The 44,858-nt window shown below is 71.3% G+C and carries 39 protein-coding genes; 32 read left to right on the forward strand and 7 right to left on the reverse strand.

Annotation, left to right across the window (positions count from 1 at the left end):
• From M3B01_RS06130 to truB, 5 genes are all read left to right on the forward strand, one after another.
• A partial coding sequence (locus M3B01_RS06130; RefSeq protein ID WP_259790276.1) for a YlxR family protein occupies window positions 1–350 on the forward strand: 350 nt, incomplete at its 5' end.
• Window positions 351–446: 96 nt separating this feature from the next.
• The gene (gene infB / locus M3B01_RS06135; protein ID WP_259790277.1) at window positions 447–3,356 is read left to right on the forward strand and encodes a translation initiation factor IF-2; all 2,910 of its coding nucleotides are present in this window, start codon (window positions 447–449) and stop codon (window positions 3,354–3,356) included.
• A 61-nt stretch (window positions 3,357–3,417) separates the two neighbouring features.
• Complete coding sequence (locus M3B01_RS06140; protein WP_259790279.1) at window positions 3,418–4,521, forward strand: TRM11 family methyltransferase; 1,104 nt, start codon at window positions 3,418–3,420, stop codon at window positions 4,519–4,521.
• Between the two features lies 1 nt (window position 4,522).
• Entirely contained in the window at window positions 4,523–5,020 is a 498-nt protein-coding gene (rbfA, locus tag M3B01_RS06145) for a 30S ribosome-binding factor RbfA (protein WP_259790281.1), read from the forward strand.
• A 14-nt stretch (window positions 5,021–5,034) separates the two neighbouring features.
• Window positions 5,035–5,979: a tRNA pseudouridine(55) synthase TruB gene (truB, locus tag M3B01_RS06150; RefSeq protein ID WP_259790319.1), complete on the forward strand. Its 945-nt coding sequence runs from the start codon at window positions 5,035–5,037 to the stop codon at window positions 5,977–5,979.
• A 125-nt stretch (window positions 5,980–6,104) separates the two neighbouring features.
• Here truB and M3B01_RS06155 read toward each other — a convergent pair whose 3' ends face one another.
• Window positions 6,105–7,652, reverse strand: a complete 1,548-nt coding sequence (locus M3B01_RS06155; protein WP_259790282.1) for a L,D-transpeptidase family protein — start codon at window positions 7,650–7,652, stop codon at window positions 6,105–6,107.
• Between the two features lie 325 nt (window positions 7,653–7,977).
• On the opposite strand from M3B01_RS06155, the gene M3B01_RS06160 reads away from it, so the two are divergent.
• The 6 genes from M3B01_RS06160 to M3B01_RS06185 all read left to right on the forward strand — a co-directional run bounded on the left by M3B01_RS06160 (window position 7,978) and on the right by M3B01_RS06185 (window position 14,818).
• Entirely contained in the window at window positions 7,978–8,994 is a 1,017-nt protein-coding gene (locus M3B01_RS06160; RefSeq protein WP_259790283.1) for a bifunctional riboflavin kinase/FAD synthetase, read from the forward strand.
• A gap of 149 nt (window positions 8,995–9,143) precedes the next feature.
• Window positions 9,144–9,413 carry a 30S ribosomal protein S15 gene (gene rpsO, locus M3B01_RS06165; RefSeq protein WP_259790285.1) on the forward strand — a complete coding sequence of 90 codons (270 nt, stop codon included), beginning with the start codon at window positions 9,144–9,146 and terminating at the stop codon, window positions 9,411–9,413.
• A 210-nt stretch (window positions 9,414–9,623) separates the two neighbouring features.
• Window positions 9,624–11,924: a polyribonucleotide nucleotidyltransferase gene (locus M3B01_RS06170; protein WP_259790320.1), complete on the forward strand. Its 2,301-nt coding sequence runs from the start codon at window positions 9,624–9,626 to the stop codon at window positions 11,922–11,924.
• Window positions 11,925–12,178: 254 nt separating this feature from the next.
• Window positions 12,179–13,546, forward strand: a complete 1,368-nt coding sequence (locus M3B01_RS06175) for a pitrilysin family protein (RefSeq protein ID WP_259790286.1) — start codon at window positions 12,179–12,181, stop codon at window positions 13,544–13,546.
• A gap of 145 nt (window positions 13,547–13,691) precedes the next feature.
• On the forward strand, window positions 13,692–14,408 hold the full coding sequence (gene dapB / locus M3B01_RS06180; protein WP_396123340.1) for a 4-hydroxy-tetrahydrodipicolinate reductase: 717 nt from the start codon (window positions 13,692–13,694) through the stop codon (window positions 14,406–14,408).
• On the forward strand, window positions 14,408–14,818 hold the full coding sequence (locus M3B01_RS06185; protein WP_259790289.1) for a hypothetical protein: 411 nt from the start codon (window positions 14,408–14,410) through the stop codon (window positions 14,816–14,818). The genes dapB and M3B01_RS06185 overlap by 1 nt, the downstream gene beginning before the upstream one ends.
• A 44-nt stretch (window positions 14,819–14,862) precedes the next feature.
• Here M3B01_RS06185 and M3B01_RS06190 read toward each other — a convergent pair whose 3' ends face one another.
• Together M3B01_RS06190 and M3B01_RS06195 are read right to left on the reverse strand one after the other, a co-directional pair.
• Complete coding sequence (locus M3B01_RS06190) at window positions 14,863–15,177, reverse strand: AzlD domain-containing protein (RefSeq protein ID WP_259790291.1); 315 nt, start codon at window positions 15,175–15,177, stop codon at window positions 14,863–14,865.
• Window positions 15,174–15,893 carry an AzlC family ABC transporter permease gene (locus M3B01_RS06195; RefSeq protein WP_259790292.1) on the reverse strand — a complete coding sequence of 240 codons (720 nt, stop codon included), beginning with the start codon at window positions 15,891–15,893 and terminating at the stop codon, window positions 15,174–15,176. Before M3B01_RS06195 ends, M3B01_RS06190 begins: the two co-directional genes overlap by 4 nt.
• A 105-nt stretch (window positions 15,894–15,998) precedes the next feature.
• On the opposite strand from M3B01_RS06195, the gene M3B01_RS06200 reads away from it, so the two are divergent.
• The 13 genes from M3B01_RS06200 to miaB all read left to right on the forward strand — a co-directional run bounded on the left by M3B01_RS06200 (window position 15,999) and on the right by miaB (window position 31,753).
• Window positions 15,999–16,706, forward strand: coding sequence for an HAD-IA family hydrolase (locus tag M3B01_RS06200; RefSeq protein WP_259790295.1), 708 nt, complete (start codon window positions 15,999–16,001; stop codon window positions 16,704–16,706).
• A gap of 185 nt (window positions 16,707–16,891) precedes the next feature.
• Window positions 16,892–19,639: an asparagine synthase (glutamine-hydrolyzing) gene (gene asnB, locus M3B01_RS06205; protein WP_259790296.1), complete on the forward strand. Its 2,748-nt coding sequence runs from the start codon at window positions 16,892–16,894 to the stop codon at window positions 19,637–19,639.
• Window positions 19,640–19,671: 32 nt separating this feature from the next.
• Window positions 19,672–20,427: an FAD-dependent thymidylate synthase gene (gene thyX, locus M3B01_RS06210; RefSeq protein WP_193866088.1), complete on the forward strand. Its 756-nt coding sequence runs from the start codon at window positions 19,672–19,674 to the stop codon at window positions 20,425–20,427.
• 25 nt (window positions 20,428–20,452) lie between these two features.
• A complete protein-coding gene (gene dapA, locus M3B01_RS06215) occupies window positions 20,453–21,391 on the forward strand; it encodes a 4-hydroxy-tetrahydrodipicolinate synthase (RefSeq protein WP_193866089.1) in 939 nt (312 codons plus the stop codon).
• Window positions 21,388–23,082, forward strand: coding sequence for a ribonuclease J (locus M3B01_RS06220; RefSeq protein ID WP_259790298.1), 1,695 nt, complete (start codon window positions 21,388–21,390; stop codon window positions 23,080–23,082). The genes dapA and M3B01_RS06220 overlap by 4 nt, the downstream gene beginning before the upstream one ends.
• A 162-nt stretch (window positions 23,083–23,244) precedes the next feature.
• On the forward strand, window positions 23,245–26,226 hold the full coding sequence (locus tag M3B01_RS06225) for a DNA translocase FtsK (RefSeq protein ID WP_259790300.1): 2,982 nt from the start codon (window positions 23,245–23,247) through the stop codon (window positions 26,224–26,226).
• A gap of 70 nt (window positions 26,227–26,296) precedes the next feature.
• Complete coding sequence (gene pgsA, locus M3B01_RS06230; RefSeq protein WP_259790301.1) at window positions 26,297–26,905, forward strand: CDP-diacylglycerol--glycerol-3-phosphate 3-phosphatidyltransferase; 609 nt, start codon at window positions 26,297–26,299, stop codon at window positions 26,903–26,905.
• Between the two features lie 13 nt (window positions 26,906–26,918).
• Complete coding sequence (locus tag M3B01_RS06235; RefSeq protein ID WP_259790303.1) at window positions 26,919–27,413, forward strand: CinA family protein; 495 nt, start codon at window positions 26,919–26,921, stop codon at window positions 27,411–27,413.
• Between the two features lie 208 nt (window positions 27,414–27,621).
• Complete coding sequence (locus M3B01_RS06240) at window positions 27,622–27,927, forward strand: helix-turn-helix domain-containing protein (RefSeq protein WP_193866158.1); 306 nt, start codon at window positions 27,622–27,624, stop codon at window positions 27,925–27,927.
• Window position 27,928: 1 nt separating this feature from the next.
• Window positions 27,929–28,150: a DUF3046 domain-containing protein gene (locus M3B01_RS06245; protein WP_193866159.1), complete on the forward strand. Its 222-nt coding sequence runs from the start codon at window positions 27,929–27,931 to the stop codon at window positions 28,148–28,150.
• Window positions 28,151–28,418: 268 nt separating this feature from the next.
• Complete coding sequence (gene recA, locus M3B01_RS06250) at window positions 28,419–29,519, forward strand: recombinase RecA (protein WP_193866093.1); 1,101 nt, start codon at window positions 28,419–28,421, stop codon at window positions 29,517–29,519.
• A 3-nt stretch (window positions 29,520–29,522) separates the two neighbouring features.
• Window positions 29,523–30,125, forward strand: a complete 603-nt coding sequence (locus M3B01_RS06255; protein WP_193866094.1) for a regulatory protein RecX — start codon at window positions 29,523–29,525, stop codon at window positions 30,123–30,125.
• A gap of 59 nt (window positions 30,126–30,184) precedes the next feature.
• Window positions 30,185–31,753 (forward strand): tRNA (N6-isopentenyl adenosine(37)-C2)-methylthiotransferase MiaB, encoded by a 1,569-nt coding sequence (miaB, locus tag M3B01_RS06260; protein WP_259790305.1) that lies wholly within the window; start codon window positions 30,185–30,187, stop codon window positions 31,751–31,753.
• A 163-nt stretch (window positions 31,754–31,916) separates the two neighbouring features.
• Here miaB and M3B01_RS06265 read toward each other — a convergent pair whose 3' ends face one another.
• The gene (locus M3B01_RS06265) at window positions 31,917–32,402 is read right to left on the reverse strand and encodes a YbjN domain-containing protein (protein ID WP_259790307.1); all 486 of its coding nucleotides are present in this window, start codon (window positions 32,400–32,402) and stop codon (window positions 31,917–31,919) included.
• A gap of 145 nt (window positions 32,403–32,547) precedes the next feature.
• Between M3B01_RS06265 and miaA the strand changes: the two genes are divergently transcribed.
• Both miaA and dapF read left to right on the forward strand, forming a co-directional pair.
• Entirely contained in the window at window positions 32,548–33,474 is a 927-nt protein-coding gene (miaA, locus tag M3B01_RS06270; protein WP_259790309.1) for a tRNA (adenosine(37)-N6)-dimethylallyltransferase MiaA, read from the forward strand.
• Window positions 33,475–33,483: 9 nt separating this feature from the next.
• Complete coding sequence (dapF, locus tag M3B01_RS06275) at window positions 33,484–34,329, forward strand: diaminopimelate epimerase (RefSeq protein WP_259790310.1); 846 nt, start codon at window positions 33,484–33,486, stop codon at window positions 34,327–34,329.
• 37 nt (window positions 34,330–34,366) lie between these two features.
• Here the strand turns inward: dapF and M3B01_RS06280 are convergent, their stop codons facing one another.
• Entirely contained in the window at window positions 34,367–34,984 is a 618-nt protein-coding gene (locus M3B01_RS06280; RefSeq protein ID WP_193866098.1) for a class I SAM-dependent methyltransferase, read from the reverse strand.
• 194 nt (window positions 34,985–35,178) lie between these two features.
• On the opposite strand from M3B01_RS06280, the gene hflX reads away from it, so the two are divergent.
• Entirely contained in the window at window positions 35,179–36,714 is a 1,536-nt protein-coding gene (gene hflX, locus M3B01_RS06285; RefSeq protein ID WP_259790311.1) for a GTPase HflX, read from the forward strand.
• Window positions 36,715–36,835: 121 nt separating this feature from the next.
• Window positions 36,836–38,884: an ATP-dependent DNA helicase gene (locus tag M3B01_RS06290; protein ID WP_259790312.1), complete on the forward strand. Its 2,049-nt coding sequence runs from the start codon at window positions 36,836–36,838 to the stop codon at window positions 38,882–38,884.
• A gap of 36 nt (window positions 38,885–38,920) precedes the next feature.
• Here the strand turns inward: M3B01_RS06290 and lexA are convergent, their stop codons facing one another.
• On the reverse strand, window positions 38,921–39,607 hold the full coding sequence (gene lexA, locus M3B01_RS06295) for a transcriptional repressor LexA (protein ID WP_193866101.1): 687 nt from the start codon (window positions 39,605–39,607) through the stop codon (window positions 38,921–38,923).
• Window positions 39,608–39,779: 172 nt separating this feature from the next.
• Between lexA and M3B01_RS06300 the strand changes: the two genes are divergently transcribed.
• Both M3B01_RS06300 and nrdR read left to right on the forward strand, forming a co-directional pair.
• The gene (locus tag M3B01_RS06300) at window positions 39,780–40,175 is read left to right on the forward strand and encodes a LysM peptidoglycan-binding domain-containing protein (protein WP_193866102.1); all 396 of its coding nucleotides are present in this window, start codon (window positions 39,780–39,782) and stop codon (window positions 40,173–40,175) included.
• A gap of 40 nt (window positions 40,176–40,215) precedes the next feature.
• A complete protein-coding gene (gene nrdR, locus M3B01_RS06305; RefSeq protein ID WP_193866103.1) occupies window positions 40,216–40,719 on the forward strand; it encodes a transcriptional regulator NrdR in 504 nt (167 codons plus the stop codon).
• 197 nt (window positions 40,720–40,916) lie between these two features.
• On the opposite strand, the gene M3B01_RS06310 is transcribed toward nrdR, so the two are convergent.
• On the reverse strand, window positions 40,917–43,160 hold the full coding sequence (locus M3B01_RS06310; RefSeq protein WP_259790315.1) for an AAA family ATPase: 2,244 nt from the start codon (window positions 43,158–43,160) through the stop codon (window positions 40,917–40,919).
• A 141-nt stretch (window positions 43,161–43,301) separates the two neighbouring features.
• On the opposite strand from M3B01_RS06310, the gene M3B01_RS06315 reads away from it, so the two are divergent.
• Together M3B01_RS06315 and M3B01_RS06320 are read left to right on the forward strand one after the other, a co-directional pair.
• The gene (locus M3B01_RS06315) at window positions 43,302–44,333 is read left to right on the forward strand and encodes a proteasome assembly chaperone family protein (protein WP_259790317.1); all 1,032 of its coding nucleotides are present in this window, start codon (window positions 43,302–43,304) and stop codon (window positions 44,331–44,333) included.
• 290 nt (window positions 44,334–44,623) lie between these two features.
• Window positions 44,624–44,827 carry a cold-shock protein gene (locus tag M3B01_RS06320; RefSeq protein ID WP_193866106.1) on the forward strand — a complete coding sequence of 68 codons (204 nt, stop codon included), beginning with the start codon at window positions 44,624–44,626 and terminating at the stop codon, window positions 44,825–44,827.
• Window positions 44,828–44,858: the final 31 nt, after the last annotated feature.

Consider the following 44,858-nt stretch of genomic DNA (forward strand, 5'->3'; position numbering starts at 1 on the left):
GCCGTGATGGCATCGCCGGTCGTGCTCGGAACGGAGGTGGAGTCGAGGTGGCCCACCCCGCCCCCCACCCCCCCGAGCGCACCTGCGTGGGCTGCCGTCAGGCCGCCCCGCGCGATCAGCTGGTGCGTCTGGTCCGGGAGCCCGCTCCCGACGGCGCCACCCCCCGCGTCCGGGTCGACCCCCGTCGGTCGGCCCCCGGTCGCGGAGCGTGGCTCCACCCCGACGCGTCGTGCCTCGACCTCGCCCTGCGGCGAGGCGGCCTGCCCCGGTCCTTCCGGGGTGCGGTCGACACCGGGCTGCTGGCCCGGGACCTCGAGGATCCCGATCCCACCCTTCAGTGGAAAAGGTAGAAGAACCCATGGACATCCGATGAGTACTCGATCATGAGCACCCTCAGGAGTTAATGGTCCGCGCCCTCTTGTCGGCCGGACCGAGACAGGAGAAATGTGGCTAAGGTCCGCGTCCACGAGCTCGCCAAGGAGCTCGGACAGCCGAGCAAGGTCGTTCTGCAGAAGCTGCAGGACATGGGCGAGTTCGTCCGTTCCGCCTCGTCGACCATCGAGGCCCCCGTCGCCCGCCGACTGCGCAGTGAGTTCCCTGCCGCCTCCGGTGACGACGCCCCCGCCAAGAGCGCCGGCGCCCCCAAGCCGGGCGGCGCCCCCAAGCCGGGAGCCAAGGCGCCCGCCAAGCCCGGGCAGAAGCCCGGTCCGGTCGCGGGCAAGCCCACTGCGTCGGAGCCGACCGAGAAGAAGCCGGTCCCCGCGCCCGGCGACGCGGCCCCCGCGTCCGAGACCCCGGCCAAGCCGGGTCCCGCCGCTCCCGCGAAGAAGCCCTCGGCCCCCGCACCCGGGGCCGATGCCGATCAGCAGCGCCCGGCGAACTCCGACTCCACCTCCGCCGCGCCGAAGCCCGGTGGCCAGCGCCCTGCGGCTCCCAAGCCAGGCGGTGAGCGCCCCGCTCCGCGCCCCGGCGGCGCCCGCCCCGGCAACAACCCCTTCGCGTCCTCGCAGGGCATGCCCCGTCCCGGTGGCCGCGGCCAGCAGGGCGGGCGTCCGTCGCGCGACGGCGCACCCCGCCCCGGCGGACCGCGCCCCGGTGGCCCCCGCCCGGGCAACAACCCCTTCGCGTCCTCGCAGGGCATGCCGCGTCCCGGCGGCCCGCGCCCGCAGCAGCGCGGCGAGCAGGGCGGCCGTCCTCAGCGTGAGGGAGCTCCCCGTCCGGGCGGCCCCCGTCCCGCCGGCCGCCCCGGCATGCCCACCCCCGGCATCATGCGCCAGCACTCCCACGGCGGTCTGGCCGATGCGCGTCCCTCCGACGGTGGCGGTCGCGGTGGCCGCGGCGGTCGCCCCGGCGGCGGCCCCGGCGCACGTCCGGGAGGCGGCCCCGGTGGCGGTCCCCGCGGTGGCCGCGGTGGCCGCGGTGCCACGCAGGGCGCCTTCGGCCGTGGCGGCAAGCCGGCTCGCTCCCGCAAGTCCAAGCGCGCCAAGCGCCAGGAGTTCGAGCAGATGCAGGCCCCCGCACCGGGCGGCGTGCAGATCCCGCGCGGTGACGGCTCCACCCCGATCCGCCTGCGTCGCGGCGCGTCCCTGACGGACTTCGCCGATCGCATCGACGTCAACCCCGCCTCGCTCATCACCGTGCTGTTCGCGATGGGAGAGATGGCCACGGCCACCCAGTCCCTGGACGAGGACACCTTCCACCTGCTGGGGGAGGAGCTCGGCTACAAGATCGAGATCGTCTCCCCGGAGGACGAGGAGCGCGAACTGCTCGAGCAGTTCGACATCGACCTCGATGCCGAGCTGGAGGACGAGGACGACGAGGATCGTCTGCCCCGCCCGCCGGTGGTGACCGTGATGGGTCACGTCGACCACGGCAAGACCCGCCTGCTGGACACGATCCGCTCCTCCAAGGTGCACATGGGCGAGGCCGGTGGCATCACCCAGCACATCGGCGCCTACCAGGTGCAGGTGGAGCACGAGGACCAGGACCGGGCGATCACCTTCATCGACACCCCGGGCCACGAGGCGTTCACCGCCATGCGTGCCCGCGGTGCCGAGGTCACCGACATCGCGATCCTGGTGGTCGCGGCGGATGACGGCGTGATGCCGCAGACCATCGAGGCGCTCAACCACGCCCAGGCAGCGGACGTCCCGATCGTGGTGGCGGTCAACAAGATCGACAAGCCCGAGGCGAACCCCCAGAAGATCCGCCAGCAGCTGACCGAGTACAACCTGATCGCCGAGGAGTACGGCGGCGACACGATGTTCGTGGACGTCTCGGCCCGCGAGAACCAGAACATCGACGCGCTGCTGGAGGCCGTGCTGCTGACCGCGGACGCCGCCCTGGACCTTCGCGCCAACCCCGACAAGGACGCGCGTGGCGTGTCCATCGAGGCGAACCTGGACCGCGGTCGGGGCCCTGTGGCCACCGTGCTGGTGCAGCAGGGCACCCTGCGCGTGGGCGATGCGATCGTCTGCGGCACCGGCCACGGCCGCGTCCGCGCCATGCTCGACGAGAACGGCACCAACATCGAGGAGGCCGGACCCTCACGTCCCGTGCAGGTGCTGGGCCTGACCTCGGTGCCCGGCGCCGGTGACTCCTTCCTGGTCGCCCAGGACGAGCGCACCGCCCGCCAGATCGCCGAGAAGCGCGAGGCGGCCAAGCGCGCCGCGGCCCTGTCCAAGGCCCGCAAGCGCATCAGCCTCGAGGACATCACCAAGTCGATGGCCGAGGGCAAGGTCGAGACCCTCAACCTCATCCTCAAGGGCGACGCCGCCGGCTCTGTCGAGGCGCTGGAGGAGTCCCTGCTGGGCATCGACGTGGGCGATGAGGTGCAGCTGCGCATCATCGACCGCGGCGTCGGCGCCATCACGATGAACAACATCAACCTTGCCGTCGCCTCGGACGCCGTGATCATCGGCTTCAACGTGCGCGCCGAGGGCCAGAACGCCGAGTACGCCGACCGCGAGGGCGTGGAGATCAAGTACTACTCGGTCATCTACCGCGCCATCGAGGAGGTCGAGCAGGCCCTCACCGGCATGCTCAAGCCGGAGTACGAGGAGGTCGAGCTGGGCTCGGCGGAGATCCGCGAGATCTTCCGCTCCTCCAAGTTCGGCAACATCGCCGGCTCCATCGTGCGTGGCGGCCTCATCAAGCGCGGCGGCAAGGCCCGCATCACGCGCGACGGGGTGGTCATCACCGAGAACCTCGAGATCGCGGGACTGCGTCGCTTCAAGGACGACGTCACCGAGGTGCGCGAGGGCTACGAGTGCGGCATCAACCTGGGCTCGTTCAACGACCTCCAGGTCGGTGACGTGATCACCACCTACGAGATGCAGGAGAAGCCCCGCAGCTGATCCGAGGACGGCCGGGCACCCGCGCGGTGCCCGGCCGCTCCCCGTCGGGAGGTGAGTCGCGATGACCAGCACGGTGACGGTGCTGCGCGCCCCGTCGGCCAATCGCGTCTACGCGTCCCGCTCCGGCGCCCTGGCCGTCGCGGAGGCCCGCTGGGTGCTCGGTGCCCACCTGGGCCGGTCCATCGACGTGCACGAGCACACGGTGGGCGGCATGGACGCCCTGCGGATCGAGGGCGCGGATTTGGGTGAGGGTCCCGCCCTGCAGCTGCTTGGATCGCTGTCCTCCACCCTGGGGGTTCTCGAGTCCGTCCCCGAGGTCCCCGGACAGGCGGGGCCCCTGCTGCGTCCTGTGGAGCTGCCGGTGCCGCTGCGCCACCCCGACGATCTCGAGACCGTCCTGAGGTACCCGGGCAAGACGAACGAGCAGTTCACCGCGCTGCTGGTGAACCTGGCGTGCGCGCTGTCCACCCGCCGCAGCAGCCTGGCGGACGGCAGCCTCACCCTCCTGGACCCCCTGTGCGGCCGCGGCACCACCGTGAACCGCGCCCTGCGCCTGGGGCTCAGCCCCCTCGGCGCCGAGATCGACCGCAAGGACGTCGAGGCCTACCGCGCGTTCCTGAGCACGTGGCTGCGCACCCACCGCTACAAGCACACCGTCACCGAGGGTCGCCTCACCCTGCGCGGCAGGCAGTTGGGCACTCGGATCGACGCGGAACTGGCCCCCGACAAGCAGGCGCAGCGGGAGGGGCGCGGCCAGCGCCTGACCGTGTTCGGCTGCGACACCCGCGAGCTGCCCCACCTGCTGCCCGCCCGCAGCGTCGACGCCATCGTCGGGGACCTGCCCTACGGCATCCAGCACGGAGGGCGCTCCTCCGCCGGCTGGCAGCGCTCCCCGCTCGACTTCCTCACCGAGGCCGCCCCTGGCTGGAGGTCCCTGCTGCGCGACGGCGGCGGGATGGCCCTGGCCATCAACCGCCGCACTCTGTCCCACGCGGAGGCGCGCGCGGCCCTCGACGGGGCCGGGCTTCGCGTCATCAGCGCGGACGGCGCCTTCCGGCACCGCGTGGACCAGTCCATCGACCGCGACGTGCTGCTCGCGGTCCCCCACGACCACCCCCAGGCCGATCAGCTCGCCGCTGTCGGCACCGATGAGAGGACCTCCTGACATGAGCGACAACCCCCGCGCCCTGCGCCTGGCCGACCGCATCAAGGAGATCGTGGCCACCACGATCGACAAGCGGATCAAGGACCCCCGCCTGGGCTTCGTGACCATCACCGACGTGCGCGTGAGCGGAGACCTCCAGCACGCCACCGTGTTCTACACCGTCTTCGGTGACGACGAGGACCGTGCCGGCACGGCAGCGGGCCTCGCCAGCGCCACCGGCATCCTGCGCCGCGAGGTGGGCAAGCAGACCGGCGTGCGCCTGACCCCGACCCTCGAGTTCGTCCCCGACGCGATCCCCGACAGCGCCCGCGCCATCGAGGAGCTGCTGGCCGAGGCCCGCACCCGCGACGCCGCGCTGCTGAAGGCCAAGGAGGGCGCCACCTACGCCGGGGAGGCGGATCCGTACCGCACGCCCCGCGACCTCGAGGCGGAGGAGGATTCCGAGGTCGAGGAGCACGACGAGGACCGTGAGGACGGCGCGGGCTTTTCGCGTCCGTGACCGCCCGCACGCCGATGAGCCCCATCCGTGGGGGCGATCCCGCACCCACGGGCGCACCCCACGGCGTCCTGCTGGTCGACAAGGCCCCCGACCGCACCAGCCATGACGTCGTCGCACGCGTGCGCTGGCTGCTGGGCACGAAGAAGGTGGGACACGCCGGCACGCTCGACCCCATGGCCACCGGCCTGCTGGTGCTCGGCGTGGGCCAGGGCACCCGGCTGCTCACCCACCTGGTGGGCCTGGACAAGACCTACCTGGCCACCATCCGGCTGGGACGCGCCACCACCACCGATGATCGCGAGGGCGAACCGCTCGGGGAGCAGCACGACGCCTCCGGCATCGACCCCGACGCCCTGGAGCGGGCACTGCAGGCGCTGCGCGGGAACATCCAGCAGGTGCCCTCCACCGTCAGCGCGATCAAGGTGGACGGCAAGCGCGCCTATGCCCGTGCCCGCGCCGGCGAGGACGTCGAACTGGCCGCCCGGCCCGTGCGGATCGACCGCTTCGAGATCACCGCCCGCCGTACCGACGGCCCCCACCTGGACCTCGATGCCGTGGTCACGTGCTCCTCGGGCACCTACGTGCGCGCACTGGCCCGCGACCTCGGTGCCGCCCTCGGCACCGGTGGCCACCTCACCGCGCTGCGGCGCATCGCGGTGGGACCCTTCGACGTGGACCATGCGGTCCATGTCCCGGGCCGCGGAGAGGGGGACGATGTCGAGCTGCCGCTGCGCGGGCTGGGGGAGACGGCCTCCCAGGTGCTGCCCACCGTGACGGTGGACGAGTCGAAGGCGCGGCTGCTCGCCGACGGTCGCCGGATCGATCGGGACACCGGCCTCGGAGGGGAGCAGATGCGCACGGCGGCCCTGGACGGGGACGGGCGTCTGTGCGCCATCATCCGCGCCGACGGGAACGGTTGGAAGCCCGAGCTGGTCATCCCGCTCGAGGCGCGCACCTGAGCGAGCCGGCTGCCGTCCCACCGACGAGAAGAACGGGCCCGTACCGCAGGTTCCTGCGGGACGGGCCCGTCCCTCTGCTGGACTCGCCGGGCTGTGCCGGCGGCCGGCCCAGCCTCAGCTCCGGATCAGTAGTGGACCTCCACGCGGGTGCCGATCGAGGCCCAGTCGTACAGCCACTTCGCCTCGGACACCGGCATGTTGATGCAGCCGTGGGACCCGGAGTACCCGAACGAGGAGCGCCACGGGGCACCGTGGAAGCCGTACCCGTTGTGGAAGTACTGCACCCACGGGACGTCCGGGGTGTAGTAGTACTTCGGGTGGCCCTCGGGGTAGTAGTTCGCGTTGGTCATGTCCTGGCGGTCGTAGCGCAGGTAGATCTCGAAGGAACCGGTGACGGTCTCGTAGCCCTCCTTGCCGTCCACCATCGAGCGGGGGCCCCACACCGGGGTCTCACCCACGTAGGCGGTGACCGTCTTGGCGCTGAGGTCGACGTCGATCCACTTCTCACCGGTGGGAGCGGGTGCCTTCTCCTCCTGCGCCTTCCCGTCGTCCTCGGACTTCTCTTCCTCGGACTTCTCCTCCTCGGACTCCTTCTCGGGGGCCTTGACCTGCTCGACCTCGGCCTCGACCGTCTTGGTCTCGAAGGCGATCTCGAGGGGGCTGGAGCCCTTCAGGGAGGCGATCAGCTCATCGGCCACGGCGTCCACGTTGGTGAACTCCAGTCCGTCGCGCTTCTCGGCGACCACCTTGACGACCTTGCCGTCGGAGTCGACCTGCTCGATGCCGTCCTTGGGCTTGACGGAGTCCTTGTCGGCGCGGGCCGCGACCCACTCGCGCACGCCCTCCTCGTCCACGGAGAGCACCAGCTGCTGGCCGGTCTCGTCCGGGGCGACGGACAGCCAGGAGTTGCGGCGCTCGGCGGAGACCTCGTAGGTCTTGCCCTCGGGACCGGAGATCGACATCGGCTGCTCGAGAACGGCGGCGATGGTGCCGACCACGCCCTCGGCCTCCTCGGTGGTGATCGCCGGAGCGATCTCCTCGATGGGCTGATCCACGGAGAAGGACTCCAGCGCCGGGGCCTTCTGGGTGACGGTCTCCACCATCACCTGCGGGTCCACGCCCTGACCACTCTGGCCGGGGACAGCGTTCCAGGTCTGGGCGTCCTCGTCGAAGACCACCTGGGCGTCCACCGGCTCGGTGCGGTCGGCGGGCACCAGCCCCTTGGCGTAGGAGGCCACGGCGGCCTCGTCCACCGAGACGACGGGCTCGACGACGTGCTCGCCGCTCCAGGTGGCGCGCAGGATGTCCATGAAGGAGTCCTCGCGGGCCACGGCGGCCTGGCCGGTGGCCTGGGCGTCCACGGTGACGCCGAGATCGGCGAGGGACGCCTCGTGCTCGGTGCCGTCCGCGGTGATGGTGACGGTGACGTCCTCACTGCGCTCGGCGATCAGCTGAGAGATCTCCTCCGGGCTCTTGCCCGAGACGTCCTGCCCGAGCACAGTGGTGCCGGGCAGGGCCTTGCCGTCGAACTGCTTGGCGTAGGCCATGGCCCCGCCGGTCAGCAGCACGGCGATGACGGCGATGATGGCCAGCACGACCAGGGCGAGGCGCTTCCGGCCGCGGTCGGCCGGCACGGGACCGCCGGTCGCGGCGGTGTCGGTCACGTTCGTCATGGTTGTCGTTCCGTTCTCGGCGGCCGTCTGGCTGCCCCCGCTGTCGAACGCGGGAGGGCACAGGGGTCCCTCCCCGGCACCGCCTTCCGGACCACGATACTGGAGCGCGTCGCTGTGCCACAGGGTGCGGCGCGTCGAGCTTCGTCACAGACCGCCGGGAGCGCACGGCCTGCGCGTGTGCCGGAGCGACCACAGTCGGCTCGGGGTGGCACTGGACGGGCCGCTACAGTGTTCCCGTCGCGATAGGGCCCCGGCCCGGTCCCGTCCCCGTCGTCCCCGTCCGTGGGTGCCCCCGCGCCCGAGCAGAAGAAGGACCCAGCCGCCTGTGACCCGCAGCCCCATCTGGCATTCCCTGAGCGAGGTGCCCGCCGAGCTCGGCGCCACGGCGGTGTCGATCGGCAACTACGACGGTGTGCATCGCGGTCACCGGCACGTGCTGTCCCAGCTGATCCACCATGCTCGTTCACGCGCCCTGACCCCGGTCGCCCTCACGTTCTGGCCCCATCCGCGCCATGTCATGCGAGGGGTGGCCGAGCCCCCGCTGATCACGGGGCACGAGGACCGGGACCGCCTGCTGCTGCTGGCTGGAGTGGGTGGCGTGCTGGACCTCGAGTTCACCCGGGAGTTCGCCCAGCACGAGGCCGATGAGTTCGTGCGCATCTTCCTGGTGGAGGGCCTGGGCGCACGCTGCGTGGTCCTCGGCGAGGATGCGCTGTTCGGTCGGGCCAACGCCGGCACCATCGAGACCATGAGGGAGCTGGGGGAGCAGTACGGCTTCGAGGTGGTGACCGTCTCCGACCTCGGACCGGAGGGGCAGGGCAGCGGGCGCATCTCCTCCTCCGCCATCCGCGAGGCACTGCTGGGCGGCGACGTCGAGGGGGCCGCCGTGATGCTGGGCCGCCGGCACACCGTGGCCGACGTGGTCCACCACGGGCACCGCCGCGGCCGCGAGATGGGCTTCCCCACCGCCAACCTGGGACCGGCCCCGCAGGGCCTGGTCCCCGCGGACGGCGTGTACGCCGGGTTCCTCACCGTCATCGAGCAGCACCCAGGCCACCTCGGCACCCCGGCACTGGCGGGAGCCCCGGCGACGATCTCCATCGGCACCAACCCCACCTTCACCGCCCAGGGCGTCCCGCAGCGCACCGTCGAGGCGTACGTCCACGACGACCACACGCTGGACCTGTACGGCGACACGGTGCGGCTGGAGTTCGTGGACTATCAACGTCCCACCCTGAAGTTCGACGGCATCGACGCGCTGGTGGAGCAGATGCACCGGGACGTCGAGGTGACGCGCCGCACTCTGGACATCTCTTCCGCGTCCGAGCCGCCGACCGACTGATAACCTGTCCGGGCCGTCCATTCGGCCGCGGAGAGCGCACCCGCCCCCACCCCGGCACCCCTCGGTGCCACCGGGACGGGGATCACGCTCGCAGAGAGAGCCCGGGAGAACATGCCCCGGTGCGCCGCGCACTCGACCCCAGGAGAACCATGGCCTTCGACACCGCCACCAAGCAGGAGATCATCAAGGAGTACGGCACCAGCGAGGGCGACACCGGTTCGCCCGAGGTCCAGATCGCTCTGCTGTCCCACCGCATCACGTACCTGACCGAGCACCTCAAGACCCACAAGCACGACCATCACTCGCGCCGCGGTCTGATGCTGCTGGTCGGCCAGCGCAAGCGCCTCCTGCAGTACCTGCAGGACGTCGACATCGAGCGGTACCGTACGCTGATCCAGCGCCTCGGCCTGCGCCGGTGACCCTCTCCGCCGCTCGTCCCTCCGGGGCGGGCGGCGGCTGTCTGTGTTCACCCCGGTGAACCCCCGCCGTCCGTGAGGGCGGCACCTGAACCCGCCCCGCCCAGGTTCGGTCCTCGGCAGTGGCGTTCGGTCCCCACCAGGGAACCGCGCGTGATTGACGAAGGCCGCACCGGCAGGGGCACCCCCTATCCAAGGAGATACCCCATGGCCATGGAAGGCCCCGACATCACCGCGACCACCGCGGTCATCGACAACGGCTCGTTCGGCCGCCGCGAGGTGCGCTTCGAGACCGGCCGTCTCGCCCAGCAGGCCGCCGGCGCGGTCAGCGTGTACCTCGACGACGACACGATGGTCTTCTCGGCCACCGCCGTCTCGAACCGACCCAAGGACCAGTTCGACTTCTTCCCGCTCACGGTGGACGTCGAGGAGCGGATGTACGCCGCCGGCCGCATCCCCGGCTCGTTCTTCCGCCGCGAGGGCCGTCCCAGCACGGACGCCATCCTCGCCGCCCGCCTCACCGACCGCCCGCTGCGCCCCGCCTTCGTCAAGGGCCTGCGCAACGAGGTCCAGGTCGTCCTCACCGTGATGGCCGCCAACCCCGACGATGCCTACGACGTCATCGGCATCAACGGCGCCTCCGCCTCCACCCAGATCTCCGGCCTGCCGTTCTCCGGCCCGATCGGCGGCGTGCGCATCGCCCTGATGCCCACCGCGGAGGGCGGCCAGTGGGTCGCGTTCCCCACCTACTCCCAGCTCGAGGAGGCCGTGTTCTCCATGGTCGTCGCCGGGCGCATGGTCGGCGAGGGCGAGAGCTCCGACGTGGCCGTGATGATGGTCGAGGCCGAGGCCACCGACAACTCCTGGGACCTGATCAAGAACCAGGGCGCCATCGCCCCCACCGAGGAGGTCGTGGCCGAGGGCCTCGAGGCCGCCAAGGTGTTCATCCGCACCCTGTGCCAGGCCCAGTCCGAGATGGCCGCCAAGGCCGCCAAGCCGGTGCGCGAGTTCCCGCTGTTCCTGGACCACCAGGAGGACGCCTACGGGATCGTCGAGCAGGCCGCCGCCGATCGCCTGCGCGAGGTCATGTCCATCGCAGGCAAGCAGGAGCGCGAGGAGCGCACCGAGGAGCTGCTGGCCCAGATCACCGAGGAGCTCGGCGGCGAGGGCAACCAGCTCGAGGGCCGCGAGAAGGAGATCACCGGGGCCTACCGTGCGCTGACCAAGAAGGTCGTGCGCCAGAAGGTCCTTACCGAGGGCGTGCGCATCGACGGCCGTGGCCTGCGGGACATCCGCGCCCTCTCGGCCGAGGTCGAGGTGCTGCCCCGCGTCCACGGCTCGGCCCTGTTCCAGCGCGGCGAGACCCAGATCCTGGGTGTCACCACGCTGAACATGCTCAAGATGGAGCAGCAGATCGACTCGCTGTCGCCGAACGACCGCAAGCGCTACCTGCACCACTACAACTTCCCGCCCTACTCCACCGGTGAGACCGGTCGCGTGGGCTCCCCGAAGCGCCGCGAGATCGGCCACGGCATGCTCGCCGAGCGCGCCCTGGTGCCCGTGCTGCCGGGCCGCGAGGAGTTCCCCTACGCGATCCGTCAGGTCTCCGAGGCGCTGGGCTCCAACGGCTCCACCTCGATGGGATCCGTGTGCGCCTCCACCCTGTCCCTGCTGAACGCCGGAGTGCCGCTGCGCGCCCCGGTGGCCGGCATCGCCATGGGCCTCATCTCCGACACCGTCGAGGGCGAGACCCGCTACGCGGCCCTCACCGACATCCTCGGTGCCGAGGACGCCTTCGGCGACATGGACTTCAAGGTGGCCGGCACCCCCGAGTTCATCACCGCGATCCAGCTGGACACCAAGCTCGACGGCATTCCCGCCTCGGTGCTGGCCTCCGCACTGGCCCAGGCTCGCGAGGCGCGCCTGGCGATCCTGTCGGTGATGAACGAGGCCATCGACACCCCCGACGAGATGAGCCCGCACGCCCCGCGCGTGCTCGCGGTGACCATCCCCGTCGACAAAATCGGCGCGGTCATCGGCCCCAAGGGCCAGATGATCAACCAGATCCAGGACGACACCGGGGCCGACATCACCATCGAGGACGACGGCACCGTGTACATCGGCGCCACCGACGGCCCCTCCGCGGAGGCCGCCCGCAGCGCGATCAACGCGATCGCCAACCCGATGGTGCCCGAGGTCGGCGAGCGCTACCTCGGCACCGTGGTGCGCGTGGTCGACTTCGGTGCCTTCGTGTCGCTGACCCCCGGCAAGGACGGCCTGCTGCACGTCACCCAGCTGCGCAAGCTGAACGGCGGCAAGCGCGTGGAGAGCGTCGAGGACGTCGTCAAGGTGGGCCAGAAGGTCGAGGTGGAGATCCGCGAGGTCGACGCCCGCGGCAAGATCTCCCTGGCCGTCCCGGAGGACGACAAGGCCGAGGAGAAGAGCACCGACACGTCCGGTGCCCCCGTCGAGTCCGCCGAGAACCTCGAGCGCGAGGCGACCACCGCCGAGTGAGCTGAGCGTGATGCTCTGAGATGAGCACCCGAGTCGGGTCGCGAGCTCAGGCCACCGGATGCCCTGGTTCCGATTCCACTGCGAATCGGAACCAGGGCATCCGTGCATGGTGGCCCGGCACTTCGCCCACCGCGCAGGGGAGAACTGCCCATCGCGGGGATCCGTCGTCCGCAGTGGCCCGTGTTCCCACGGTCGCCACGGGCCTGCGGGGAACGAAGGGGATGCCGAGGTGAGTGGCATGGGAGAATCGACGGATGCCCCTGGACCTGATCTACGACGACCCTGCCTCTGACGTGGTGCTCGATGCCGCTTCCGGCGTGCGACGCACCATCCTGCCCGGCGGGGTGCGCCTGCTCACCGAGACCGACCGCAGCGTGCGCAGCGCCACCCTGGGTCTGTGGCTGCCCGTCGGCTCCCGCGACGAGAAGCCCGAGCACGCCGGCTCCACGCACGTGCTGGAGCACCTGCTGTTCAAGGGCACCCGTCGCCGCACCGCGATGCAGATCGCCTCGGCCTTCGACGAGGTGGGCGGCGACTCCAACGCCGTCACCGCGAAGGAGCACACCCTGTACTACGGCCGGGTACGCTCGGCCGACGTCCCCATGGCCGTGGACGTGCTCACCGACATGGTCACCTCCAGCCTGCTCGAGGAGCAGGCGCTGCGCACCGAGCGGGAGGTGATCCTCGAGGAACTGGCCATGGCCGAGGACGATCCTCAGGACGTCGGCTACGAGACCTTCCTGGCCCACGTGCTGGGCCCTGAGACCGCCATCGGCCGCCCCGTGGGCGGCACCGCGCAGACCGTCACGGACCTGGACATCGAGGACGTGCGCGCCCACTACGGCGAGCACTACCGCCCCGACAACCTGGTGGTCACCGCGGTGGGCGACGTGGACCACGACCAGCTGGCCGACCTTCTGCTGGAGGGCCTGCGCCGCGGCGGCTGGGGGCTCGAGCCCGGGGCCCTCCCGCACCGCCGCTCCCGCGAGACCCACGAGACCCCCAGCGCTGCCGGCGCTGCCGGTGCCGGTGCCACCGAGGGCGCGGTCAGCGGTGAGGCCGTGGCCCGGATCGTGCCGAGGCGCCTGGCCCGCCCCACCGAGCAGAACCACATCTACCTGGGCGGCACCGGCATCACCGCGGTCGACGAGAAGCGCCATACCCTCTCGGTGCTGATGTCCATCCTGGGCGGCGGCATGTCCTCCCGGCTCTTCCAGCACGTGCGCGAGCAGCGGGGACTGGCCTACTCCGTGTACTCCTTCAGCGCCGGCTACCACGATGCCGGACTGTTCGGGCTGTACGCGGCCTGCCGTCCCTCCCGCACCGCCGAAGTGGTCGAACTGCTCGCACAGGAGCTGACCGACATGGGGGAGCGGGGCGTGGACGACGAGGAGATGCGCCGCGCCCTCGGGCAGATCACCGGCTCCTTCGCCCTGGGCCTGGAGGACACCAGCAGCCGTATGGGTCGCCTGGGCACCATCGAGCTGATGCACGGCCGCTACACGGGGATCGACGAGATCCTCGAGAAGATCTCCCGGGTGAGCGCCGGGGACGTCCAGGCCCTGGCCGCACAGCTCGCCTCCTCCTTCACCACTCGTATCGACGTGGGCCCCGAGGCCTGAGGGGCCAGGGCCCCACCAGCACAGCGCCCTTTGCGGGCAGGAAGGCACCATAGTGAACGACACCACCGCCCCCACCGACCGCCCCGCGACCGGCAGCGACGCCGGCCCCTCGATCCGAGTGGCCGTGATCGGTGCCCGCGGGCGCATGGGCTCCGAGGCCTGCCGCGCCGTCGAGCAGGCCCCCGACCTCGAGCTGGTCGCTCGTGTGGATCGCGAGGACGACCTCTCGGCGATCACCAGGGCCGGCGCTCAGGTGATGGTGGACTTCTCCATCCCCGGTGCCACCAAGGACAACGTGCTGTGGGCGATCGAGAACGGTGTGCACGCCGTGGTGGGCGCCACCGGTTGGGACGAGACCTCACTGGAGGAGGTGCGCACTGCCCTGGCCCGTGCGGGCCACGAGCAGCTCGGCGTGCTGATCGCCCCCAACTTCGCCATCGGCGCCGTGCTCGCCATGCGCTTCGCGGAGATCGCCGCGCGCTACTACGAGAGCGTCGAGGTGATCGAGATGCACCACCCCGACAAGCTCGACGCCCCCTCCGGCACCGCGGCCCACACCGCCGCCGCCATCGCCCGCGGACGCGCCGCCGGTGGCCTGGGCCCGGTGCCGGACGCCACCGAGAAGGATCCCCTGGGCGCTCGCGGGGCGGTGGTCGACGGGATCCACGTGCACGCCGTGCGCCAGCGCGGGCTGGTGGCCCACGAGGTGGTGCAGTTCGGCGGCGCCGGTGAGCAGTTCCAGCTGCGCCACGACTCCTTCGACCGGGTCAGCTTCATGCCGGGGGTGCTGGTGGGCGTGCGCGAGGTGGCCTCCCACCCGGGTCTGACCGTCGGCCTCGACGGCTACCTCGAGCTGGGCTGATGCGCCAGAAGCTGTTCGTCGCGGCACTGCTGCTGATCACCGGGCTCTATGCCTGGGGTCTGGGATGGATCGCCGTGGGCTTCTCACGGGCCGGGGGAGTGATCGGCTGGGGCCTGGCACTGGGTGTGGGCATCCTGCTGGTGCTCACCGTGTGGGTGACCTGGCGGGAAGTGCTGTTCGGCATGCGCGCCGGCCGCCTGAGCCGCCAGTACGCTCCCGCGGCTGTCGCCAGCGGCTCCGATGCCCGCGCCGAGTTCGAGGCCGCCAGGTCCGCGATCGAGAACCAGCCGGAGCAGGAGCGCGACTGGCGATCCTGGTTCCGCCTGGCACTGGCCTACGACGCCCTGCGCGACCGTCGCAACGCCCGCATGTGCGTGCGCCGGGCGATCGACCTGCACCGGAGGTCCTGACCCGCGCCGGTGGTCCGCGCCCGCGGCATGGTCCGGATGGGTGCTCAGCCCCAGCCCAGTGCACGCAGCGCAGCGGCAGCCGCCGCTGCCCCGATCACCACCACCAGGAACGGGGCGCGCAGCACCAGCAGCACGGCGGCCACACCCACCGCCGCCAGGCGGGCGTCGGCCACGATCGCGGTCCCGTCCGTCGCAGTCTGCACCGCGACCAGGGCCCCCAGCAGGGCGATCGGCAGCAGCCGTGTCACCCGGGCCACGCGGGGACGCTCGAGCACCTCGGAGGGCACCTGGTAGCCCAGCCACTTCTGCACGAAGCTCGCCAGGGACGCCGCGATCACCGCAATCCACAGCATGCTCATCGCTGCTCGCCCTCCGTACGCCCCCGCGAGGGCCATAGACCGGCCACCACCGCGACCATCGCCGCCGCCAGCACCGGAAGTCCCGAGGGCAGCACCGGCGTGGTCAGCAGCGCGACGAAGGCGGCAGCGACGGCGATCGCGATGGTCTCCCCGCTGCGCAGCCTCGGCCACAGCAGCGCCAGGAAGGCCGCCGCCGCAGCCGCATCCAGCCCCCATGCCCCCGGATCGCTCACGAACTGGCCTACCAGTGCGCCAGCCAGGGAGAACAGGTTCCAGAACACGTAGACCCACACCCCGGCGGCCCAGAAGCCGGCCCTGGCGGCCTCGGGGGTGGTGCCCGAGGCGGAGGTCGCTGCGGATTCGTCGATCGTCAGCTGCGCACGGGCCGCCCCGCGCCACCCGCCCCGCGGCAGCACCCTGGACAGCGCGAGGCCGTACAGGGAGTTGCGCACCCCCAGCAGGATCGAGGTCAGTGCCGCCCCGATGGCGGAGCCTCCGCCCCCGATCACCCCCACGAAGGCGAACTGGCTGCCGCCGCTGAACAGCACCGCGGAGAGCACCATCGCCTGCCACAGGTCCAGGCCCGAAGCGGTGGCGAGGGCCCCGTAGGAGATGCCGTACAGTCCCGTCGCCAGGCCCACCGAGAAACCGGTGCGGCGGATCTGCCGGACTTCGTCGGGGACCGCAGCGCGGGAGGAGGGAAGCGCAGCACTCATGATGCCGGTCACCATAGATCCGTTCCGTGTCCGGTGGCGGCGCTGTCCGCGTCCGGGCCCGCCACCTCCCCGACGTCGCACCGATCCGTGTGAGAGCGTGGCCCCATGACCCACACCCCCACGGACGGCCTCCCGCTGCGCACCGGCGCCCTGCTGCTGGACATGGACGGCACCCTGATCGACTCCGGCCCCTCGGTGGAGCGGGCGTGGAACGGGCTGCTGGCCGAGCTGGGCTCCACCGAGACCTTCTGCCACGCCATGCACGGCCGCCCGGCGCGGCAGGTGCTGAGGGAGTTCTTCCCGGACATGACCGAGGCCGAGATCGCCGCGGCCCACTCCCGCATCGAACAGCTGGAGATCGCCGACGTCGACTCGATCCTCACCCTGCCCGGCACCCGCCGCATCCTCGAGCAGCTCGATGCGGCGTCCCAGCAGCTCGGTCGGCCCACCTGGACGATCGTCACCTCGTGCACCATGCCCCTGTTCGAGGCGCGCTGGGCCACCACGTCCCTGCCGGTGCCGGCGACACTGGTCACGGCCGACCAGGTGGAGCGTGGCAAGCCCGACCCGCAGCCGTACCTGCTGGGGGCCGAGCGCCTCGGGGTCGCCCCCTCGGATGCGGTCGTGGTGGAGGACTCGGTGGGCGGGCTGCGCTCCGGGCTGGATGCGGGGTGTCGCACCATGGCGATCACCTCCACCACCCCGGCGGCCGATCTCGAGCCCCTTGCCCCGGTGCTGCTCACCTCCCTGGACGACCTCGAGGTCGCCGTGCAGGAGGGTGCGCTGCTGCTCTCGCGTCGCGGCGCGCAGTGACGGGGCCCACCTGACCGGGCGGTGTGCGGACGGTCGCGCCTGAGCGGCGTGGGCGCCCCCCGCTGATACGCTCGGACGGCTGATCCCGGTGCGCTCCGGGACCCCTGTCGACGCCCCGCAGCGGGCGCCGGGGAGCCCTGTCCCACCGGCGGATCGTCGCCGTCCCTCTCGAAAGGACTCGTCCCATGTGCGGAATCTCCGGCAGCTACGGATTCGGAGCGGACACCGAGGACATCGCGCGGCGGATGAACGCCTGCCTCGCCCACCGGGGGCCCGACGGTGAGGGCCTGTTCCTCTCCGGGAGCACGGGACTGGCCCACCGCCGCCTGGCCATCATCGACCGCGAGAGCGGCGACCAGCCGATGACCACGGCGGACGGCCGCCACACGATCGTCTACAACGGCGAGGTCTACAACTACCTGGAGCTGCGCACCGAGCTCGAGGCCACCGGCCGCACCTTCGTCACCGACTCCGACACCGAGGTGCTGCTGCAGGCCCACGCCGCGTGGGGCAGCGACTCCTACGACCGGTTCAACGGCATGTTCGCCTTCGCGATCCACGACGCCGAGACCGACACCCTCACGATCGCCCGCGACCACTTCGGCATCAAGCCGCTGTACTACTGGCACGACGAGACCACCGGGCGGGTGCTGTTCTCCTCGGAGATCCGGGCCCTGCTCGCCGCCGGCGTGTTCGAGGCCGCGCCGGATGACCGCGCCGTGTACCGGTACCTGAAGTTCCGCGCCCACGACGACGACGAGCAGACCTTCTTCGCCGGCGTCAAGCGCCTGATGGCCGGGCAGATGCTGGTGATCGACGCCGATGGCGTGCGCACCGAGTCCTTCACGCGCCTGCAGGACGAGCTGCGCGAGATCGCCTCCCGCCCCGGCCGCCCCTACAGCGAGCAGGTGGTGGACGAGTACCGCGAGCGGTTCATGGAGTCCGTGCGGCTGCGCCTGCAGTCCGAGGTGCCCGTGGGGACCTCCCTCTCCGGCGGGCTGGACTCCTCCGCGGTGGCCGCAGTGATCGCCAAGCACCTGCGCGAGCAGCCTGAGGACGGCGACTTCGCCGCGGTGGGCTCGCGCCAGAACACGTTCTCCGCCGTGTTCCCCAACTCCAGCAACGACGAGGAGCGGTACGTCGACGCGCTGCTGGCGGACTACCAGGGGCAGATCACCGCCCACAAGATCCACCCGGACTCCCGTGAGTTCCTCGAGGACCTGCAGGACTTCGTGCGCACCCAGGAGGAGCCGATCATCTCCTCCGGCCCCTACGCCCAGTACGCGGTGATGCGGGAGGCCAGCAAGCACGTGACGGTGCTGCTGGACGGCCAGGGCGCCGACGAGATGATGGCCGGGTACAACCCGTACTTCTACGTGTACCTGCGCCAGCTGCGCCGCCAGAAGCGGTTCAAGGAGCTGGCCTCCGAGGTGGTGGGCTCGCGGGACATCCTGCGCAAGCTCGCCCGCACCAAGTACTCCGGCCGCACCTCCGTTCCCATCGAGGCCCTGCTGAACTCCGGGTTCGTCGCAGCGCACGCGGGGGAGAAGGTCACCTCGGTGCAGGACGACCTCAAGGAGCGCCTGCTGCAGGACACCTTCCGCAGCTCCCTGCCCTCGCTGCTGCGCTACGAGGACAGGAACACCATGCGCTTCAGCATCGAGGGACGCGTCCCGTTCGTGGACAAGGAGCTGCTGAAGTTCCTGTTCTCCCTGGACGAGTCCGCGATCATCCACGACGGCTGGAACAAGCGGATCCTGCGCGAGTCGATGTTCGGGATCCTGCCGGACATGATCTCCAAGCGCCGCAACAAGATCGGCTTCACCACGCCCGAGAGCGAGTGGTTCCGCAAGAACGCTGCCGCCCTGCGGGAGATCTTCGCCTCCGCCACCTTCGCCTCCCGCCCCTACTTCGAGTCCCGCAGCGTGCTGGCCCTGTTCGACGACTACATGGCCCACCCCGACAAGCACGGCACCCTGATGTTCTGGCGCCTGCTGAACGTCGAGCTGTGGATGCGGGCCTTCTTCGACCAGCACCCCGCATCACGGGCCGGCGACGAGGACGAGGCCCCGGGGGTCGGCGCGGGGGACATCGCCGCAGCGGCCGGCGCCGCGTCGCAGGAGGACCCGGCCGGGACGCCCAAGAGCGATTACGACCCGAACCCGGACAAGCAGCTTGACCTGGTCTCGGAGGTCGACGGCCACACCTGGCGCCGCTTCCCCCTGCAGACCGGTCTGATCGCGCGCGGTGACGACCTGGAGGATCTGGTCCGCGGGCACGTGGAGCGCTTCGCCGCGGGCCTGCCCGAGGACGCACTGCCCGCCGGACGCCCCTGGTACTTCGTCATCAGCGAGAAGATCGTGGCGATCAGCCAGGGTCGCTCCTGGTTCACCTGGGAGATCGCCCCCCGCCGCTCCGCCACGGTGCTCAGCCGCTTCGTCTCCCGCACCCCTGCCGGCATCGGCCTGGGGGACCCCACCACCATGGAGCTGGCCATCCGCGAGGTGGGGCTGCCACGCGTGGTCGCGGCCTCCGCCGTGGGCGCGGCCGGCAAGGTGATCGGCAAGCGCGGCCTGTTCTACCGGGTCGTCGGCAGCAACGTGCGCGCGATCGACGGCCCGACCGTCTACTCCGCCTTCCCCTCGAACGTCTCCGCGAAGCTTCCGCCGAAGGACCCCGACGGCGTCTCGGCCCGCCTGTCCGCGGCCATCCGTGCCGCCGACATCCCCGCCGCGCTGCGCGACAGCTTCGCCGGCACCGTGGTGATGGACGCCAACGACATCGGTCGCAACGTGCTGGGCTCGGACGCCTCGGTTCCGGCCGAGCGCCTGGAGGCCACCTTCGCGGACAACCCGCTGGGCCAGGGCCGTCAGCGCACGCCGCTGGCGATCCTGGTGGATCTGGGCGACCCCGGTACCGTAGCGGCCCGGTGACCGGGACCGCTGCTGGACTAGGCTCTGAGGACATGAACGAGAACGTGAGCACGGGCACCGGCGCCGCCGATGGTGACATCGCCTTCCGGTCCGACATGACCGTCCAGCTGGTGAAGTCCGCGGCGCAGGACGGTGACGTCGTCTTCGCCGCCCGGGTCTCCACCCAGGGGGAGCAGACCGTCGCCATCGCCGGGGAGGAGGCCTCCACCCGGGACCGCGGCCTGATCCGCTACCTGATGCGGGACCGTCACGGCAGCCCCTTCGAGCACAACAGCTTCACGTTCTACGTCGAGGCGCCGATCTTCGTGTTCCGGGAGTTCATGCGGCACCGCATCGCCTCCTACAACGAGGAGTCCGGCCGCTACCGCGAGATGCGGCCCGTGTTCTACGTGCCCTCGCGCGAGCGCAACCTGATCCAGGTGGGCAAGCCCGGCGCCTACGTGTTCGAGCCCGGCACCGCCGAGCAGCACGAGCTGGTCGAGGAGTCCGTGCGCAACGAGTCCACCTCCGCCTACCGCTCCTACCAGCGGATGCTGCAGGCCGGCGTGGCCCGCGAGGTGGCCCGCACGGTGCTGCCGCTGAACCTGTACTCCTCGATGTACACCACCATGAACGCCCGCGCGCTGATGAACTTCCTCAGCCTGCGCACGAAGAAGGACAACGCCGCCTTCCCCTCGTTCCCGCAGCGCGAGATCGAGATGGTCGCCGAGCTGATGGAGGAGCACTTCCGCCAGGCGATGCCGCTCACCCACGCCGCTTTCGAGGACGGCGGGCGCATCGCCCCGTGAACCGCACACACTCCGGGAGGAGACCATGACCCAGCACACCCGCCGCGCGCGACCCTTCGGGGCGGTGGGGACCGCGATGGTCACCCCGCTCACCGAGGACGCCTCCGGCGTCGACCTGGACGCCGCCCAGCGCCTCGCCGCCCACGTCGTGGAGCACGGCAACGACATGATCGTCGTCTCCGGCACCACCGGTGAGGCGCCCACCCTCAGCGACGGCGAGAAGATCGACCTGGCCCGCGCCGTCCGCGAGGCCGTGGGCCCCGAGGTGACGATCCTGGCCGGGGTGGGCACGTACGACACCGCCCACTCGGTCCACCTGGCCCGTGCCCACGCCGAGCTCGAGATCGACGGCCTGCTGGTGGTCACCCCCTACTACTCCAAGCCCAGCCAGGCCGGCATCATCCAGCACACCCGTGCCATCGCCGATGCCACCGATCTGCCGGTGATGCTGTACGACATCCCCGGCCGCGCCGGGGTGCCGCTCACCCTCGAGACGCTGCTGCGCCTGGGTGAGCACGAGCGGATCCTCGCGGTCAAGGACGCCAAGGCGGATCTGCAGCAGGCCACCGTGGTGATGGAGCGCTCGGGCCTGGCCTACTACTCCGGCGAGGACGCACTGAACCTGCCCTGGCTGGCCATCGGCGCCTCCGGCATGGTCTCGGTGGTCTCCCAGGTGGCCGGCGACCTCGAGAAGCGCCTGGTGGACGCGGTGGACCGCTCCGACCTGGCCGCCGCCCGCGAGGCCCACCAGCTGCTCGCCCCCTTGGTGGAGGCGATCATGACCCACATGCCCGGCGCGGTCGCCGCGAAGACCGCCCTCGCCCTGCAGGGCGTGCTTCCCCACGCCACCATGCGCGGCCCCCTGCTGGCGGCCGATGACGACCAGACCCGTGCCCTGGCCGCCGCCCTCGAGGCCGCCACCGGCATCCCGCCGCTCGACCCCTCCCGGAGGCCCTCCGCATGACCACCGCATTCACCGACCGTCTGAACCAGCCTCCGAAGCTGCGCAGGGACACCTTGCGCATCATCCCGCTGGGCGGGCTGGGGGACGTGGGCCGCAACATGGCGGTGCTCGAGTTCGACGGACGCCTGCTGATCATCGACTGCGGCGTGCTCTTCCCCGAGGACGCCCAGCCCGGCGTGGACCTGATCCTGCCGGACTTCGACCAGATCCGCGACCGGCTCGACGACGTCGCCGCGATCGTGCTCACCCACGGCCACGAGGACCACATCGGCGCCGTCCCCTACCTGCTGCGCCTCAAGCCCGACATCCCCCTGGTGGGCAGCCAGCTCACCCTGGCTTTCGTCGAGGCCAAGCTGCGGGAGCACCGCATCACTCCCTACACCCTCGCCGTGAAGGAGGGGCAGAAGGAGTCCTTCGGCCCCTTCGACTGCGAGTTCGTGGCGGTGAACCACTCCATCCCCGACGCCCTCGCGGTGCACGTGAGCACCCCGGCCGGCACCGTGCTGCACACCGGTGACTTCAAGATGGACCAGCTGCCGCTGGACGGCCGCATCACTGACCTGCGGGCTTTCGCGCGCCTGGGCGAGCAGGGCGTGGACCTGTTCATGGTGGACTCCACCAACGCCGAGGTGCCCGGCTTCACGGTGGGCGAGCAGGAGATCGGCCCCACGCTGAACTCGATCTTCGCCCGCGCGCGGCAGAAGATCGTGGTGGCCTCCTTCTCCAGTCACGTGCACCGCGTCCAGCAGGTGCTGGACGCCGCCGCGACGCACGGCCGCAAGGTGGCCTTCGTGGGCCGGTCCATGGTGCGCAACATGGGCATCGCCGCCGAGATGGGCTACCTGCACGTGCCCGACGACATCCTGGTGGACGTCAAGCGGATCGACGACCTGCCCGATGAGCAGGTGGTGCTGATGTGCACCGGCAGCCAGGGCGAGCCGATGGCCGCGCTGGGACGCATCGCCAACCGGGACCATCGCGTCAGCGTGGGCCCCGGTGACGTGGTCATCCTGGCCTCCTCCCTGATCCCCGGCAACGAGCACGCCGTGTTCCGCGTGGTCAACGGTCTGATGGCGCTGGGAGCCGAGGTGGTCCACAAGGGCAACGCGAAGGTGCACACCTCCGGCCACGCCAGCGCCGGCGAGCTGCTGTACTGCTACAACATCGTGCGGCCCAAGAACGTGATGCCCATCCACGGCGAGGTGCGCCACCTGATCGCCAACGGCCGCGTCGCCGAGGCCACCGGCATCCCTGAGAAGAACGTGGTGCTCGCCAAGGACGGCCACGTCGTAGACCTCAAGGACGGCGTGGCGAAGGTGGTGGGGGAGGTCCCCAACGGCTACGTGTACGTCGACGGTTCCAGCGTGGGCGCGATCTCCGAGGCGGATCTGAAGGACCGCCGGATCCTGGGCGACGAGGGCTTCATCTCCCTGTTCGCCGTGGTCAACTCCGAGACCGGCGCCCTCATCGCGGGACCCGAGATCCACGCCCGGGGCGTGGCCGAGGACGACGAGGTGTTCGAGAGGATCCGGCCCGAGATCATCAAGGCGCTCGAGCAGGCCGTGGCCGATCAGTCCAACCGCCGCGACACCCACCAGCTGCAGCAGGTGATGCGCCGCGTGATCGGCCGCTACGTGTCCCAGCGCCTGCGTCGCCGCCCCATGATCATCCCCATCGTGATCGAGGCCTGAGACCCGCTCCTGCCTGCGCCGGGAGCTCGCCCCACCCGTGTCGCACCGTGCCCCGGGACCCGGGCTCTGACACGCCCGCGGGCGTGATCCTCGCCCCGCTGCCGCGAAAGTCCCCGGCCCGCTTCCCGGGCCGGGGAGGGCCCACGCGGTAGATTGACATCCATGGCGACACGTACGTCTTCCCCCGCACGTGCGTCGAAAGGCTCCTCCCGGACCTCCGCGTCCGGGACCTCGCGCACCAAGGGTGCCGCGAGCAGTGACCCGTCGGCGCTTCCGCTGCCGGTGCGCGCAGCCCGCTCCGGCTACCTCTCCCTGTCCCGCATGGTGGGCGGCTTCGTCCGCTCCATCGGGGTGCAGCGGTGGGAGGTGGCCCCGGAGCAGCGCCGCGACGGCTACGCCCTGTTCCTGATGCTGCTGGCCGTGCTGGTGGCCGTGGTGGAGTGGTGGCAGGCATCCGGCCCGGTGCTGGGCGCCGTCCACACCGTGGTGGCCGGGACCTTCGGGATCTCCTCCGTGGTGATCCCGCTGCTGCTGGTCGGCTGGTCGCTGCGCATGTTCCGTCGACCGGACCAGGTGCGCGCCAACTCCCGCATCGCGATCGGGATCGCGATCCTGCTCACCGCGATCTCCGCGATCGCGTCGGTCTCCGCCCGCCTGCCCGCCCCGGCCGATGGCATCGCCGCCCTGGCCCGCGGAGGCGGCGTGCTGGGCTACCTCGCCGCCGCACCGCTGGAGGCCCTGCTGCCCCCGGTCGCGGTGATCGTGATCCACTCCCTGCTGATCGCCTTCGGCGTGCTGGTGCTCACCGCCACGCCCGTGGAGTCGATCCCCTCGCGGGTGCGTCACGTGTACGACGCGATGGTGGGCCGCAGCGAGGAGGAGGACGCCGAGCGCCTGGCCTTCGGCCTGCGCCCCCGCCGCCCGGACCCGGCCCTGCACGAGCAGGAGACCGAAGCCCAGCCTGCCGGTCGCCCGCGCCGCCGCAGCCGCCGCGAGAAGGAGCAGGCCCAGCAGGCGGAGGCCGCCGGTCGCGACCACGATGACTTCGGCTACGCCGGCGACGAGGCCTTCGACACGCCCGTCGGCGACGGGCAGGCAGCGCCCCGTCGCCGTGGCTCCACGCGCGCACCGAAGGGGGAGCGCCGCGACGCCACCGAGGTGTTCGACGTCGTCGAGGACGAGAACCAGCGCGCCAAGACCTTCCCCGCGGGTGCCGCTGCCACCAGGGCCGAGCGCACCGGCGCGGCCGCTGCCGCGAACGGGGCGGGCGAGAAGCCAGCAGGCGCCACGCGACCGGAGAAGACGGCCAAGAAGAGCGGTGCCGACGGCGAGGCCGCAGGCCCCAGCACCAAGGCCGAGCTGGCGCCCCCGCCCATGGGGGACCTGCCGCGCGCCGGGGAGCAGCTGGAGCTGGCCGGGGACGTGGTCTACACCCTGCCGGACTCCTCCTTCCTGCTGGAGGGCCCGCCCCACAAGACCCGCTCCGAGGCCAACGACCGCGTGGTCGAGGCCCTGGGCGAGGTGTTCGAGCAGTTCAACGTCAACGCCGAGGTGGTGGGCTTCTCCCGCGGCCCCACGGTGACCCGCTACGAGGTGGAGCTGGCCCCCGGCACCAAGGTCGAGAAGGTCACGGCACTGGACAAGAACATCTCCTACGCCGTCGCCAGCGCCGACGTCCGCATCCTCTCGCCGATCCCCGGCAAGAAGGCCATCGGCATCGAGATCCCCAACACCGACCGCGAGACGGTCGCCCTGGGCGATGTGCTGCGCTCCGCCGTGGCCCGCCGCAACGAGCACCCCATGGTGATGGGCGTGGGCAAGGACGTCGAGGGCGGCTACGTGGTCGCCAATCTCGCCAAGATGCCCCACATGCTGGTCGCAGGCGCCACCGGCGCCGGCAAGTCCAGCTTCGTCAACTCCATGATCACCTCGATCCTGATGCGCGCCACCCCCGAGGAGGTGCGCATGGTGCTGGTCGATCCCAAGCGCGTCGAGCTCACCATCTACGAGGGCATCCCGCACCTGATCACCCCGATCATCACCAACCCGAAGAAGGCCGCCGAGGCCCTCGAATGGGTCGTCAAGGAGATGGACGCCCGCTACGACGACCTCGCAGCGTTCGGCTTCAAGCACATCGACGACTTCAACAAGGCCGTGCGCGCCGGCGAGGTGACCGCGCCCCCGGGCAGCGAGCGCAGGATCGCCCCCTACCCGTACCTGCTGGTCGTGGTCGACGAGCTGGCGGACCTGATGATGGTCGCCCCCCGTGACGTGGAGGCCTCCATCCAGCGCATCACCCAGCTGGCCCGCGCGGCCGGCATCCACCTGGTGCTGGCCACCCAGCGTCCCAGCGTCGACGTGGTCACCGGCATCATCAAGGCCAACGTCCCCAGCCGCCTCGCCTTCGCCACCTCCTCGCTCCAGGACTCCCGGGTGATCCTGGACGCCGTCGGCGCGGAGAAGCTGATCGGGCAGGGCGACGCCCTGTTCCACCCGATGGGCAAGGCCAAGCCGATGCGCGTGCAGGGCGCCTGGGTCAACGAGTCGGAGATCCACAAGGTCGTCGACCACGTGAAGACTCAGATGAAGCCCTCCTACCGCGAGGACGTCACCGTCGCCGCCGCCAAGAAGCAGATCGACGACGACATCGGGGACGATCTCGACGTCCTGCTGCAGGCGGCTGAACTGGTGGTCACCACCCAGTTCGGCTCCACCTCCATGCTGCAGCGCAAGCTGCGGGTGGGCTTCGCGAAGGCCGGCCGTCTGATGGACCTGCTGGAGTCGAGGGAGATCGTGGGCCCCTCCGAGGGCTCCAAGGCCCGCGACGTGCTGGTGCACCCCGACGACCTGGCCGGTGCCATCGCCCGCATCCGCGGGGAGGACGAGCCCGCCGGCGCCGGCCCCAGCGATGCGGCCGCCGAGGCCTACGACGAGGGCGCGGTGGACGTCGAGGGGGAGGCCGCCGGCGAGCGCGGGACCGTCAGCTCGCACGGTGGCCCGGACGGCAGCGGGGACGACGGCGCGGGCGATGGTCGCTACGGCAGTGATCCGCTGGCCGACGACGGCACCGAACCCGCCACCGACTACTACGACCGGGACGACACGGAGGACGGGGAGGACGCATGGAGCCTCACCGGCCGCTGACCCCGCCCGCCCCGCCGGCCCCGCCCCGGTCGTTCCCTCCGCCGCGCCCGCACCGATCACAGGAGCCCCGATGACCGCGCCCTCCGCACCCCCTGCACGGCCCGTCCCGCTGTGGAACATCGCCAACATCCTCACCATGGTGCGCATGGTGATGGTGCCTGTGCTCGTGGTGCTGGCCGTGATCTACCCCGACTCCGCGGGCGGCCGGATCCTGGTCACCGTCGTGTTCCTGCTCGCGATGCTGACCGACCTCGCTGACGGCCACCTGGCTCGCTCCCGGGGCCTGATCACCGACTTCGGCAAGATCATGGACCCCATCGCCGACAAGGCCATGACCGGTGCCGCCCTGATCATGCTCTCGGTGTGGGAGTACGTGCCGTGGTGGATGACCGTGCTGATCCTGGTGCGCGAGTTCGGCATCACGATCATGCGGTTCACGATCCTGAAGTACGGGGCACTGCCGGCCAACTGGGCCGGCAAGGCCAAGACCGTGGTGCAGACCATCGCGATCACCTTCTGCCTGATGCCCTTCGAGCTGTGGTGGGAGCCCGCTCGCTGGATCGGCCTGGCCCTGGTGCTGCTGGCCGTGGTGCTCACCGTGTGGTCGGGTCTGGTGAACCTCAAGGACGGCCTGCGGCTGCGCCGTGAGGCCCTGGCCGCCCCCGATGCCCGCCCCTGAGCGGACTTCCGCCATGGATCGCAACGCTCCGCCGACGGACCCGGCTCGGGTGATCGCCGCGGCCGTCGAGCGTGGGCTGTCGATCGCGACGGCCGAGTCGCTCACCGCCGGTGCACTTGTCGCACGGCTGGTGGACGTCCCCGGCTCCAGCGCCGCGGTCGCCGGGGGAGCGGCCTGCTACTCCTACCGGGCCAAGACCCGGGTGCTCGGCGTGGACGCCGGCCTGCTGGAGCGCGAGGGCGCGGTCAGTTCCGAGGTGGCACGTCGGATGGCCGCCGGGGCCCGTGCCCTGTACGCGGCCGACGTCGCCATCGCCACCACCGGCGTGGCCGGACCTGGACCGGACGAGCGGGCAGTGCCCGCAGGGACCGTGTTCCTGGCGGTCGACCGTGATGACGCTGATCCCGTGGTGGAGGAGCTCCATCTGCCCGGCGACCGGGCCGCTGTGCGCACCGCCACGGTGGACGCCGCGCTGACGCTGCTGCTGCACTGCCTGACCAGGCGGTGACCAGCTCGCTCACACGTGCCGCAGGGACGCGTCGGGAGGCGAACGCTGCGAGCACGTCCACAATTCCCAGTCGCCCCGAGACCACGCCCACTACAATCGGGGAACACTTGCGCGGGTGGGGACGTTGTACCCGGCACGATGAACCCCACGTTCCGCGCCCATGCAGCGCACCACGCACAGCACCACCAGAGGAAAGGGAGGCAGCGCCATGGCACTGTTCCGCCACGAGCTCGGTGACGTCCTGCGGGATGCACGCCGCTCCCAGGGCCGCACCCTGCGCCAGGTGTCCTCCGATGCCCGCGTCTCCCTCGGCTACCTCAGCGAGATCGAGCGGGGCCAGAAGGAGGCCTCCAGTGAGCTGCTGGTCTCCGTCACCGACGCTCTCGGGCTCCCGCTGTCCTTCGTCCTGCGGGAGGTCTCCGACCGCATCGCGGTCGCCGAGGGCGTCTGCGTCCCGGACACCGTCCCCGATGAGCTCACCGATGCCGCCGGCCCCTTGGTCGGCGCCCGCTGACGTGCGGCGCAGCGAGTTCGGCGAACTGGCCGACCACGTCTTCGGGCCTGCCCTGGCCCGCACCTACACCCGCGATCTGGTCCTCGAACCGATGGGCGGGCGCACCGCCGAACAGGCCCTCGATGAGGGCCTGCCGGTGCGTGCCGTCTGGACGGCCCTGTGCGATGCGATGGACGTGCCGGAATCGGACCGCTGGGAGATCCCCCCGCATCTGCGGCGCTGACCGCGCCCTCGGGCACGGTGCCGGATGTCGGCGCGACACGCCGAGGATCCTCAGTGCGACACGGCGGGGAACCGACCACGCGACACGCTGATTTCGAACGCGTGTTCGGGTACAGTGATCCGCGACGGACACCCCGATCACGATGTTCCTCCCCAAAGCTCGTCCTTCCACAGCTCGGGCGGGGCCGCATCGTTCGTCGGAGCCCCCGCCTAGTGTGGCCGCACGGTCAGCACGCCGGCACCCCGGCCCTCTGGAAGGAAATCCTCATATGCCCGCAGCGAAGAACGCCCCGAAGGACCGCTCGTCCTCCCTCGACGCCGCGCTCGCGCAGATCGACCGCCAGTTCGGCAAGGGCTCGATCATGCGCCTCGGTGACGACACCCGCCCCCCGGTCGAGGTGATCCCCACCGGCTCGGTCGCCCTCGATGCCGCGCTCGGCATCGGCGGTCTGCCCCGCGGGCGCATCGTGGAGATCTACGGCCCGGAGTCCTCCGGCAAGACCACCGTCGCTCTCCACGCCGTGGCCAACGCCCAGCGCAACGGCGGCATCGCCGCCTTCATCGACGCTGAGCACGCGATGGATCCCGAGTACGCCAAGAAGCTCGGGGTGGACACCGACGCACTGCTGGTCTCCCAGCCGGACACCGGTGAGCAGGCCCTGGAGATCACCGACATGCTGGTGCGCTCCGGCGCGCTGGACGTCATCGTCATCGACTCGGTGGCCGCCCTGGTCCCCAAGGCGGAGATCGAGGGTGAGATGGGTGACTCCCACGTAGGTCTCCAGGCCCGCCTGATGTCCCAGGCGCTGCGCAAGCTGGCAGGTGCGCTGTCCTCCACCAACACCACCGCCATCTTCATCAACCAGCTGCGCGAGAAGATCGGCGTGTTCTTCGGCAGCCCGGAGACCACCACCGGCGGCAAGGCCCTCAAGTTCTACGCCTCGGTGCGGATGGACATCCGCCGCATCGAGACCCTCAAGGCCGGGACGGACTCCGTGGGCAACCGCACCCGCGTCAAGGTCGTGAAGAACAAGATGGCCCCGCCGTTCAAGCAGGCCGAGTTCGACATCCTCTACGGGCAGGGCATCTCCCGCGAGGGCAGCCTGATCGATCTCGGCGTGGAGCACGGCATCGTGCGCAAGTCCGGTGCCTGGTTCACCTACGAGGGCGACCAGCTGGGCCAGGGCAAGGAGAACTCCCGGCAGTTCCTCAAGGACAACCCCGATCTGGCCGCCGAGATCGAGGACAAGATCCTGCGCGCCCTCGGCGTGGGCCCCTACGCCGAGAAGTCCGGTGATGCCGGTGCCGAGCCGGATGACGCCCTCGCGCAGGACGAGTTCCTCGACGAGGACGTCCCGGCCACCATCTGATCCGTGCCCACCGCACACAGCACCGAGGTCCGGGAGCGGCTGCAGGAGCGCACCAGGGAGATCCTGGAGCGCCCCCACGCTGCCCCGGATCCCCAGGCCGCCGAGCATGAGAAGGCTGTGGTCCACGAGTGCCGCTACCTGATGCGTCTGCTGGCCACCCGGCGCCGCTCGGCGGGGGAGATGCACGCACGGCTGGAGCAGCGTGAGGTCCCGGCGGCCGTCGCCCACGAGGCGATGGCCCGCATCGATCGTGCAGGTCTGATCGACGATGCCGCCTTTGCCTGTGAATGGGTGAGCCAGCGGCGCGAGCTGAGATCCCTGTCTGACGAAGCCCTGCGACGCGAGCTGCGGGATCGACGCGTGAGCGAGGACCATATCGAGCACGCCCTGGCCGCTGGGGAGACCGAGGGTGAGGAGCAGCGCTGCCGTGAACTGGTCCGCTCCCGCCTGCGCCCCGAGCTCGTGCGCCTGCGCGAGGATACGGATGGATCCCACCATCGCCGCCTGGCGCGCCGGCTCGATGCCCTGCTCACCCGCAAGGGCTACCCCGGGGACCTCGCGGTCCAGGTGATCGCCGCCGAGCTGCGCGCCGCCGCCCAGGACTGACCAACCTCACGCCGCCCGGGCGGGAAGTGCGCCCGCCCGCGCCGTACCCTGGAGTCACCATGAGCACCACCACCGCCCCCGCGCCGCGCGGCACCTACCAGGTGCGCACCTTCGGCTGCCAGATGAACGTGCACGACTCCGAGCGCCTCACCGGCCTGCTCGAGGACTCCGGCTACGTCGCCGCACCGCAGACAGCCGACGCCAAGAAGGGCGAGGTGGACGTGGTGGTGTTCAACACCTGCGCGGTGCGGGAGAACGCCAGCAACAAGCTCTACGGCAACCTCGGGGCCCTGCGCGCCGCCAAGGACGCCAACCCCGGGATGCAGATCGCCATCGGCGGCTGCCTCGCGCAGAAGGACCGCTCCACCATCGTCGAGCGCGCCCCGTGGGTGGACGTCGTCTTCGGCACCCACAACATCGGCTCCCTGCCGGTGCTGCTGGACCGCGCCCGCCACAACGCAGAGGCCCAGGTGGAGATCCTGGAGTCCCTGGAGGTCTTCCCCTCCACCCTGCCCACGCGCCGGGAGTCCGCCTACGCGGCCTGGGTGTCCATCAGCGTGGGCTGCAACAACACCTGCACCTTCTGCATCGTCCCCTCCCTGCGCGGCAAGGAGAAGGATCGCCGCCCCGGCGACGTACTCGCCGAGGTGCGGGAGGTGGTGGACGCCGGCGCCATCGAGGTGACTCTGCTGGGGCAGAACGTCAACTCCTACGGTGTCGAGTTCGGCGACCGCGGCGCCTTCGCCAAGCTGCTGCGGGCCTGCGGGGAGATCGAGGGACTGGAGCGGGTGCGCTTCACCAGCCCACACCCGGCCATGTTCACCGATGACGTGATCGAGGCGATGGCCGAGACCCCCACCGTGATGCCGCAGCTGCACATGCCGTTGCAGTCCGGCTCCGACGACGTGCTGCGCCGGATGCGCCGCTCCTACCGCTCCAGCAGGTTCCTGGGCATCCTGGACCGCGTGCGCGAACGGATCCCCGAGGCGGCCATCACCACCGACATCATCGTCGGCTTCCCCGGTGAGACCGAGCAGGACTTCCAGGCCACCCTCGACGTGGTCGAGCAGTCTCGCTTCTCCAGCGCATTCACCTTCCAGTACTCGATCCGCCCCGGCACACCGGCCGCCACCATGGAGGGCCAGATCCCCAAGGCCGTGGTGCAGGAGCGCTACGAGCGCCTGACCGCTCTGCAGGACCGCATCACCCTGGAGGAGAACCAGCGCCTGGAGCAACAGGTGGTGGAGGTGCTGGTGGCCGAGGGCGAGGGGAACCGGGACCGCCAGACGCACCGCATCTCCGGGAGGGCGCGGGACCATCGCCTGGTTCACCTGGCCCTGCCCGAGGACCTCCCCGCCGCCGAGCGCCCACGACCGGGCGACCTGGTCACCGTGACGGTCACGCGTGCTGCCCCGCACTACCTGATCGCCGACAGCGCAGAGGTGCCCGGACGCACCTGGGACCAGCTCGACCCCGCGCAGTTCTCGGTGCGGCGCACCCGTTCCGGCGATGCCTGGGAGGCAGGCGTGCAAGGCATCGAGCCTGGCGGCTCCTGCGGGAGCGGCCAGGGGGCCTCCGTTCCGCCCGGGCCCGTGGGGCTGGGGATGCCGAGCCTGCGCCCTCGCTGAGGCGAGCCCGCAGGCGTAGGCAGGGCCCGGCCTCCGGCCGGGCCGGTCCGCAGCGCCGGCCGGATGAGTCCGCGCGTGGACTCAGTGCGGCCGGCAGCCGCACCGAGCGGCGTCGGTCACCGAGCGGTGTCGGTCACCGAGCGGCGTCGGTCACCGAGCGGCGTCAGTCATCGAGCTCGTCGAGCTCCGCGCCCAGGCGCTCCTCCAGGCTGTGGAAGAACGCGATCACTGTGCTGAGCCCGCAGTTGATCGACCTGTCGATCTGGTCGTCCAGCGCCCCGGAACGGAAGTCGGAGGCCAGTTCGCCGTACACGCCCAGCAGGCCCTCGGATTCGCGCCGCACATAGACCTTCGGCCAGATGCGGTTCATGTTCCACTCGTTGCACAGCTTGACCATCTCCACCTTGCGGGAGACGTCCACGGTGTGGTTCCAGCGGCCGCGGGTCTGCATCACGCTGTGCTCGTCGCCAGTCAGCATGAACTGGAAGCGGTAGTCGTCGAAGCGGGCGCGCAGCACGTCGGGGTGCTCCTCGTCCTCGACGAAGGCGTATCCGAGCCGGCCCAGGCTCTCCTCGACGCGCTCCAGGGACATCGGCGTCAGAGCCGTGCGGGAGTCCGTCGTGGCGGGGGACTCGTTCGATGCAGTCACATCAACCTCGGTCAGTGCGATCGTGTAGGAAGGCCCAGAGCGACCAGGCCGCCGCCCACCATACTCCTTCGCCCCGGTCGAACCGAGGGAAAGGTCAGTGATCCCGCTGACCCCGCCGGCCGCACGCCCCGATAGGGTGCAGCCCATGGACCCCGCCCCGCTCGTCGCCGTCGTCGGCGCGACCGCCACCGGGAAGTCCGATCTCGCGATCGCCCTGGCCCAGCACCTGGGCGGCGAGATCGTCAACGCCGACGCCCTCCAGCTGTACCGGGGCATGGACATCGGCACCGCGAAGGTCCCGCCCCGTGAGCGACTGGGGATCCCGCACCACCAGCTGGACGTGCTGGCCGTCACCGAGGAGGCCAGCGTGGCCGCCTACCAGCGGGAGGCGCGGGCGGCGATCGCGGGCATCCGTGAGCGTGGCCGGGTCCCGATCCTCGTGGGCGGTTCCGGCCTGTACGTGCGCGCCGCGCTGGACGACATCGAGTTCCCGCCCACCGATCCGGCCGTGCGCGGGCGCATCGAGCAGCGCGGCCACCGCATCGGCACACGAGCGCTCCACGCCGAGCTGGCCCGCATCGACCCTGACTCGGCCGGGATCATCGGTGAGGGGGATCTGCGGCGCATCGTGCGCGCACTCGAGGTGGGGGAGCTCACGGGCCGCCCCTACACGGCGTTCCTGCCGCGCCCCGTGCACCATGACCCCTCCACCGTGCAGATCGGGCTGCGCCTGGAGCGCGCCGGGCTGCACGAGCGGATCAGCCTGCGGGTGCACCGCATGGTCGAGCAGGGGCTGCTGGCCGAGGTGCGCGGACTGCGCGAACAGGGTCTGGACCAGGGCCGCACCGCCCGCCGAGCCATCGGCTACGAGCAGGCCCTCGCCGTGCTCGACGGCACCATGGACTGCGACGCTGCGATCGAGTCGACCGTCGTGGGCACCCGCCGTCTGGTGCGGAAGCAGGACACCTGGTTCCGACGCGACCCCAGGGTGCGCTGGATCGACGCCTCGCAGCCCGCCTCGCAGCTGCGGGAGGCCGCGCTCGATCAGATCGCACTGGCCCGGGCGAACTAGGCTCGCACCATGGACACCGGCCTCGCCTTCACCAAGGGTCACGGAACCCGCAACGACTTCGTGCTGCTGGACGACCCCGACGGCATCCTCGATCTCGATGCCGCGACGGTGGTGGCACTGGCCGACCGGCGCGGCGGCATCGGCGGTGACGGCGTGATCCGCGTGGTGCGCACCCGCGCTGCGGGGATCGAAGCACCGGCCGATGCCCCCGAGTGGTTCATGGACTATCGCAACGCGGACGGCTCCCTCGCCGAGATGTGCGGCAACGGCGTGCGCGTGTTCGCCGCCCACCTGCGCGCCGCCGGCCACGTGGACACGGACGCCTTCCAGATCTGGACCCGGGCCGGTCTGCGCACCGTCGAGATCCTGTCACGCCCCCGGCACGACGGCGCCGACTGGACCGTGCGGGTGGGCATGGGAGCACCCGCGCTGGAGGAGAACGACCGCCGGCTCAGCATCGACGGGCACGAGCTGATCGCCTACGACGTGGACATGGGCAACCCCCACGCGGTCGCGTTCCTGCCCGAGGGCGTGCACCTGGACCAGCTGGACCTCACCCGCCGCCCCGGCATCGCGCCCGACCCCGAGGGCGGGACCAACATGGAGTTCGTGCAGCAGCGCGGGGACCACCACGTGGCGATGCGGGTGTTCGAGCGCGGGGTGGGGGAGACCGACTCCTGCGGCACCGGGGTGGCCGCGGTGGCCGTCGCCGCTGCGCATCGGGCCGCCGACGGCTCCGGCCGTCCCTGGACGGTCGAGGTGCCCGGCGGCACTCTCCAGGTGGCCCGCCGCGGCGAGGAGGTCACCCTCACCGGGCCTGCCCGACTGGTGGCCGACGGCGTGTTCCGCGGCTGAGCCCAGGCGGCCCGGGCCGGCGGGGAACTCTCCTCGCTCAGCCTTCCTCCGGCCCCACCTCGAGGATGCGGAAGCCCTTCGCGCTGGCTGCCTTGCGCACCTCGCGTGCGGGCAGCTGCTCGCCCAGCCAGCGGGCCAGGGGGTCCGCCCCCAGGTTCTTCCCCACCACCAGAGCAGCGGTCCCCGTCGGGGCCAGGCGCGCCGTCCAGTGCAGCAGCAGCGCATGCAGCTCCTGCTTGCCGATCCTGATCGGCGGGTTGGACCAGATCGCGTCGAACCGCACATCGTCCGGCACCTCCTCCGGAGCGGCCACCCGCACTCGGTCCAGGCCCAGCCGCTCCGCATTGGCGCGGGTGAGAGCACGCGCACGCGCGGTGACGTCCACCGCCCACACCTCCGCGTCGGGATGCAGAAGCGCGGCGCTGAGCGCGATCGGTCCCCACCCGCATCCCAGGTCCAGGATCCTCGCGCCGGGAGGCACGGGGGCCAGCACGTCCAGCCGATCCAGCAGCACGGCGGTGGCCTTGTCCAGGCCTCGGGCGGAGAAGACCGCACTGCTGGAGACCAGGTCCCGCTCCGCGCCCGCCAGGTGCACCCGCAGCGGGAAGGGTGCCTGATCTGCCTCGCTGGCGGGGGAGAAGTAGTGCTCGCTCACCCCGCCAGGATACGGAGCCTCCCGGCCGTGACCGCGCCGCAGGGCCGGGGATGCCCGTGATCCCTCTCGGCCCTGCGCTTAATCCCTCGACCTCCGCAACCTGTCGTGGGATTCTGGATGTCCGCGTCGCACGATCCTCCCGGACGTGCCGGCGTCGGCCACTCCAGTCGCCCCCCTCGAGGAGAACCCAGATCGTGCCCATCGCCTTCCATCCAGACCCCGTGCCGGACGACGACGTCACCGGGAGCTCGACCGAGGAAGCCGATGCCGCGCAGAGCCCCGGCGCCCGCCGCCGTGACCCCCTGACCGAGCGGATCCTCGCGCGCGGCGACGCCTCCGTCTCGGCCGTCACCTACGACTCCACCACCGACGGCGACCAGTTCGACCTCGCCGACCGCCAGGCCCTGCGCCGCGTCGGCGGTCTGTCCACCGAGCTCGAGGACGTCACCGAGGTCGAGTACCGCCAGCTGCGCCTGGAGCGTGTGGTCCTGGCCGGGCTCTACACCTCCGGCAACCTCGAGGACGCCGAGAACAGCCTGCGCGAGCTCGCCGCGCTCGCCGAGACCGCGGGCTCCGAGGTGCTCGACGGCGTGCTGCAGCGCCGCGCCCACCCCGATCCCGCCACCTTCCTGGGCAAGGGCAAGGCCGCCGAGCTGGCCGAGGTGGTCGCCGAGGTGGGGGCGGACACCGTGATCGCCGACGGAGAGCTGGGCCCCGGTCAGCGTCGAGCCCTCGAGGACATCGTCAAGGTGAAGGTCATCGACCGCACCGCTCTGATCCTCGACATCTTCGCCCAGCACGCCAAGTCCCGCGAGGGCAAGGCCCAGGTGGAGCTGGCCCAGCTCGAGTACCTGCTTCCCCGCCTGCGCGGCTGGGGCGAGTCGATGTCCCGACAGGCCGGTGGCCGGGTGGCCGCCGGCGGTGCCGGCATGGGCTCGCGCGGCCCCGGTGAGACCAAGATCGAGCTGGACCGTCGGCGCATACGCGACCGCATGGCCAAGCTGCGCCGGGAGATCAAGGCGATGACCCCCGGTCGTCAGGCGCAGCGTGCCGACCGGCACCGCAACCAGGTGCCCTCCGTCGCGATCGCCGGCTACACCAACGCCGGCAAGTCCTCTCTGCTGAACCGGCTCACCGGTGCCGGGGTGCTGGTGGAGAACGCCCTGTTCGCCACCCTGGACCCGACGGTGCGCCGCTCCCAGACCCCGGACGGCCGCGAGTTCACCTACGCGGACACCGTGGGCTTCGTGCGCCACCTTCCCACCCAGCTGGTCGAGGCCTTCCGCTCCACCCTCGAGGAGGTGGGCGACGCGGACCTGCTGCTGCACGTGGTGGACGCCTCCCACCCCGATCCCGAGGGCCAGATCCGGGCCGTGCGCGCGGTGCTGGGGGAGCTCGAGGGCTTCGACGTCCCGGAGATCGTGGTGCTGAACAAGGCCGACATCGCCGAGCCGGAGACCATCGCCCGGATCCGCAGCCTGGTCGACGACTCCGCGGTGGTCTCCGCCCGCACCGGTGAGGGCATCGAGGAGCTGCGCGAGCTGATCGCGCAGCGACTGCCCCGCCCGGCGGTCGAGGTCGACGTGGTGGTGCCGTACTCGCGCGGGGATCTCATCTCCCGGGTGCACAGCACCGGTGAGGTGATCTCCGAGGAGCACCTGATGGAGGGCACCCACCTCAAGGCACGGGTTGACGAGGCCCTCGCCGCGGAGCTGCACGCCACCGCCTGAGGGGTGTCCCGCCGCCGGTGAGCCATCTGGCCGCCCGTGGGACGCAGGCCCCCGCAGACCGGCCGAGCGGCCCGGGGCGCGCCTGGGCCGCCCCCGACGCGCAGGCCGCTACCGTGGTCCGGTGCCCGCCGTCCACAGCCCCACCCCTTCGCCTCCCCGCGACTCGACCGGGGATGACCCGGCGCGCCTGGGAACACTGCTGGACGCGGCGATCACCGCGATCGGCGGCACCGCCCGCGAGGGGCAGCGGGCCATGGCCGAGGCCGTCGGCACCGCGATGGAGGGCGGCCGCCACCTGCTGGTCCAGGCCGGCACCGGCACCGGCAAGTCCCTGGCGTACCTGGTGCCCGCCCTGCTGCACGCCGTGACCTCGGGCCGACCGGTGGTGGTCTCCACCGCCACCATCGCCCTCCAGAACCAGATCGTGGCCAAGGACCTCCCGCGCCTGGTGGAGGCGCTGGCCCCGCACCTGCCGCGCACCCCCACCTACGCCCTGCTCAAGGGCCGTTCCAACTATGTGTGCCGCCACAAGCTGGACGGCGGCTACCCCGTGGACATCGACCCCGGTGCGCTGTTCGCCGAGGCCTCCGCGGATCCCGCCCGTGACGGCGGGGAGCGACTGGGGGAGCAGGTGCGCAGGCTGCGCGCCTGGGCGGAGGAGACCGACACCGGGGACCGCGACTCGCTGGAGACCCCGGTGTCGGACCGCGCCTGGCGCCAGGTCTCGGTGAGCGGGTCGCACTGCCTGGGCAGCAGCTGCCCCATGGTGAACTCGTGCTTCGCCGAGCACAGCCGGGAGCTGGCACGGGAGGTGGACCTGGTCGTCACCAACCATGCCCTGCTGGCCATCGACGCCTTCGACGGCCACGGCATCATCCCCGACCACGACGTGGTGGTCTTCGACGAGGCCCACAGCCTCACCGGGAGCGTCACCACCGCCGTCACCGACGTGCTGACCCCGTCCCTGGTGCGGGGCACCGTGCGCGACCTGCGCGGCCTGGGCGTGGCCGCCACCGCTCTGGACGATGCGGGGGAGGAGCTGCGCGAGGCCCTCAGCCTGGTCAGTGACGGCCGCGTGATCGGGGACCTGCCCGAGCAGCTGGCCGACGCCGTCGAGCACCTGCGCACCGAGTCCCGGCAGGCCCACTCCGACGCCAAGGACGCCGGCGACGCGGACGTGGCCGGGACCGCCGGCTCCCGCAAGGCGGTGCGATCCAACCTCCAGCAGATCATCGACGTGTGCACGCGGCTGCTGGCACCGGATCAGGACGACGTGGTCTCGGTCTCCCATTCCGAGGCCACCGGCCGGTCCAGCATCCAGGTGGCCCCGCTGAGCGTGGCCGGGGCGATGCGCGGTGCCGTCCTGGAGCACCGCACCGCGATCCTCACCTCCGCCACCCTCGCCCTGGGCGGGAGATTCGAACCTCCCGCGGGCGAGGTGGGGCTGGCACGCGCCGCCCGCACGGCGCCCGAGGAGATCCCGGCCCTGGAGGACCGCGGGGCGTGGGCCGGGCTGGACGTCGGCAGTCCCTTCGACTACCGCCGGCAGGGGATCCTGTACATCGCCCGGCACCTTCCGCCTCCCGGCAGGGAGGGCCCCTCGCTCGACATGCTGGACCACCTGACCGAACTGGTGGAGGCCTCCGCCGGCGGGGCGCTGTGCCTGTTCTCCTCCCGGCGCGGGGCGGAGCTCGCCGCAGAGCACGTACGGGCCCGGCTGGACCTCACCATCGGCGTGCAGGGGGAGGACTCCATCTCGAACCTGGTGCGGATCTTCCGCGAGGAGCAGGACTCCTGCCTGTTCGGGACGATCACCCTGTGGCAGGGGGTGGACGTGGTGGGGGACGCCTGCCGGCTGGTGACCATCGACCGGATCCCCTTCCCCCGCCCCGATGAGCCCCTCACCTCCGCCCGGCAGGAGCGGATCGCCTCACGCGGGGGCAACGGATTCATGTCGGTCTCGGCGCAGCATGCCGCGCTGCTGCTGGCACAGGGCTCCGGCCGCCTGATCCGCACCAAGGACGACCGGGGCATGGTCGCGGTGCTGGACCCCCGCCTGGCCACTGCCCGTTACGGGGGATTCCTGCGCGAGGCCATGCCACCGCTGTGGCCCACGAGCGACCCGCAGGTGGCGCTGGGCGCCCTGCGCCGCCTCGCCCAGACGGTCTGACCCGGCAGCAGCGCGCTCAGGCCGGCGCCTCCCGGTTCAGACGGCGCGCAGCACCGCCACCACCTTGCCGAGGATCTCGGCGTGATCGCCGAGGATCGGGGTGAAGGCAGGATTGTGCGGCATCAGCCACACGTGACCGTCGTGCTGGGCGAAGGTCTTCACAGTGGCCTCGCCGTCGAGCATCGCAGCCACGATCTCGCCCTTGTTCGCGACCGGCTGCTGGCGCACCACCACCCAGTCGCCGTCGCAGATCGCGGCGTCGATCATCGAATCGCCCACCACCTGCAGCAGGAACAGATCACCGTCGCCCACCAAGCGCGCCGGCAGGGGGAAGACGTCCTCCACCTGCTCCTCCGCCGTGATCGGCACGCCCGCCGCGATCCGGCCGACCAGTGGCACGGAGACGGCCTCGACCGATCGCGCGCTCTCCTCCTGGGCCGGGGCAGGGGCATCGTCCTCGCCGGGCATCACCACTTCCATCGCACGGGGACGCTTGGGGTCCCTGCGCAGGTAGCCCTTGCGCTCGAGCGCCTGCAGCTGATGGGACACGGAGGAGGAGGAGGTCAGCCCCACCGCATCGCCGATCTCCCGCATCGTGGGCGGGTAGCCGTGGGCCGAGATCGCGGCGGTGATGGTCTCCAGGATCCGGCGCTGGCGGCGGGTGAGGCTCGCGTGATCGCCCACAGGGGCGCTCTCGGGGCGGCGACTGGTGCTGGGCGACATCGGGCGGGCCTCCTGGCTTCGTTTGTCAGACCCTCACGGTTCCGTGGTCCTTGTCAGCCACAGTAGGCGGCGCGGAAGCGGATTCCAAACACATGTTCGATGTTTCCTCTTGCGTGTCGCGCCGATACCGGTCTACAGTCGCACACAGATTCGATCGAACAGGAGTTCGGAGATGCCCACCGATACCACCACGGTCCTGCCCTTCCCCCGCCGTGACAGCCGTGCGCAGCGCCCCGCTGATCGCTCGGGTGTTCGACTCGAGCTCACTTCGCGCGGCCGCGCACTGGTGACCGCCATCGCCTTCGTGCTCGGCCTTGTCGTCGCGGCCCTCGCGCTGCTGGTCTTCGACGTTCCCGCAGCGCTGGCGGGCGCGGGTCAGGAGCAGCACATCACAGTCACCGTCGAGGCCGGTGACACCCTGTGGGACCTCGCCGAGCAGCATGCTCCCGAAGGCGTGGGCCAGCAGGAGTACATCGCGCAGGTGCGCGCCATGAACCATCTGCCCACCGGTCGGGTCACCGCCGGTCAGCAGCTCGATCTGCCCGTCGGGGAGGGCGTGGAGCGCTGATCCGGGCCCGGCGGCGGGCTGCTCCCGGTAGTCTTGACGGGTGCACTGCCCGTTCTGCCGCCACCCCGACTCCCGGGTCGTGGACTCCCGCACGTCCGATGACGGGGCCACCATCCGCCGCCGCCGGCAGTGCCCCGAGTGCGGTCGGCGCTTCTCCACCGCCGAGACGGCGTCCCTGTCGGTCCTCAAGCGCTCCGGTGTGAGCGAGCCGTTCAGCCGCGCGAAGGTGATCTCGGGGGTGCGCAAGGCGTGCCAGGGCCGGCCCGTCAGCGATGATCAGCTGGCCATGCTCGCGCAGCGCGTCGAGGAGGACATCCGCTCCAGCGGCCAGGCCGAGATCGATGCGCATGACGTGGGCCTGGCGATCCTCCAGCCCCTGCAGGAGCTGGATCTGGTGGCCTACATGCGCTTCGCGAGCGTCTACCAGTCCTTCGACTCGCTGTCCGATTTCGAGGCTGCGATCACCCGTCTGCGCGAGGAGTCCGGCGGGCCCCACGAGGCCGCTCAGGACGGCTCCCACGGCCCGGTTCGCACCGAGTTGTGAATTGGTGCGAAGCACCCCTCATGTGTGCGTAAGATACTGCTCGTGCGCTCGCGCAGCGCACCCAGATCAGCGGTCGTGGAGGGGAAGCCACGGCCGCTGATCGCTTGTCCGCGCCCCTGCCTCCGCCGAGGCCTGTCCTGCCTCCGCCGGGGCTCGTTCCGTTGAGCTCCGGGGCTGACCCCGGCGCACACCGGTGCTCAGTCCCCGGACATCCCGTCGGGCAGAGGTCGGGCGTGCACCACACCCAGATGCTGGGTGGGGCGGGTCATCGCGACGTACAGGTCCCCGGCACCATGCCCCTCCACCAGTTCGGCAGGTTCGACCACCACCACGGCGTCGAACTCCAGGCCCTTGGCGTCCTGTGCCGTCATCACCGCGATCTCGTCGTCCACGCCCGAGGAGCCGGATCCCACCGGGGGCAGGCCCCCGATGCTGCGCAGCTGCTCGAGCACCGCGGTGAGCCGGTGCTCTGAGGAGATCACCGCGATCCGGCCGATGCTCGAGGCGTGCAGCTCGCGCACCTCGTGCGCGGCGGCCTCCGCCAGGTGGGCGTCGTCGGTGTGCTCGATCCGGGGATCGCGGTCCCCCTCCCGTACGGAGCTGACCTCCGTGATCGGAAGGTCGTGTGACTGGGCCACTTCTGCGGCCCTGTCCATGATCCGCCGGGGAGTGCGGTAGTTGACGGTGAGGTGCTCCACCTGCAGTCGGTCCTGCACGTACGGCGCCAGGGCGGCCTCCCAGGAGCCGGGGCCAGCGGCCGAGGAGGTCTGGGCGACGTCGCCCACCACGGTGAACGACTTGGTGGGGCAGCGCCGCATCAGGGCGCGCCAGCTCATGGCCGAATGCTCCTGCGCCTCGTCCACCACGACATGGCCGTACGTCCACGCACGCTCGCCGGCAGCCCGTTCGGCGAGGGTGCGGCCGTCGCGGATCCGACCGACGTGCTCGGCGAGGTCCTCGGCCCGGATGATCCCGGAGGTGTCGATGTTCTCCAGCACGGCGCGCGCATAGGAGACGTCGGCCTCCTTCTTCTGTGCCTGCTCCTTGGCGCGCGCCTCCTCCGGCGCGGAGTCGTCGCCCAGGATCTCCGCCACCTCGTCCAGCAGAGGGATGTCCTCCACTGTCCAGGGGGAGTCCTTGGGCCGCACCAGGACGTCGACGTGAGGAGCGAGGGAACGGGGAGCCGCTGCCCGCAGGCGCTCCGGCCGTGACAGCAGGATGCGCAGGAAGCCCTGGGGGGTGTACGGGAGCCAGGCCAGATTGAGCTCGCGGCGCACATCGGGGTGGTGCAGCAGGTCCGAGAGCAGCTCCGGGCGGTCCTCCGGGACCACGGTGCGCCCGGCGGCCCGCAGGGCGTTCTCGTACCGGTCGGCCAGGCGGCTTGCGGCGGCTCGGACGAACACGGCGCGGGCGGCGTTGTGCGGCTTGTGGGAGGCTCGCGCCTCACGCCGGGCGGAGCGCACGTCCTCGCGCGTGAGCGTGATGCCGGTGCCGTCGATGCGCAGGGGGACGTCGCGCTCCGGCACCAGCTGGCGCTGCTTGACGGCGCGCGAGAGCAGCTCCGCCATCGCGGCGTCGCCCTTGATGCGCGCCACTTCGTCGCTGTCGTGCAGTGCGGTCTGCACACCGGGGAAGAGCTCGCCGGGAGTCAGCATCACCACGCCGGACTCGCCGAGGCTGGGCAGGACCCGTTCGATGTACCGCAGGAAGCCCTGGGTGGGGGCCATGATCAGCACGCCCGTGTGCTCCAGCCGCCGGCGGTGCGTGTAGAGCAGGTAGGCGGCCCGGTGGAGCGCGACGGCGGTCTTGCCCGTGCCTGGACCGCCCTGGACCACCAGCACGCCCCGGTTCCCGGAGCGGATGATGCGGTCCTGCTCGCCCTGGATGGTCGCGACGATGTCGCCCATGCGGCCGGTGCGCTGGCCGGACACGGCCGCCAGCAGGGCCCCCTCGCCCTGCAGCACGATGTCGTCGCTCTCCTCCAGCACGGACGGATCGAGCACGTCGTCCTCGAGGCCGATCACGCTGCGGCCTCGGCTGATCAGGTGGCGCCGCAGCCGCACCCCGAGTCGTTCGTTGCTGGTGGCCTGGTAGAAGGCGGCGGCAGCGGGGGCGCGCCAGTCCACCAGCAGCTGTTCGCGCTCGGGGGTGAACAGGCCGATGCGACCGATGTAGCGCCGGGCGGCCTCGTCGGTGTCCAGCCGCCCGAACACGACGTTCTGGCTGACGGAGCGCAGCAGGGCCAGACGGTCCTCGTACAGGGCTGCGAACGCGTCCCGCTCCGAGCGGTTCTGGTGGGTGGAGGCGTGCTGCGAGGCCTGCACCTTCTCGAGGTTGTCCTGCACCTGGCCGATCTGCTCGTCCAGCCTGTCGTAGAGCTGGTCCGCGTAGTCCTGCTCGCGTGCGATCTCCCGGGCGATCTGCCCCTCAGCGTCGTCCACGTACCCGGTCCCCCTGGGGTTGCCTCGTCTTGCGTGCCCGTACCGCTCGGACACCCGGTCGGAGGAGCACGGTGATCCATTATGGTGGACGGGCCCGGCTGTGTGTGGCACCCGGGGCGTTCACGGGCTGAGGAGGTGCCGATGCGAGACCCGCGCGACCTGTACAGCTTCGAGTCCATGGATGTGCTGGCGGCCGTTCCCCGCGAGGGCCTGATGCTGGTGCACGCCCTGCCCGGACTGGTCGATGCCGGCAACTCCTGCCGCATCGCTGCCACGTACCTCCGCGATCAGCTGCGGCACATGAAGCTGGTCTCCTTCGACATCGACGAGCTGCTCGACTACCGCGGCTCTCGCCCCCAGGCGGTGTTCGACGGGCTCTCCTACACCTCGGTGGACATCCCCTCCCTCTCGCTGACGCTGATGTACGACGAGGCGGACCGTCCCTTCCTGTTCCTGGACGGCCCGGAGCCGGATCTGCAGTGGAAGCGCTTCGGCCAAGCCGTGATCGACCTGGTGGAGTACTTCGAGGTGGAACGGGTGGTGGGGATGCAGGCCGTGCCGATGGCGGTGCCGCACACCCGCCCCATCGGGCTGTTCGCCCACGCCAACGATCCATCGCTGCTCGCGGGCGAGAGCAGTGAGGACGAAGTGGGAGCCCCGGACCGGTCGGTCGGGCAGGGGGAGGCCCCGGCCGGGTCCAGCTCCCACCCTGCCGGAGGCGGGCCCGACCAGCCGTCCGAGGGCGCGGAGATCGTGGTCCCCGCCTCCTTCGGTGCCCTGCTGGAGTTCGAGCTCGGACGCAGCGGTCACCCCGCGATGGGGTACGCGGCGCAGATCCCCCACTACCTGACCCGCACGGACTTCCCCGCCGGCGCGCTCGCGCTGCTGCGCAGGATCAGCGACGCCACCGGCCTGGAGCTGCCCCTGGTGGACCTGGGTGATCTGACCGATGCCGCCACCGGCGCTCTGCAGGCCACGCTGGCTCAGAACGCCGAGGTGAGGCAGATCGTCACCGCCCTCGAGGAGCAGTACGACACCATGCGGGAGGACCAGGACGGCTCGCCGATGGCCACCACCATGGACCTGCCCACGGCCGACGAGATCGGCGATCACTTCGAGCGCTTCCTGGCGGACCAGGACGTCGAAGGGCCGGACGACCCGCGTCGGCTCTGAGTCCCGCCCCGCCCCCGGGCCCATGGTCCTTAGGAAGCTCGTGACTGCCTCGGGCAGCACTGTTCGTTACCCCTTCGTGATCCGCGGTTCGATCCCCCTCTGTGAACCGGGCCACGGCCGTGACACAATGGCGGTGTTGCGGTGATGCAGTTCCAGCAGGACAGTCCGTCATGGGGCCTCGGCCCCGAACGGCGCACCTGATGCCACCCGCCATCCGGCGGCGAACGGCTTCTCGCGGCACCACGGTCGCATCGGCGACCGATGATGGACGACACAGGAAGTAGACAGGTATGGCACAGGGCTCGGTCAAGTGGTTCAACTCCGAGAAGGGCTACGGCTTCATCGAGATCGACGGAGGCGGCGCTGACGTCTTCGTCCACCACAGCAAGATCGACATGGACGGCTACCGCTCCCTCGATGAGGGGCAGCGCGTCGAGTTCGAGGTCTCCCAGGGCGACAAGGGCCCGCAGGCAGAGCAGGTCCGTCCTCTCTGACCGGACCTGGAACCGGATCTTCAATCGGACC

The sequence above is a fragment of the Brachybacterium sp. p3-SID957 genome (genome assembly GCF_025144775.1).
GTDB classification, from domain to species: domain Bacteria; phylum Actinomycetota; class Actinomycetes; order Actinomycetales; family Dermabacteraceae; genus Brachybacterium; species Brachybacterium epidermidis.

What these genes read in the sequence shown, in the direction of transcription:
- M3B01_RS06140 (WP_259790279.1), top strand. Translation starts at nt 3,418, where the DNA reads ATGACCAGCACGGTGACGGTGCTGCGCGCCCCGTCGGCCAATCGCGTC.
- rbfA (WP_259790281.1), top strand. Translation starts at nt 4,523, where the DNA reads ATGAGCGACAACCCCCGCGCCCTGCGCCTGGCCGACCGCATCAAGGAG.
- truB (WP_259790319.1), top strand. Translation starts at nt 5,035, where the DNA reads ATGAGCCCCATCCGTGGGGGCGATCCCGCACCCACGGGCGCACCCCAC.
- M3B01_RS06155 (WP_259790282.1), bottom strand. Translation starts at nt 7,652, where the DNA reads ATGACGAACGTGACCGACACCGCCGCGACCGGCGGTCCCGTGCCGGCC.
- rpsO (WP_259790285.1), top strand. Translation starts at nt 9,144, where the DNA reads ATGGCCTTCGACACCGCCACCAAGCAGGAGATCATCAAGGAGTACGGC.
- M3B01_RS06170 (WP_259790320.1), top strand. Translation starts at nt 9,624, where the DNA reads ATGGAAGGCCCCGACATCACCGCGACCACCGCGGTCATCGACAACGGC.
- M3B01_RS06175 (WP_259790286.1), top strand. Translation starts at nt 12,179, where the DNA reads ATGCCCCTGGACCTGATCTACGACGACCCTGCCTCTGACGTGGTGCTC.
- dapB (WP_396123340.1), top strand. Translation starts at nt 13,692, where the DNA reads ATGGGCTCCGAGGCCTGCCGCGCCGTCGAGCAGGCCCCCGACCTCGAG.
- M3B01_RS06185 (WP_259790289.1), top strand. Translation starts at nt 14,408, where the DNA reads ATGCGCCAGAAGCTGTTCGTCGCGGCACTGCTGCTGATCACCGGGCTC.
- M3B01_RS06190 (WP_259790291.1), bottom strand. Translation starts at nt 15,177, where the DNA reads ATGAGCATGCTGTGGATTGCGGTGATCGCGGCGTCCCTGGCGAGCTTC.
- M3B01_RS06195 (WP_259790292.1), bottom strand. Translation starts at nt 15,893, where the DNA reads ATGAGTGCTGCGCTTCCCTCCTCCCGCGCTGCGGTCCCCGACGAAGTC.
- M3B01_RS06200 (WP_259790295.1), top strand. Translation starts at nt 15,999, where the DNA reads ATGACCCACACCCCCACGGACGGCCTCCCGCTGCGCACCGGCGCCCTG.
- asnB (WP_259790296.1), top strand. Translation starts at nt 16,892, where the DNA reads ATGTGCGGAATCTCCGGCAGCTACGGATTCGGAGCGGACACCGAGGAC.
- thyX (WP_193866088.1), top strand. Translation starts at nt 19,672, where the DNA reads ATGAACGAGAACGTGAGCACGGGCACCGGCGCCGCCGATGGTGACATC.
- dapA (WP_193866089.1), top strand. Translation starts at nt 20,453, where the DNA reads ATGACCCAGCACACCCGCCGCGCGCGACCCTTCGGGGCGGTGGGGACC.
- M3B01_RS06220 (WP_259790298.1), top strand. Translation starts at nt 21,388, where the DNA reads ATGACCACCGCATTCACCGACCGTCTGAACCAGCCTCCGAAGCTGCGC.
- M3B01_RS06225 (WP_259790300.1), top strand. Translation starts at nt 23,245, where the DNA reads ATGGCGACACGTACGTCTTCCCCCGCACGTGCGTCGAAAGGCTCCTCC.
- pgsA (WP_259790301.1), top strand. Translation starts at nt 26,297, where the DNA reads ATGACCGCGCCCTCCGCACCCCCTGCACGGCCCGTCCCGCTGTGGAAC.
- M3B01_RS06235 (WP_259790303.1), top strand. Translation starts at nt 26,919, where the DNA reads ATGGATCGCAACGCTCCGCCGACGGACCCGGCTCGGGTGATCGCCGCG.
- M3B01_RS06240 (WP_193866158.1), top strand. Translation starts at nt 27,622, where the DNA reads ATGGCACTGTTCCGCCACGAGCTCGGTGACGTCCTGCGGGATGCACGC.
- recA (WP_193866093.1), top strand. Translation starts at nt 28,419, where the DNA reads ATGCCCGCAGCGAAGAACGCCCCGAAGGACCGCTCGTCCTCCCTCGAC.
- miaB (WP_259790305.1), top strand. Translation starts at nt 30,185, where the DNA reads ATGAGCACCACCACCGCCCCCGCGCCGCGCGGCACCTACCAGGTGCGC.
- miaA (WP_259790309.1), top strand. Translation starts at nt 32,548, where the DNA reads ATGGACCCCGCCCCGCTCGTCGCCGTCGTCGGCGCGACCGCCACCGGG.
- dapF (WP_259790310.1), top strand. Translation starts at nt 33,484, where the DNA reads ATGGACACCGGCCTCGCCTTCACCAAGGGTCACGGAACCCGCAACGAC.
- lexA (WP_193866101.1), bottom strand. Translation starts at nt 39,607, where the DNA reads ATGTCGCCCAGCACCAGTCGCCGCCCCGAGAGCGCCCCTGTGGGCGAT.
- M3B01_RS06300 (WP_193866102.1), top strand. Translation starts at nt 39,780, where the DNA reads ATGCCCACCGATACCACCACGGTCCTGCCCTTCCCCCGCCGTGACAGC.
- M3B01_RS06315 (WP_259790317.1), top strand. Translation starts at nt 43,302, where the DNA reads ATGCGAGACCCGCGCGACCTGTACAGCTTCGAGTCCATGGATGTGCTG.
- M3B01_RS06320 (WP_193866106.1), top strand. Translation starts at nt 44,624, where the DNA reads ATGGCACAGGGCTCGGTCAAGTGGTTCAACTCCGAGAAGGGCTACGGC.